Source organism: Pseudomonas sp. AC463 (genome assembly GCF_979253585.1).
The window spans coordinates 224,260-281,167 of the sequence record NZ_CEEDDZ010000003.1; the positions used below are offsets into that span (position 1 = coordinate 224,260).

The 56,908-nt window shown below is 61.4% G+C and carries 53 protein-coding genes (2 of these 53 running past the window's edge); 36 read left to right on the forward strand and 17 right to left on the reverse strand.

The genetic code is table 11. From position 1 onward, the window contains the following. The 6 genes in view from cysG to AC0IYH_RS05125 are tightly spaced (at most 54 nt apart) and all read right to left on the reverse strand, a layout consistent with a single transcriptional unit that may run on beyond the window. Positions 1–568: the 5' portion of a siroheme synthase CysG gene (gene cysG / locus AC0IYH_RS05100; protein ID WP_116629766.1), read on the reverse strand. It extends 827 nt beyond the left edge of the window; 568 of the gene's 1,395 nt are visible here — the first part of the coding sequence; the start codon lies at positions 566–568; its stop codon lies beyond the left edge, outside the window. Beyond that, positions 569–1,849 (reverse strand): serine--tRNA ligase, encoded by a 1,281-nt coding sequence (gene serS / locus AC0IYH_RS05105; RefSeq protein WP_116629767.1) that lies wholly within the window; start codon positions 1,847–1,849, stop codon positions 569–571. A gap of 16 nt (positions 1,850–1,865) precedes the next feature. Beyond that, entirely contained in the window at positions 1,866–2,240 is a 375-nt protein-coding gene (gene crcB / locus AC0IYH_RS05110; protein WP_057721801.1) for a fluoride efflux transporter CrcB, read from the reverse strand. Then, entirely contained in the window at positions 2,240–3,562 is a 1,323-nt protein-coding gene (locus tag AC0IYH_RS05115; protein ID WP_101271698.1) for a replication-associated recombination protein A, read from the reverse strand. Before AC0IYH_RS05115 ends, crcB begins: the two co-directional genes overlap by 1 nt. 27 nt (positions 3,563–3,589) lie before the next feature. Next, positions 3,590–4,213, reverse strand: coding sequence for an outer membrane lipoprotein periplasmic chaperone LolA (lolA, locus tag AC0IYH_RS05120; protein ID WP_016975527.1), 624 nt, complete (start codon positions 4,211–4,213; stop codon positions 3,590–3,592). 54 nt (positions 4,214–4,267) lie between these two features. Continuing rightward, positions 4,268–6,676, reverse strand: coding sequence for a DNA translocase FtsK (locus AC0IYH_RS05125; RefSeq protein ID WP_116629768.1), 2,409 nt, complete (start codon positions 6,674–6,676; stop codon positions 4,268–4,270). A 496-nt stretch (positions 6,677–7,172) separates the two neighbouring features. Here AC0IYH_RS05125 and aat point away from each other — a divergent pair, with 496 nt between their 5' ends. The 3 genes from aat (at position 7,173) to infA (ending at position 8,935) form a co-directional block, all read left to right on the forward strand. After that, positions 7,173–7,853, forward strand: coding sequence for a leucyl/phenylalanyl-tRNA--protein transferase (aat, locus tag AC0IYH_RS05130; protein ID WP_122771676.1), 681 nt, complete (start codon positions 7,173–7,175; stop codon positions 7,851–7,853). Between the two features lie 55 nt (positions 7,854–7,908). Further along, positions 7,909–8,616: an arginyltransferase gene (locus tag AC0IYH_RS05135; protein ID WP_116629770.1), complete on the forward strand. Its 708-nt coding sequence runs from the start codon at positions 7,909–7,911 to the stop codon at positions 8,614–8,616. A 100-nt stretch (positions 8,617–8,716) separates the two neighbouring features. Further along, positions 8,717–8,935, forward strand: coding sequence for a translation initiation factor IF-1 (gene infA / locus AC0IYH_RS05140; protein ID WP_002553999.1), 219 nt, complete (start codon positions 8,717–8,719; stop codon positions 8,933–8,935). A gap of 183 nt (positions 8,936–9,118) precedes the next feature. On the opposite strand, the gene clpA is transcribed toward infA, so the two are convergent. Continuing rightward, on the reverse strand, positions 9,119–11,389 hold the full coding sequence (gene clpA / locus AC0IYH_RS05145) for an ATP-dependent Clp protease ATP-binding subunit ClpA (RefSeq protein ID WP_116629771.1): 2,271 nt from the start codon (positions 11,387–11,389) through the stop codon (positions 9,119–9,121). Between the two features lie 29 nt (positions 11,390–11,418). Further along, positions 11,419–11,787 carry an ATP-dependent Clp protease adapter ClpS gene (gene clpS / locus AC0IYH_RS05150; RefSeq protein ID WP_101271708.1) on the reverse strand — a complete coding sequence of 123 codons (369 nt, stop codon included), beginning with the start codon at positions 11,785–11,787 and terminating at the stop codon, positions 11,419–11,421. 226 nt (positions 11,788–12,013) lie between these two features. Here clpS and cspD point away from each other — a divergent pair, with 226 nt between their 5' ends. Then, positions 12,014–12,322 (forward strand): cold shock domain-containing protein CspD, encoded by a 309-nt coding sequence (cspD, locus tag AC0IYH_RS05155; protein ID WP_471833136.1) that lies wholly within the window; start codon positions 12,014–12,016, stop codon positions 12,320–12,322. 79 nt (positions 12,323–12,401) lie between these two features. On the opposite strand, the gene icd is transcribed toward cspD, so the two are convergent. Continuing rightward, positions 12,402–13,658, reverse strand: a complete 1,257-nt coding sequence (gene icd / locus AC0IYH_RS05160) for an NADP-dependent isocitrate dehydrogenase (RefSeq protein ID WP_116629862.1) — start codon at positions 13,656–13,658, stop codon at positions 12,402–12,404. Positions 13,659–14,152: 494 nt separating this feature from the next. On the opposite strand from icd, the gene AC0IYH_RS05165 reads away from it, so the two are divergent. The 24 genes from AC0IYH_RS05165 to AC0IYH_RS05280 all read left to right on the forward strand — a co-directional run bounded on the left by AC0IYH_RS05165 (position 14,153) and on the right by AC0IYH_RS05280 (position 41,169). Next, positions 14,153–16,378 carry an NADP-dependent isocitrate dehydrogenase gene (locus AC0IYH_RS05165; RefSeq protein ID WP_471833137.1) on the forward strand — a complete coding sequence of 742 codons (2,226 nt, stop codon included), beginning with the start codon at positions 14,153–14,155 and terminating at the stop codon, positions 16,376–16,378. 217 nt (positions 16,379–16,595) lie between these two features. After that, positions 16,596–17,042, forward strand: a complete 447-nt coding sequence (locus AC0IYH_RS05170) for an NUDIX hydrolase (protein ID WP_122771672.1) — start codon at positions 16,596–16,598, stop codon at positions 17,040–17,042. Positions 17,043–17,101: 59 nt separating this feature from the next. Next, a complete protein-coding gene (gene mnmA, locus AC0IYH_RS05175; RefSeq protein ID WP_471833138.1) occupies positions 17,102–18,226 on the forward strand; it encodes a tRNA 2-thiouridine(34) synthase MnmA in 1,125 nt (374 codons plus the stop codon). Beyond that, positions 18,223–18,846: a high frequency lysogenization protein HflD gene (hflD, locus tag AC0IYH_RS05180; RefSeq protein ID WP_058425015.1), complete on the forward strand. Its 624-nt coding sequence runs from the start codon at positions 18,223–18,225 to the stop codon at positions 18,844–18,846. The genes mnmA and hflD overlap by 4 nt, the downstream gene beginning before the upstream one ends. A gap of 124 nt (positions 18,847–18,970) precedes the next feature. Continuing rightward, entirely contained in the window at positions 18,971–20,341 is a 1,371-nt protein-coding gene (gene purB / locus AC0IYH_RS05185) for an adenylosuccinate lyase (RefSeq protein ID WP_116629775.1), read from the forward strand. Between the two features lie 84 nt (positions 20,342–20,425). Further along, positions 20,426–21,592: a cupin domain-containing protein gene (locus AC0IYH_RS05190; RefSeq protein WP_116629776.1), complete on the forward strand. Its 1,167-nt coding sequence runs from the start codon at positions 20,426–20,428 to the stop codon at positions 21,590–21,592. After that, positions 21,585–22,007, forward strand: a complete 423-nt coding sequence (locus tag AC0IYH_RS05195) for a GNAT family N-acetyltransferase (protein ID WP_101271725.1) — start codon at positions 21,585–21,587, stop codon at positions 22,005–22,007. Before AC0IYH_RS05190 ends, AC0IYH_RS05195 begins: the two co-directional genes overlap by 8 nt. Positions 22,008–22,224: 217 nt before the next feature. Beyond that, positions 22,225–22,962, forward strand: coding sequence for a secretin N-terminal domain-containing protein (locus AC0IYH_RS05200; RefSeq protein ID WP_116629777.1), 738 nt, complete (start codon positions 22,225–22,227; stop codon positions 22,960–22,962). A gap of 493 nt (positions 22,963–23,455) precedes the next feature. After that, entirely contained in the window at positions 23,456–24,781 is a 1,326-nt protein-coding gene (gene aceA / locus AC0IYH_RS05205; protein WP_010458877.1) for an isocitrate lyase, read from the forward strand. Positions 24,782–25,330: 549 nt separating this feature from the next. Further along, a complete protein-coding gene (locus AC0IYH_RS05210; protein ID WP_003219575.1) occupies positions 25,331–25,744 on the forward strand; it encodes an NADH-quinone oxidoreductase subunit A in 414 nt (137 codons plus the stop codon). 10 nt (positions 25,745–25,754) lie between these two features. Further along, the gene (locus AC0IYH_RS05215) at positions 25,755–26,429 is read left to right on the forward strand and encodes a NuoB/complex I 20 kDa subunit family protein (RefSeq protein ID WP_012724951.1); all 675 of its coding nucleotides are present in this window, start codon (positions 25,755–25,757) and stop codon (positions 26,427–26,429) included. A gap of 71 nt (positions 26,430–26,500) precedes the next feature. Beyond that, entirely contained in the window at positions 26,501–28,285 is a 1,785-nt protein-coding gene (nuoC, locus tag AC0IYH_RS05220; RefSeq protein ID WP_099587016.1) for an NADH-quinone oxidoreductase subunit C/D, read from the forward strand. 2 nt (positions 28,286–28,287) lie between these two features. After that, positions 28,288–28,785 carry an NADH-quinone oxidoreductase subunit NuoE gene (gene nuoE / locus AC0IYH_RS05225; RefSeq protein WP_056861694.1) on the forward strand — a complete coding sequence of 166 codons (498 nt, stop codon included), beginning with the start codon at positions 28,288–28,290 and terminating at the stop codon, positions 28,783–28,785. After that, positions 28,782–30,137 carry an NADH-quinone oxidoreductase subunit NuoF gene (gene nuoF, locus AC0IYH_RS05230; RefSeq protein ID WP_099587018.1) on the forward strand — a complete coding sequence of 452 codons (1,356 nt, stop codon included), beginning with the start codon at positions 28,782–28,784 and terminating at the stop codon, positions 30,135–30,137. Before nuoE ends, nuoF begins: the two co-directional genes overlap by 4 nt. 135 nt (positions 30,138–30,272) lie before the next feature. After that, entirely contained in the window at positions 30,273–32,987 is a 2,715-nt protein-coding gene (gene nuoG / locus AC0IYH_RS05235) for an NADH-quinone oxidoreductase subunit NuoG (RefSeq protein WP_471833139.1), read from the forward strand. Then, positions 32,984–33,991, forward strand: coding sequence for an NADH-quinone oxidoreductase subunit NuoH (gene nuoH / locus AC0IYH_RS05240; RefSeq protein WP_057721782.1), 1,008 nt, complete (start codon positions 32,984–32,986; stop codon positions 33,989–33,991). Before nuoG ends, nuoH begins: the two co-directional genes overlap by 4 nt. An 11-nt stretch (positions 33,992–34,002) precedes the next feature. Then, positions 34,003–34,551 carry an NADH-quinone oxidoreductase subunit NuoI gene (gene nuoI, locus AC0IYH_RS05245; RefSeq protein ID WP_003174725.1) on the forward strand — a complete coding sequence of 183 codons (549 nt, stop codon included), beginning with the start codon at positions 34,003–34,005 and terminating at the stop codon, positions 34,549–34,551. Between the two features lie 9 nt (positions 34,552–34,560). Continuing rightward, positions 34,561–35,064 (forward strand): NADH-quinone oxidoreductase subunit J, encoded by a 504-nt coding sequence (gene nuoJ, locus AC0IYH_RS05250; RefSeq protein WP_016974946.1) that lies wholly within the window; start codon positions 34,561–34,563, stop codon positions 35,062–35,064. A 2-nt stretch (positions 35,065–35,066) separates the two neighbouring features. Continuing rightward, the gene (gene nuoK, locus AC0IYH_RS05255; RefSeq protein WP_003174727.1) at positions 35,067–35,375 is read left to right on the forward strand and encodes an NADH-quinone oxidoreductase subunit NuoK; all 309 of its coding nucleotides are present in this window, start codon (positions 35,067–35,069) and stop codon (positions 35,373–35,375) included. Further along, a complete protein-coding gene (nuoL, locus tag AC0IYH_RS05260) occupies positions 35,372–37,225 on the forward strand; it encodes an NADH-quinone oxidoreductase subunit L (protein ID WP_122771664.1) in 1,854 nt (617 codons plus the stop codon). Before nuoK ends, nuoL begins: the two co-directional genes overlap by 4 nt. A 46-nt stretch (positions 37,226–37,271) precedes the next feature. Next, positions 37,272–38,804, forward strand: a complete 1,533-nt coding sequence (nuoM, locus tag AC0IYH_RS05265) for an NADH-quinone oxidoreductase subunit M (protein ID WP_010209575.1) — start codon at positions 37,272–37,274, stop codon at positions 38,802–38,804. A 7-nt stretch (positions 38,805–38,811) separates the two neighbouring features. Continuing rightward, the gene (gene nuoN / locus AC0IYH_RS05270) at positions 38,812–40,275 is read left to right on the forward strand and encodes an NADH-quinone oxidoreductase subunit NuoN (RefSeq protein ID WP_116629781.1); all 1,464 of its coding nucleotides are present in this window, start codon (positions 38,812–38,814) and stop codon (positions 40,273–40,275) included. Between the two features lie 239 nt (positions 40,276–40,514). Then, positions 40,515–40,865, forward strand: a complete 351-nt coding sequence (locus tag AC0IYH_RS05275) for a toxin (protein ID WP_471833142.1) — start codon at positions 40,515–40,517, stop codon at positions 40,863–40,865. Beyond that, positions 40,855–41,169, forward strand: coding sequence for a helix-turn-helix domain-containing protein (locus AC0IYH_RS05280; protein WP_116629782.1), 315 nt, complete (start codon positions 40,855–40,857; stop codon positions 41,167–41,169). Before AC0IYH_RS05275 ends, AC0IYH_RS05280 begins: the two co-directional genes overlap by 11 nt. Positions 41,170–41,293: 124 nt before the next feature. Here the strand turns inward: AC0IYH_RS05280 and AC0IYH_RS05285 are convergent, their stop codons facing one another. Further along, positions 41,294–42,121, reverse strand: a complete 828-nt coding sequence (locus AC0IYH_RS05285; protein ID WP_471833143.1) for an arylamine N-acetyltransferase family protein — start codon at positions 42,119–42,121, stop codon at positions 41,294–41,296. Between the two features lie 120 nt (positions 42,122–42,241). Here AC0IYH_RS05285 and AC0IYH_RS05290 point away from each other — a divergent pair, with 120 nt between their 5' ends. Further along, positions 42,242–42,478 (forward strand): DUF6555 family protein, encoded by a 237-nt coding sequence (locus tag AC0IYH_RS05290; RefSeq protein ID WP_122771660.1) that lies wholly within the window; start codon positions 42,242–42,244, stop codon positions 42,476–42,478. Positions 42,479–42,508: 30 nt separating this feature from the next. Here AC0IYH_RS05290 and AC0IYH_RS05295 read toward each other — a convergent pair whose 3' ends face one another. Together AC0IYH_RS05295 and AC0IYH_RS05300 are read right to left on the reverse strand one after the other, a co-directional pair. Beyond that, on the reverse strand, positions 42,509–42,706 hold the full coding sequence (locus AC0IYH_RS05295; protein WP_471833145.1) for a DUF6021 family protein: 198 nt from the start codon (positions 42,704–42,706) through the stop codon (positions 42,509–42,511). Positions 42,707–42,718: 12 nt separating this feature from the next. Beyond that, positions 42,719–42,898 (reverse strand): hypothetical protein, encoded by a 180-nt coding sequence (locus tag AC0IYH_RS05300; RefSeq protein WP_101271747.1) that lies wholly within the window; start codon positions 42,896–42,898, stop codon positions 42,719–42,721. Positions 42,899–43,010: 112 nt separating this feature from the next. Here AC0IYH_RS05300 and AC0IYH_RS05305 point away from each other — a divergent pair, with 112 nt between their 5' ends. Next, positions 43,011–43,532, forward strand: a complete 522-nt coding sequence (locus tag AC0IYH_RS05305; RefSeq protein WP_471833147.1) for a DUF3087 family protein — start codon at positions 43,011–43,013, stop codon at positions 43,530–43,532. Position 43,533: 1 nt separating this feature from the next. On the opposite strand, the gene AC0IYH_RS05310 is transcribed toward AC0IYH_RS05305, so the two are convergent. The 3 genes from AC0IYH_RS05310 to AC0IYH_RS05320 all read right to left on the reverse strand — a co-directional run bounded on the left by AC0IYH_RS05310 (position 43,534) and on the right by AC0IYH_RS05320 (position 47,080). Next, positions 43,534–44,667 carry an MFS transporter gene (locus AC0IYH_RS05310; protein ID WP_471833149.1) on the reverse strand — a complete coding sequence of 378 codons (1,134 nt, stop codon included), beginning with the start codon at positions 44,665–44,667 and terminating at the stop codon, positions 43,534–43,536. A 66-nt stretch (positions 44,668–44,733) separates the two neighbouring features. After that, positions 44,734–46,098, reverse strand: coding sequence for an MFS transporter (locus AC0IYH_RS05315; RefSeq protein WP_471833151.1), 1,365 nt, complete (start codon positions 46,096–46,098; stop codon positions 44,734–44,736). 121 nt (positions 46,099–46,219) lie between these two features. Next, positions 46,220–47,080 (reverse strand): Dyp-type peroxidase, encoded by an 861-nt coding sequence (locus AC0IYH_RS05320; RefSeq protein ID WP_471833153.1) that lies wholly within the window; start codon positions 47,078–47,080, stop codon positions 46,220–46,222. Between the two features lie 138 nt (positions 47,081–47,218). On the opposite strand from AC0IYH_RS05320, the gene AC0IYH_RS05325 reads away from it, so the two are divergent. Together AC0IYH_RS05325 and AC0IYH_RS05330 are read left to right on the forward strand one after the other, a co-directional pair. Continuing rightward, positions 47,219–48,835, forward strand: a complete 1,617-nt coding sequence (locus AC0IYH_RS05325) for an NADP-dependent glyceraldehyde-3-phosphate dehydrogenase (protein ID WP_471833155.1) — start codon at positions 47,219–47,221, stop codon at positions 48,833–48,835. A 155-nt stretch (positions 48,836–48,990) separates the two neighbouring features. Next, positions 48,991–50,052 (forward strand): FUSC family protein, encoded by a 1,062-nt coding sequence (locus AC0IYH_RS05330; RefSeq protein WP_122771651.1) that lies wholly within the window; start codon positions 48,991–48,993, stop codon positions 50,050–50,052. Positions 50,053–50,184: 132 nt separating this feature from the next. Here AC0IYH_RS05330 and AC0IYH_RS05335 read toward each other — a convergent pair whose 3' ends face one another. Further along, complete coding sequence (locus tag AC0IYH_RS05335) at positions 50,185–50,943, reverse strand: TetR/AcrR family transcriptional regulator (protein WP_116629792.1); 759 nt, start codon at positions 50,941–50,943, stop codon at positions 50,185–50,187. A 356-nt stretch (positions 50,944–51,299) separates the two neighbouring features. On the opposite strand from AC0IYH_RS05335, the gene AC0IYH_RS05340 reads away from it, so the two are divergent. From AC0IYH_RS05340 to AC0IYH_RS05355, 4 genes are read left to right on the forward strand one after another with little or no spacing between them, the layout of a single operon-like run. After that, positions 51,300–52,007 carry an ABC transporter ATP-binding protein gene (locus tag AC0IYH_RS05340; RefSeq protein WP_116629793.1) on the forward strand — a complete coding sequence of 236 codons (708 nt, stop codon included), beginning with the start codon at positions 51,300–51,302 and terminating at the stop codon, positions 52,005–52,007. After that, complete coding sequence (locus AC0IYH_RS05345; protein ID WP_471833158.1) at positions 52,004–53,203, forward strand: ABC transporter permease; 1,200 nt, start codon at positions 52,004–52,006, stop codon at positions 53,201–53,203. Before AC0IYH_RS05340 ends, AC0IYH_RS05345 begins: the two co-directional genes overlap by 4 nt. Further along, positions 53,196–54,674, forward strand: coding sequence for a TolC family protein (locus AC0IYH_RS05350; protein ID WP_471833160.1), 1,479 nt, complete (start codon positions 53,196–53,198; stop codon positions 54,672–54,674). Before AC0IYH_RS05345 ends, AC0IYH_RS05350 begins: the two co-directional genes overlap by 8 nt. Next, the gene (locus tag AC0IYH_RS05355) at positions 54,664–55,908 is read left to right on the forward strand and encodes an efflux RND transporter periplasmic adaptor subunit (RefSeq protein WP_471833162.1); all 1,245 of its coding nucleotides are present in this window, start codon (positions 54,664–54,666) and stop codon (positions 55,906–55,908) included. The genes AC0IYH_RS05350 and AC0IYH_RS05355 overlap by 11 nt, the downstream gene beginning before the upstream one ends. Before the next feature lie 117 nt (positions 55,909–56,025). On the opposite strand, the gene AC0IYH_RS05360 is transcribed toward AC0IYH_RS05355, so the two are convergent. Beyond that, positions 56,026–56,908, reverse strand: the 3' portion of a protein-coding gene (locus AC0IYH_RS05360) for an FAD/NAD(P)-binding protein (protein ID WP_471833164.1). The gene runs 512 nt beyond the window's last position; only the last 883 of its 1,395 coding nucleotides appear in the window; its start codon lies beyond the right edge, outside the window; its stop codon occupies positions 56,026–56,028.

Here is a 56,908-nt window from a genome sequence, read left to right on the forward strand (position 1 = left end):
GGTCGGCAATCGGGCCCTGGAACACTTCTTCCCAGAACGCGCGGCGTTGCTGCACATCTGGGTAGAGGCCTTTGACCTGGGCACGAAAACGCGCCGCCAACCCGGCCAGTTGGCCATAGGTGGACGGAATCCAGGTTTCCAGCTTGGCGCGGATCAAGCGCGCCAGCACCGGCGCATCGCCGCCGCTGGACACCGCGATCACCAAGGGTGAGCGGTCGACAATCGCCGGGAAGATCACGCTGCACAAGGCCGGCGCATCCACCACATTGACCGGTACACAACGACGCTTGGCCTCACTGGACACTTGCGCGTTCAGTGGCTCGTCGTCGGTTGCGGCGATGATCAGGACGCAACCGTCAAGGTCGGCCTCCTGATAACCGCGCAAAATCAGTTCCCCGCCACTGCCCAGCACCAGTTCACGCAACTGGTCTTCGATCTGGGGAGCAACCACCCGCAGCAACGCACCGGCGTCGGCCAGCAGCCGGGATTTGCGCAAGGCAATCTCCCCGCCACCGACGACCAACACACGACTGCCGCGCAGGTTATGAAACAGCGGCAGAAATTCCATTTAGCCGATGACCTCAACGCCGCCCATGTACGGCTTGAGCACCTCAGGCACGCGGATAGAACCGTCGGCCTGCTGGTAGTTTTCCAGCACGGCCACCAGGGTACGGCCTACGGCCAGGCCCGAACCGTTGAGGGTATGCACCAGCTCCGGCTTGCCGGTTTCCGGGTTACGGAAACGCGCCTGCATGCGACGGGCCTGGAAATCACCGCAGTTGGAGCACGACGAAATCTCGCGGTATTTGTCCTGGCTCGGCACCCACACTTCCAGGTCGTAGGTTTTCACCGCGCTGAAACCCATGTCGCCGGTACACAGCGCCAGTACGCGGTACGGCAGCTCCAGCAGTTGCAGGACGCGCTCGGCGTTGGCGGTCAGGCCTTCCAGCGCTTCCATGGAGGTCGACGGCTCGACCACCTGGACCATCTCGACCTTGTCGAACTGATGCTGGCGAATCATGCCGCGGGTGTCACGCCCCGACGCACCGGCTTCGCTACGGAAGCACGGGCTGTGGGCGACGAACTTGAGCGGCAGCTGCTTGGCGTCGAGGATCTCGCCGGACACGATGTTGGTCAGCGACACTTCGGCGGTCGGGATCAGGTACAGGTCGGCTTCGCCGTCGCGGCTGATCTTGAACAGGTCTTCTTCGAATTTCGGCAGCTGGCTGGTGCCCATCAGCGCCGGCGCCTGCACCAGGTACGGAGTGTAGGCTTCTTCGTAACCGTGTTCAGCGGTGTGCAGGTTGATCATAAACTGCGCCAGGGCACGGTGCATGCGCGCAATCGGGCCACGCAGCAAGGCAAAGCGTGCGCCGGACATCTTGGCGGCGGTTTCGAAATCCAGGCCGCCGGTCAATTCGCCCAGGGCCACGTGGTCCTTGATCTCGAAATCAAAGGCTTTAGGCGTGCCCCAGCGACGCACTTCGACGTTGCCGTCTTCGTCGGCGCCAATCGGCACCGATTCATGCGGCACGTTAGGGATGCCCAACAGGATCGAATCCAGCTCGGACTGGATCTTGTCCAGCTCGACCTTGCCGTCGGACAGCTCGGTGCCCATGCGCTCGACGTCCGCCATCAGCGGCGCGATGTCTTCCCCACGCTGCTTGGCCTGACCGATGGATTTGGAACGTGCATTACGCTCAGCCTGCAGTGCTTCGGTGCGGGTCTGGACGGTCTTGCGCTGTTCTTCCAGCGCTTCGATGCGCGCAACATCCAAGGCAAAGCCACGGGATGCCAGGCGGTCCGCTACGTCCTGAAGGTTGCTACGTAACAGTTTGGAATCGAGCATGTCGGTCTCTCGTTTATCAAAGTTTGGTCAAGGACAGGCCAGCCCAGGTGGCGAGCAGCCCGCCGAACACGCTGATGCCCAGGTACCCGAAGGCAACCAGGGCCTGCCCGCTTTCCAGCAGGCGCAGCGTATCCAGTGAAAAGGATGAAAAGGTCGTCAGACCGCCTACAAAGCCGACAATCAAGCCGGCGCGAATTTCAATCGGCACTTCCGGACGCAGCAGGAACCAGCCGTACAGCAGCCCGATAATCAAACAGCCCACCAGGTTGACTGCCAGGGTCGCCGCATAAAAATGCTTCGGCCAATGGGCGCTGACCCACGTACCGGTGGCGAAACGCAATAATGTACCAGCGATGCCGGCTGCGGACACGGCAAGAATCGTCTTGAGCACTACTTTCTCCGCTGTTTCGGGCTGAGGCGGTCAAGCTGGGCGAGGTGATTGAGCTTTTCGCCGATCTTCAGCTCCAGGCCACGGGGCACCGGCTGGTACAGCGGCAAAGGCTCAAGCTCATCGGGGAAGTAATCTTCGCCGGCCGCGTAGGCATCCGGCTCATCGTGGGCGTAGCGGTATTCGTCGCCGTAGCCCAGCTGCTTCATCAGCTTGGTGGGCGCATTACGCAGGTGCAGCGGCACTTCGAGGGAACCATATTCGGCCGCCGCGCGCAGGGCCGACTTGAAGCCCATGTACACCGCGTTGCTCTTCGGCGCGCAGGCCAGGTAGGTGATGGCCTGGGCCACCGCCAACTCGCCTTCCGGGCTGCCAAGGCGCTCCTGCACATCCCATGCGGCGAGGCACAGGCTCAGCGCGCGCGGGTCGGCGTTGCCGATGTCTTCGCTGGCCATGCGCACCACGCGGCGCGCCAGGTACAGTGGGTCGCAGCCGCCGTCGATCATCCGCGCAAACCAGTACAGCGCGCCGTCCGGGTTGGAGCCGCGCACCGATTTGTGCAGTGCGGAAATCTGGTCGTAGAAGGCTTCGCCGCCCTTGTCGAAGCGCCGGCGGGTGTCGCCGAGCAGGCTTTGCAACAGGTCAACGCCAATCTCGCTGCCGTCTTCGGCCAGGTCCGAGGCGTTTTCCAGCAGGTTGAGAAAACGTCGGCCGTCGCCATCGGCGGCAGTCAGCAAAATCTTGAAGCCTTCGTCGCTGACGCTCAACTGGCGCTTGCCCAGGCCCTTGTCTTCGCTCAACGCGCGGTGCAGCAGCTTTTGCATCGCTGCTTCGTCCAGGCTCTTGAGCACATAGACCCGCGCCCGCGAGAGCAAGGCGTTGTTCAATTCGAACGAAGGGTTTTCGGTGGTGGCGCCGATGAAAATCAGCGTGCCGTCTTCAACATAGGGCAGGAACGCATCCTGCTGCGACTTGTTGAAGCGATGCACTTCGTCAACAAACAGGATGGTGCGCTTGCCGTATTGCCCGGCCTGCTGCTTGGCAACCTCCACTGCCTGGCGGATCTCCTTGACCCCGGCCAGCACCGCCGAGACCGTTTCGAAGTGCGCGTCCGAGACTTTCGCCAGCAACCGCGCGAGGGTGGTTTTACCCACCCCCGGCGGCCCCCAGAAAATCATCGAGTGCAGCGCGCCCTGCTCCAGGGCTTCGCGCAAGGGCTTGCCGCGAGCGAGCAGGTGTTCCTGACCGACGTACTCATCCAGGTTGGTCGAGCGCAAGCGCGCGGCCAGGGGTTGGGCAATCGGGTCACTTCGAAACAGATCCATGGGCAGCGTTTGAAACCTCGGGGCAGATTATTCCTGGATCACGTCGGCACCCTTGGGGATGTCGAACTTGAACTTGGACGCCGGTACCGGCTGGTTGGCCTTGACCCCGGAGAACAGGATATCGGTGCGCTGACCCACGCTGTCGACCAGGCGCATGTTGTTGATCACGCCGTTGCCGAAGGACAGGGACAGTGTGTCAAACAGCGTGTCCTTGGATTTGGGCTTGAGGGTGAACTCAATCACGTTGCTGGTTTGCTTGGAGGTGATGTCGAAGCTGTCGTTGATTTTCGACACGTCACCCGACAGCAGCAGCGCGGGGGTCTGGTTCAGGCGCGGGTCGAGCTTCTTGATGGTCGCCTGCTCCAGGTCCGGGTCCCACAGGGTGACCTTCTGGCCATCGGAAACGATGGTCTGCTCGGCCTTGCCCTCGGTGTGCCAGTAGAACAGCCCAGGGCGCTGCACGGCCATTTCACCGGCGGTTTCCTGCAACTGGGTGCCGCCGGCATCCAGGGTCAGCTGGGAGAAGCGCGCGGTCAGGGTCTGGGATTTGTCCAACAGGTTTTTCAGGCTGGCGACGGAGGCCGGGTCAGCGTGAGCCGAAACAGCGGTCAGGGCCAGTGCCGGCAACAACAGCATGCGGATAAGGCGCATGGGAGTCCTCATTGAGTGTCAGGGCGCGCCGCGTGCTGCCACGCGGCGCGTGAATCAGTCGCGCATCTGCCCGGGGGCGATGATTTCGCGCGAGCCGTTGGTGTTCATTGCGGTCACGACGCCAGCATTTTCCATGGCTTCGATCATGCGGGCGGCGCGGTTGTAGCCGATTTTCAGCTTGCGCTGCACCGCAGAAATCGAGGCGCGGCGGCTTTCGAGTACGAAGGCCACGGCTTCGTCGTACAGCGCGTCGGTTTCGGCGTCATCGTCGCCACCCCCGCTGCCACCGTCGAAGCCGCTGCCGGCCTCTTCGACGCCCGCGAGGATGTCGTCGTTGTATTCCGGCGCGCCGCGCAGTTTCCAGGCTTCCACCACGCGGTGTACTTCGTCATCGGAAACAAACGCGCCGTGTACGCGGATCGGCAGGCTGGTGCCTGGCGGCATATAGAGCATGTCACCGTGGCCCAGCAGTTGCTCGGCGCCACCCTGGTCGATGATGGTCCGCGAGTCGATCTTGCTCGACACCTGGAACGCCATGCGCGTGGGGATGTTAGCCTTGATCAGGCCGGTGATTACATCCACCGACGGACGCTGGGTGGCGAGGATCAAGTGGATACCGGCAGCCCGCGCTTTCTGGGCGATACGCGCGATCAGTTCTTCAACCTTCTTGCCGACGATCATCATCATGTCGGCGAATTCGTCGACCACCACCACGATGGTCGGCAGCTTGGTCAGCAACGGCGCTTCGTCGTGAATGCTTTCACGCTTGTACAGCGGATCGGTCAGCGGCGTGCCGGCGTCCTGGGCTTCCTTGACCTTGGCGTTGAAGCCCGACAGGTTACGTACACCCATCTTCGCCATCAGCTTGTAGCGGCGCTCCATCTCGGCGACGCTCCAGCGCAGGGCGTTGGCGGCGTCCTTCATGTCGGTAACGACCGGGCACAGCAGGTGTGGAATGCCTTCGTAGATCGACAATTCCAACATCTTCGGGTCGATCATGATCAGCTTGGCGTCGTCCGGGCCGGACTTGAACAGGATCGACAGGATCATCGCGTTCACACCCACCGACTTACCGGAACCTGTGGTACCGGCCACCAGCAGGTGAGGCATTTTCGCCAGGTCGGTGATCACCGGCTTGCCGCCGATGTCGTGGCCCAGGGCCAGGGTAACGGGGGACTTGAAGTTGTCGTATTCCGGGGTCGACAGCACCTCGGAGAAGCGCACGATCTGGCGGTCTTCGTTGGGAATCTCGATACCCACGGTGGTCTTGCCGGGAATCACTTCCACCACCCGCACACTGGTCACGGCCAGGGAACGCGCCAAGTCTTTGGCCAGGTTGGAAATACGGCTGACCTTGACGCCGGCGGCCGGCTGGATTTCGTAACGGGTAATCACCGGGCCGGGGTGGATCGAGTCCACCGAGACTTCGACGCCGAATTCCTTGAGCTTGATTTCGAGCAGGTGGCCGACGGCCGCCAGGGATTCGGGCGAATAGTTGAGTTGTTTCTTTTCTGCCGGGTCGAGGATCGAGATCGGCGGCAAGGTGCCTTCGACGGCGCTGTCGACAAACAGCGGCGCCTGCTTCTCTTTCTGCACGCGGTGGCTTGGCTCGGCTGGCTTGGGCGGCGCGGGGGCGATCACCGGCGGCACCTGCTTCTCGCGGTCCGACATGTGTTTGCTCAAGGCCTGCTCGCGTTCGATCAGGCGTTCCTTGACCTTGGCCTGCTCGCGCCGGTCCGGTGTGCTCGGCGCCACGACCTCGTTGACGCGGGTATCCACCTCGCGCAACTGGGCGACCATGCGCTTGCGGTCGACCCGGGCCGCCCACCAGCGGTTCGCGGCGCCCTGGAACAGCTCCAGCAGGTCGAGGGTGATCTTGCCGGTCACGTCCATCACCTTGAACCACGACAGGTCGGTGAACACGGTGAGGCCGAACAGGAACAACGCGATAAACATCAGCGTGCTGCCCTGGATATTCAGGGTCTTGCGCGCCAGGTCGCCAAGGCTTTCACCCAGCGCCCCACCCGCGCCCGCCGGCAGGCCGGTAGGTGCATGAAAGTGGATATGCGCCAGCGCCGCGCCGGACAATACCAGGAACACCAGGCCGATCAGGCGCCACGAAAACAGCCAGCCGCTCCACTGCCACGGCTCGTGACGCTGGCGGAAGATCTGCCAGGTCTTGATCGCCAGCAGCAACGGGAAGATGTAGGCGAAGTAACCCAGCACCATGAACAGGATATCGGCGCTGTAGGAACCGGCGGGGCCGCCGAAGTTCTGCACATCGTCGATCTTGCTGTTATGGCTCCAGCCCGGATCGTCCTTGCCATAGGTGAGCAAGGCCATCATCAGGAACAGGCACAGCGCGCCGATCGCGATCAGCGCACCTTCCTTGAGTCGGTAGTGCAGGTGCTGGCGCCAGGCCGGCACGACTGCTGCTTTAGGTGTTGCGGCGGATTTCTTCAAAACGGGTCTTTTCCTGCGCCTTTAGCGCGTCCATCTGTTGAATAACTGCAAATACTGCCCAATCCGAGCAGCTGAAAAATAAACGAACGTCGTTGACACTACTTTTAACACTGGGCGATTGCCGGGTGGAATGGCGATAACGCCACAATGGCCGCATTGTACGGGTTTGTGTGCCCGACGCCACACCACTTGGCGCTCATCCAGCAGCATAGCCAATTGTGTGTCACAAGATGTTCAATTTGAGCATGCATTGTCTTTGCTGACAAAGGCTTATGAGCTGTATTTACCAATCCAGGCAAGCTTGGCAAATGGCCTGCATGGGCCAGACCCGATTACGACCACGCCGCAGGGGCAGAGTTGCAGAAACACCCGCTCACGCTAATACGTGCCAATAGCCGATTCGGGCTGGCCCCGAGGCGCCACGTCGACAATAATCAACCCCTTGGGGCAGGCGACACTCCTGCCACTCCCCTCCCCTTCTGCAAGCCTGGATGCCATGCTGACCTGGTTACAACGCGACACCCTGACCTTCCCGCCGCTGGCCAAAGCCATGCGCGAACCCAATGGCCTGCTTGCCGCCGGCGGCGATTTGTCGGCCGAGCGCCTGATCCACGCCTATCGCCACGGCTGCTTCCCCTGGTTCTCGGAGGGCCAGCCGATCCTGTGGTGGTCGCCCGACCCGCGCACGGTGATCTTCCCGGATGAACTCCACGTATCCCGCAGCCTGGGCAAACTGTTGCGCCAACAGCGCTACAGCGTCACCTTCGACCAGGACTTCGCCGCAGTCATCCAGGCCTGCGCGGCGCCCCGTGCGTATGCGGATGGCACCTGGATCACCGAAGGCATACAGGGCGCCTACCTGGAGCTGCACAAGCGCGGCTACGCCCATTCGGTAGAAGTCTGGGACAACGGCGAATTAGTCGGCGGCCTGTACGGCCTGGCAATGGGCCAACTGTTTTTTGGCGAGTCCATGTTCAGCCGCGCCGACAACGCGTCCAAATTCGGTTTCGCCACGCTCACCCGACAATTGCAGGCTTGGGGCTTTGTGCTGATCGACTGCCAGATGCCCAACGATCACCTGCACAGCCTCGGCGCCCGCGCCATCCCCCGCAGCGAATTTGCGCGCTATCTGCACGACCATCTGGACCAGCCCAACGCCGGACCGTGGGTTTCCTAGGCGACATGCGCGCACCTGGCTTACACTTATTTCAAAGCTTATCCGAGGGTTGATCATGACCGAGTTGGCGCGCTTGAAGTTTTATGCCACTCAACCCCACTCTTGCAGCTATCTGCCCGACGAGCAGGCCACCACACTGTTCCTCGACCCCAGCCAGCCAATGGACGTGCATGTGTATGCCGATCTCTCGGAAATGGGTTTTCGGCGCAGCGGCGATCATCTGTACCGGCCTCACTGCCAAAACTGCAATGCCTGCGTCCCGGCACGCATCCCGGTGGCCCAGTTTCTACCGGACCGTAACCAGAAGCGCATTCTCAAGCGCAACGCCGACCTCACGGTAACGCCGGCCAAGCCCGGGTTCAGCGAAGAATATTTCGACCTGTACCAACGCTACATCGAACAACGCCATGCCGATGGCGATATGTTCCCGCCCAGCCGCGACCAGTTTTCCACCTTTCTGGTCCGCGACCTGCCGTTCTCGCGGTTCTACGAGTTCCGCCTCGACGGCCGCCTGGTGGCCGTCGCCGTAACCGATTTGCTGCCAAATGGCCTGTCCGCGGTCTACACCTTCTATGAACCGGCCGAGGAGCGCCGCAGCCTGGGGCGGTTCGCGATCCTCTGGCAAATAGGCGAAGCCATGCGCCTGGAACTGGAGGCGGTGTACCTCGGTTACTGGATCAAAAACTGCAAAAAGATGAGCTACAAGACCCAATATCGGCCTATTGAGCTGCTGATTAATCAAAGATGGGTCACGCTTAACTAGAACCCCTTGGCTTAAACACCCTTTTTCGGGCACAATGCACGCCGCTTTTGCCTGGCGCAGTTGCACCGGGCCATTCACTGGATACCGAGGGCTTTACTGCATGTCGAAAGAAGACAGCTTCGAAATGGAAGGCACTGTCGTCGACACCCTGCCCAACACCATGTTTCGTGTGGAGTTGGAAAATGGGCACGTCGTAACCGCGCATATCTCCGGCAAGATGCGCAAGAACTACATTCGTATTCTTACCGGCGACAAAGTGCGCGTCGAGCTGACGCCCTATGACTTGAGCAAAGGGCGCATCACTTACCGCGCTCGTTAAGCAAGTCAATACAAGACGCCCGGTTATGCCGGGCGTTTTTGTGTGTGTGTGCTATTTTTCCACCATCACAAAACAATGTGGGAGGAGGCTTGCCCCCGATGGCGGTGTACCAGTCACTCATGAAGCGACTGAAGCACTGCTATCGGGGGCAAGCCCCCTCCCACATTTTTTTACAGCTATTAATCAGGCCATTTCTGCCGTGGTTTCGAACTCGAAGGTCAGCTCGCCATCCTTCAGGTCGATATGCACCACGCCACCATGGTCGGACAGCTCGCCAAACAGGATCTCTTCGGCCAATGGCCGCTTGATCTTGTCCTGGATCAGACGCGCCATCGGGCGTGCGCCCATTGCCGCATCGTAGCCACCTTCGGCCAGCCAACTGCGTGCCGCGTCCGTTACTTCCAGCTGTACGCGCTTGTCTTCCAACTGCGCCTGAAGCTCGGTAAGGAACTTGTCCACCACGCTTTTGATGACCTCATGGCTGAGGCGACCAAACTGGATAATGGTGTCCAGGCGATTACGAAACTCCGGCGTAAAGCTCTTCTTGATCACTTCCATGGCATCGGAAGAGTGATCCTGATGGCTGAAGCCGATCGAGGCCCGCGCGGCCGTTTCGGCACCGGCGTTGGTGGTCATGATCACGATCACGTTGCGGAAGTCCGCTTTGCGCCCGTTGTTGTCGGTCAGGGTGCCGTGGTCCATCACCTGCAACAGCAGGTTGAAGACTTCCGGGTGGGCCTTCTCGATTTCATCGAGCAGCAATACGCAGTGCGGCTGCTTGGTGATCGCCTCGGTCAGCAGACCGCCCTGGTCGAAACCGACATAACCCGGCGGCGCACCGATCAGGCGCGACACGGTGTGACGCTCCATGTACTCCGACATGTCGAAACGCACCAGCTCAATGCCCATGGCCTTGGCCAACTGCCGCGCCGCTTCGGTCTTGCCGACGCCGGTAGGGCCTGCGAACAGGAACGAACCGACGGGCTTGTCCGGCGACTTGAGGCCCGCACGCGACAATTTGATCGCGGTGGACAGCGCGTCGATGGCCGCATCCTGACCGAACACGGTCAACTTGAGATCACGCTCCAGGTTACGCAGCAGTTCCTTATCGGAACTGTTGACGTGCTTAGGCGGAATCCGCGCAATCTTCGCCACGATGTCCTCGACTTGAGGCACGTCAATGCGCTTCACACGCTTCTCGACCGGCTGCAGCCGCTGGTAGGCACCCGCCTCGTCGATCACGTCGATGGCCTTGTCCGGCATGTGTCGATCATTGATGTAGCGCGACGCCAGCTCGGCAGCTGAACGCAGGGCCTCATCGGTGTACTCGATGCCGTGGTGCGCCTCGAAGCGCCCCTTGAGCCCGCGCAGGATGCCGATGGTGTCTTCAACCGAAGGCTCGGACACGTCGACCTTCTGGAAACGGCGCGCCAGGGCACGGTCTTTTTCAAAGATGCCGCGAAATTCCTGGAACGTGGTCGAACCGATGCAACGGATATCACCCGAGGATAGCAACGGCTTGAGCAGGTTGGAGGCGTCCATCACCCCACCGGACGCCGCACCGGCGCCAATGATGGTGTGAATTTCGTCGATAAACAAAATGGCCTGCGGGCGTTTTTTCAGCTCGCCGAGCAACGCTTTGAAGCGCTTCTCGAAATCGCCACGGTACTTGGTCCCGGCGAGCAAGGCGCCCAGGTCAAGGGAATAGACGACGCTGCTGGCCAGCAGGTCAGGCACCTGGTTGTCCACGATGCGCTTGGCCAGGCCTTCGGCAATCGCGGTTTTACCCACGCCCGCCTCACCCACCAGCAACGGGTTGTTCTTGCGACGACGCGCGAGGATCTGCGCTACGCGCTCAACCTCAAGCTCACGCCCCACCAGCGGATCGATCCGCCCCTGGCGCGCCAGCTCGTTAAGGTTACTGGCATAGGCATCCAGTGGATTGCCCGAAGAAGAAGACTCACCGCCCTCTTCATCCTGCATATCCTGCTCCCCTTCCGAATGATCGCCGTGCCCCGGCACCTTGGAAATACCGTGGGCGATGTAATTGACCACATCAATACGGGCAACGCTCTGCTGCTTGAGCAGGAACACGGCCTGGCTTTCCTGTTCGCTGAAGATCGCCACAAGCACATTGGCGCCTGTGACCTCACGCTTGCCGGAGCTCTGTACGTGGAAAACAGCACGCTGCAATACCCGCTGGAAGCCCAGGGTTGGCTGGGTTTCGCGGTCCTCGTCATGCACGGGGATCAGTGGCGTGGTGGAGTCGATAAACTCCTGCAGGTCATGCTTGAGTTTGTCGAGGTTGGCGCCGCACGCTCGTAGAACGGTGGCGGCAGCTTCGTTATCCAAAAGTGCCAGCAGCAGGTGCTCGACGGTCATGAACTCATGACGCTTCGAACGGGCCTCCTTGAAGGCAAGATTGAGGGTGACTTCGAGCTCGCGGTTTAACATAGCTTCACCTCATACCCAAGTGGTCGGCGTTAACCGTCCTTCTCGATTTCACAGAGTAGCGGATGCTGGCTTTCCCTGGCGTACTGGTTGACCTGCATGGCCTTTGTCTCGGCGATGTCGCGGGTAAACACTCCACATACTGCACGTCCTTCTGTGTGAACGGCCAGCATTACCTTGGTCGCCAACTCGCGGTTCAGGTTAAAAAACACCTCGAGTACTTCGACCACGAAATCCATCGGTGTGTAGTCATCATTGAACAAAACCACCTTGTACATCGGCGGCGCCTGTAAAGCAGGCTTGGCCTCCTGAACAGCAATGCCTGCAGAACCGTCGTCATCGTGTTCGTGATCCGGTCGATCCTGATTGAATGTTAGTCGAATCTGGCTGTTTGCATGCATGGAAAGAATGGTTCGTCAGTGGTTCAAATACGGTGATGGGGGCGACCTGTCAGATTTTCAATCTCTGACCGTCTGGTCGCCTTGACTATCGGCGAAACGGTGTTACAACCAATAGAACCCACAGTGGGTAAAAAAGGTCCGCGCAGTCAACCTTAATTTATTCGGGTTAGGACGGATAAACTGGATGATACTCCAGTGATGGAGTCTGGTGCAGAGGGATATGGGTATGTCTGGCGTCAAGATCAGTGGCAAAGTCAAATGGTTCAATAATGCCAAGGGATATGGCTTTATTATTGAGGACGGGAAAACCGAAGACCTTTTTGCGCATTTTTCAGCAATCCAAATGGATGGATATAAAACGCTGAGAGCGGGCCAAGCGGTGGAGTTTGAAATCATTCAGGGCCCCAAGGGGCTGCATGCTGTCGCAATCTGTGCACCTAACGTGGCCGAAATCGGAAAAACCAACGAAGTGACACATGAAAAGAAGTCTGAGACAGATCACGCGCCCCATTCAAAAAAGAGCATCACGGCCTGATCAGCTTTCGAGCAAATACCACGCAAAAAAAACTGGCCATCCTGTTATCAGAATGGCCAGTTTTTTTATCGCGACCGACTCACATATGCGCGATCAGTGCATCACCAAAACCGGACGACGACACCAACGTCGCACCCTCCATCAGGCGCTCGAAGTCATAGGTCACGGTCTTGGCCGAAATCGCCCCATTGGTACCCTTGATAATCAGGTCCGCCGCTTCGACCCAGCCCATGTGGCGCAGCATCATTTCCGCCGACAAAATTAACGAGCCCGGGTTGACCTGATCCTTGCCCGCATATTTGGGTGCAGTGCCGTGGGTCGCCTCGAACATCGCCACGGTGTCGGACAGGTTGGCCCCCGGCGCAATCCCGATGCCACCCACCTCTGCCGCCAACGCGTCGGACAGGTAGTCACCGTTGAGGTTGAGGGTCGCGATCACGTCATATTCAGCCGGGCGCAGCAGGATCTGCTGGAGCATGGCATCGGCAATCGCATCTTTTACCACCACATTCCTGCCGGTCCTGGGGTTCTTGAATTGCATCCAGGGCCCGCCATCGAGCAAGGTCGCGCCGAACTCTTCAGCCGCCACTTCGTACGCCCACTCCTTGAAGGCACCCTCGGTGAACTTCATGATGTTGCCTTTGTGCACGATGGTCAGCGACTCGCGGTCGTTATCCACTACATATTGCAAGGCTTTGCGCGCCAAGCGCTTGGTGCCTTCTTTCGAGACCGGCTTGACGCCAATCCCGCAGTCCTGGTCGAAACGGATCTTGGTAACGCCCATTTCTTCTTTCAGGAACTTGATTACCTTGATCGCTTCCGGCGAGCCGGCTTTCCACTCGATCCCGGCGTAAATGTCTTCGGAGTTTTCACGGAAGATGGTCATGTCCACGTCGCCAGGCTTCTTGACCGGGCTGGGAACGCCTTCAAACCAGCGCACCGGACGCAGGCACACGTACAGGTCGAGTTGTTGGCGCAGGGCCACGTTCAGCGAACGGATGCCACCACCGACCGGGGTGGTCAGCGGGCCCTTGATGGACACTACGTAATCCTTGACTGCATCCAGGGTTTCCTGGGGCAGCCAGGTGTCCTGGTCGTAGACTTGAGTGGCCTTCTCGCCGGCATACACCTCCATCCAAGAGATTTTGCGCTTGCCGCCGTAGGCCTTTTCAACAGCTGCGTCGACCACCTTGATCATCACAGGGCTGATGTCGACGCCAATACCGTCACCTTCGATGTAGGGGATGATCGGTTGGTCAGGAACATTGAGAGAATGGTCTGCATTGACGGTGATTTTGTCGCCGACTGCCGGAACCTGAATCTTCTTGTATCCCATGCTGAACTCCATCTATGGATTGAACATCTGGCTGCGTTCGAGCCTACTCCAGATAAATGGCGACTGAAACCTCACGCCATGCTCACTTGCATCGAAAACAGCATAATTTGTCGCCTACAAGCCTGAAAGCAAAGGCAAAATCGCCAATCTTGAGCACATCGTGCCGCTTCAGGCACAACCTTCTCACCTGCGACCTTTAGACCAATGGACGACACACCTTTTGTATGAAGGCTCGGCGTAAGCATAGCGACCTATGTATAATGCCGCCGCTGACCAAAGAGTCACGACGGCTGACCGCTCTAGACAGTAGCCTTCAGCCAGAAAGCAGGACTATTACAATAGTCCAAACGCTTGACGCTCGACTGATGCAACCCAACATCACCGCGAAGAAACCTCGACATTTCGCTCATGGATGACTTTGAACGAACGCGCTCCACCCGGCGCATCTCGAGTTTCCGCGCACGCTTTCAGCAAAGAAGAGAGTTAATCCGAATATGCCCACCCGCTCGAAGATCATCTACACCTTCACCGACGAAGCCCCAGCCCTCGCCACCTATTCACTGCTGCCTATCGTAGAGGCCTTCACCGCTTCCGCTGATATTGCCGTGGAAACCCGCGACATTTCCCTGGCCGCGCGCATCCTCGCAAGCTTCCCCGAGCAACTGGGCGCCAAGGCTATCCCGGACCACCTCGCCGAACTGGGCGACCTGGCCGTTACGCCTGAAGCCAACATCATCAAGCTGCCTAACATCAGCGCCTCGACCCCGCAGCTGCAAGCCGCGATCAAGGAACTGCAGGCCCAGGGCTACGCCCTGCCGGACTACCCGGAAACCGTAACCACCGACGCGGAAAAAGAAACCCGTGCACGTTATGACAAGGTCAAGGGCAGCGCCGTGAACCCGGTACTGCGCGAAGGCAACTCCGACCGCCGCGCACCGCTGTCGGTCAAGAACTATGCGCGCAAGCACCCGCACAAAATGGGCGCCTGGGCTGCAGACTCCAAGTCCCACATCGCTCACATGAGCAATGGCGACTTCTACGGCAGCGAAAAAGCTGTACAGATCGAAGCCGCTGATGCGGTCAAAATCGAGCTTATCGCTCAAGACGGCACCGCCACTGTCCTGAAGGAAAAGACTTCGGTTCAGGCCGGCGAAATCATCGACACCGCCGTACTGAGCAAAAAAGCCCTGCGCAGCTTCATCGCCGCTGAAATCGAAGACGCCAAGAAACAAGGCGTGCTGCTGTCGGTGCACCTGAAAGCCACCATGATGAAGGTCTCCGACCCGATCATGTTCGGCCAGATCGTTGCCGAGTTCTATAAAGACGCCCTGGCCAAGCACGCTACCGTGCTGGAACAGATCGGCTTTAACCTGAACAACGGCATCGGCGACCTGTACGCGCGCATCAAGGCCCTGCCGGCCGACCAGCAAGCGCAGATCGAAGCTGACATCCAGGCGGTCTACGCCGCTCGCCCATCGCTGGCGATGGTCAACTCCGACAAAGGCATCACCAACCTGCACGTGCCGAGCGACGTGATCGTCGACGCCTCGATGCCGGCCATGATCCGTGACTCCGGCAAGATGTGGGGCACCGATGGCCAGCTGCACGACACCAAGGCTGTGATCCCGGATCGCTGCTACGCCACCATCTACCAAGCGGTCATCGAAGACTGCAAGGCCAATGGCGCTTTCGACCCGACCACCATGGGCAGCGTGCCAAACGTTGGCCTGATGGCCAAGAAAGCCGAAGAGTACGGCTCCCACGACAAGACCTTCCAGATCAAGGCTGACGGCGTAGTACGCGTCACCGACAGCAAGGGCAACCTGCTGATGGAACAGAAAGTCGAAGCCGGCGACATCTTCCGCATGTGCCAGACCAAAGACGCGCCGATCCAGGACTGGGTCAAACTGGCCGTCAACCGTGCCCGCGCCAGCAACACCCCAGCCATTTTCTGGCTGGACCCACAGCGCGCTCACGACGGTGTAGTGGTCGAAAAAGTTCAGGCTTACCTGAAAGACCACAACACCGAGGGCCTGGACATCCGCATCATGTCGCCGGTCGACGCGATGAAGTTCACCCTGGAGCGCACCCGCAAGGGCCTGGACACCATCTCGGTGACCGGTAACGTACTGCGCGACTACCTGACCGACCTGTTCCCGATCATGGAGCTGGGCACCAGCGCCAAGATGCTGTCGATCGTACCGCTGATGAACGGCGGTGGCCTGTTCGAAACCGGCGCCGGCGGTTCGGCTCCCAAGCACGTACAGCAACTGGTTGAAGAGAACTTCCTGCGCTGGGATTCCCTGGGCGAGTTCCTGGCCCTGGCCGCTTCCCTTGAGCATTTGGGTGTTACTTACAACAACCCGAAAGCCCTGGTACTGTCCAAGACCCTGGACCAGGCCACCGGCCAGTTCCTCGACAACAACAAGTCGCCATCGCGCAAAGTCGGCAACATCGACAACCGCGGCAGCCACTTCTACCTGGCGCTGTACTGGGCTCAAGCCCTGGCCGCCCAGACCGAAGACACTGCACTGCAAGCGCAGTTCGGCGAACTGGCCAAGACCCTGACCGCGAACGAAGCAACCATCGTTGCCGAACTCAACGCCGTACAGGGCAAGCCCGTGGACATCGGCGGCTACTACGCGCCGAACCCGGAGCTGACCAGCAAAGCCATGCGCCCAAGCAACACCCTCAACGCGGCAATTGCCAAGTTGAAGTAAGGTTGTAAGGATGCAAAGAAGCCCCGGCCCCGTGCCGGGGTTTCTGTTTGCGAGATCCAACTGAAGAAACCAAATCAAAATGTGGGAGGGGCGGTGCGACGATTCGACTTGCCCCCGATGGCGGAGTGTCAGGCTCCAATGTACTGGCTGACATACTGCTATCGGGAGCAAGCCCCCTCCCACACTGACCGCGCCCCAACTTGAACCGAGGCATCCCATGACCTGGCAACCCCACATCACCGTCGCCACCATCGTCGAAGACAACGGTCGCTTCCTGATGGTCGAAGAGCTCAAGGGCGGCCGCGCCGTGCTCAACCAGCCCGCCGGCCACCTCGACCCGCACGAAACCCTCACCGAAGCCGCCGTGCGTGAAACCCTCGAAGAAACCGGCTGGGACGTCGAAGCCATCGGCATCGTCGGCCTCTACCTCTACACCGCCCCCAGCAATGGCGTGACCTACCAACGCGTGTGCTTTATCGCCAAAGCCCTGAAGCACCACCCGGACTATCAACTCGACGAAGGCATCCTCCGCGCCCGCTGGCTCACCCGCGAGGAGCTGATGGCCGTGCGCGATGACTGGCGCAGCGAGCTGATCATCCGCTGTATCGATGATTATCTGGCCGGCCAGCGGCACAGCCTCGAATTGATCCGCCCTTCTCTTTAGCCTTGAAGGCTTGAGCCTGATAGAATCGCGTCCTTTTTCAAGACACCCGTTGAAACCCTATGCGTGATCCAGCCCCTTCTGACACACAAAAGAAGCGCGTCATCGTCGGCATGTCCGGCGGCGTGGATTCTTCCGTTTCCGCCGTTCTGCTCATGGAGCAGGGTTATGAGGTGGAAGGCCTGTTCATGAAGAACTGGGAAGAAGACGATGGAACGGAATATTGCACCGCCATGGACGACCTGGCGGACGCCCAGGCCGTCTGCGACAAGATTGGCATCAAGCTGCACACCGCCAACTTTGCCGCCGAGTACTGGGACAACGTGTTCGAGCACTTCCTGGCCGAATACAAGGCCGGTCGCACGCCGAACCCGGACATCCTGTGTAACCGCGAGATCAAGTTCAAGGCGTTCCTCGACTACGCCATGATCCTCGGCGCCGACCTGATTGCAACCGGCCACTACGTGCGCCGTCGCGATATCGATGGCCGCACCGAACTGCTCAAGGGCCTGGATCCGAACAAGGACCAGAGCTACTTCCTGCACGCCGTCGGCGGCGAACAGATCGCCAAGACCCTGTTCCCGGTGGGAGAGCTGGAAAAACCCGAAGTGCGCCGGATCGCCGAGAAACACGGCCTGGCCACCGCCAAGAAAAAGGATTCCACCGGAATCTGCTTTATCGGCGAGCGCCGCTTCAGCGACTTCCTCAAGCAATACCTGCCGGCGCAACCGGGCGAAATCCATACCACTGAAGGTGAAGTGATCGGCCGCCACCACGGCCTGATGTACCACACCATCGGCCAGCGCCAGGGCCTGGGTATCGGCGGCCTGAAAGACGCTGGCGAAGAGCCGTGGTACGTGCTGGTCAAGGACCTGGAAAACAACGTGCTGATCGTCGGCCAGGGCAATGAACACCCGCTGCTGTTCTCCGGCGCGCTGCTGGCGTCGGAAATCTATTGGGTCAACCCGATCGACTTGAGCACTCCGCGCCGCCTGACCGCCAAGGTGCGCTATCGCCAGAGCGACCAGCCCTGCACCCTGGAAAAAACCGCCAGCGGCTACCGAGCAACGTTCGATGACCCGCAACGCGCAGTCACCCCCGGCCAGTCCGTGGTGTTCTATGACGGCGAAATCTGCCTGGGCGGCGGCGTGATTGAAGTCGCCGAGCCCTGGAGCAACCCGGCATGAGCCCGACCCAGGAGCAGTTGACGGCACTCGGCGGGGTGTTCCTCGCCGCCGTACTGGTGGACAAAATCGCCAAGACCGGCCAGGTCACCGAGGCGGGCCTGACCTGCATGCTCGGCAGCCTGCTGATCCGCGACCCCAAGGACACCCTGGAAGTCTACGGCGGCGACGACCTGGCGCTGCGTGAAGGTTACCGCGCGCTGATCGGCGCCCTGGAGCGCGACCCCAGCACCTTGCAGCGCGAACCGCTGCGCTACGCCCTGTCGATGCTCGGCCTTGAGCGTCAACTGGCCAAGCGCGAGGACATGCTAGAAGTCATAGGCAAGCGCCTGCCGCAAATTCAGTCCCAGGTAGAACACTTCGGCCCCGCCCACGAAAACGTGATCGCGGCCTGTGGTGCGCTGTACCAGGACACCTTGAGCACCTTGCGCCAGCGCATCCAGGTGCACGGCGACATGCGCAACCTGCAGCAACCGAACAATGCCTCGAAAATCCGCGCGCTGCTGCTGGCCGGTATTCGTTCGGCGCGGTTGTGGCGGCAGTTGGGCGGCCATCGCTGGCAACTGGTGATCAGCCGGCGCAAATTGCTCAAAGAGCTTTACCCGTTGATGCGTAACGAATAAGTCGCAGCAACCCGCTTTTTTATAGCCTCACGCGTAATACGCCGGTCAGTTGGCGACGGACCGGCGAATTTTTTCATGTATGATACGCGCCCCATTTCGTTGCCCGACTGTCCGAGAACACCCCATGCAGCTTTCTTCGCTCACTGCGGTTTCCCCTGTAGACGGCCGCTACGCCGGCAAAACCCAGGCCCTGCGCCCTATTTTCAGCGAATACGGCCTGATCCGTGCTCGTGTACTGGTTGAAGTGCGCTGGCTCCAGCGCCTGGCCGCTCACTCTGCCATCAGCGAAGTGCCGGCGTTTTCCGCCGAGGCCAACGCTGTATTGAACACCCTGGCGGAAAACTTTTCCCTGGAGCACGCCGAGCGTGTGAAAGAGATCGAGCGCACCACCAACCACGACGTCAAAGCCATTGAGTACCTGCTCAAAGAGCAAGCGGCCAAGCTGCCGGAACTGGCCCAGGTCAGCGAGTTCATCCACTTTGCCTGCACCAGCGAGGACATCAACAACCTGTCCCACGCCCTGATGCTGCGCGAAGGCCGCGATGACGTGATGCTGCCGCTGATGCGCCAGACCGCCGAAGCGATCCGCGAGCTGGCGATCCGTTTTGCTGCCGTACCGATGCTGTCGCGCACCCACGGCCAGCCGGCTTCGCCAACTACCCTGGGTAAAGAACTGGCCAACGTGGTGTACCGCCTGGAGCGCCAGATCGCCCAAGTCGCCGCCGTACCGCTGCTGGGCAAGATCAATGGCGCCGTCGGCAACTACAACGCACACATCTCCGCCTACCCGGAAATCGACTGGGAAGAAAACGCCCGCGCCTTCATCGAAGACGAGCTGGGCCTGGGCTTCAACCCGTACACCACGCAGATCGAACCGCACGACTACATCGCCGAACTGTTCGACGCCATTGCGCGCTTCAACACCATCCTGATCGACTTCGATCGCGATATCTGGGGCTACATCTCCCTGGGCTACTTCAAGCAGCGCACCATTGCCGGTGAAATCGGTTCGTCGACCATGCCGCACAAGGTCAACCCGATCGACTTCGAAAACTCCGAAGGCAACCTCGGCATCGCCAACGCCCTGTTCCAGCACCTGGCCAGCAAGTTGCCGATCTCCCGCTGGCAGCGCGACCTGACCGACTCCACCGTACTGCGCAACCTCGGCGTGGGCTTTGCTCACAGCGTGATCGCGTACGAAGCCAGCCTTAAAGGCATCAGCAAACTGGAACTCAACGAGCAGAAAATCGCCGCTGACCTGGACGCCTGCTGGGAAGTCCTGGCCGAGCCGATCCAGACCGTGATGCGTCGCTACAACATCGAAAACCCCTACGAGAAGCTGAAAGAATTGACGCGCGGCAAGGGCATCAGCCCGCAAGCACTGCAAACTTTCATCGACGGCCTGGACATGCCAGCCGCTGCCAAGGCCGAGCTGAAACTGCTCACCCCGGCCAACTACATCGGCAACGCCGTAGAGCAAGCCAAGCGCATCTGATCAGCGCAACCCCTCTTGAGACGCCCGGCCGCGCCGGGCGTTTTTATTCCAGTCTGAAAAGTGCTTTTTTTCAATAGGTTACACATGAATCCTGATATCCCTCTTCAACTTCTGGGCGGCATCACGGCGCGGGAATTCCTGCGCGACTACTGGCAGAAAAAACCGCTGCTGATCCGTCAGGCCATCCCTGATTTCGAAAGCCCGATCGACGCCGACGAACTCGCCGGCCTGGCCCTGGAAGAAGAAGTCGAATCGCGCCTGGTGATCGAGCACGGCGAGCGCCCATGGGAACTGCGTCGCGGCCCGTTCGCCGAAGACACCTTCAGCACCCTGCCCGAGCGCGAATGGACCCTGCTGGTGCAGGCCGTCGACCAGTTCGTGCCGGAAGTGGCCGAACTGCTGGAGCAATTTCGCTTCCTGCCAAGCTGGCGCATCGACGACGTGATGATCAGCTTCGCCGCACCCGGCGGCAGCGTGGGCCCGCACTTCGATAACTACGATGTGTTCCTGCTGCAAGCCCAAGGCAAGCGCAACTGGAAAATCGGCCAGATGTGCAGCTCCGAAAGCCCGCTGCTGCAGCACGCCGACCTGCGCATCCTCGCCGAATTCGAAGAAAGCGCCGAATGGGTGCTGGAACCGGGCGACATGCTCTACCTGCCGCCGCGCCTGGCGCACTTCGGGATTGCCGAAGACGACTGCATGACCTACTCGGTGGGCTTCCGCGCCCCGAGCGCCGCTGAAGTGCTGACCCACTTCACCGACTTCCTCAGCCAGTACCTGACCGACGAAGAACGCTACACCGACGCCGACGCACAGCCGGTCAGCGACCCGCACCAGATCCAGAGCGACGCCCTCGACCGCCTCAAGAGCCTGCTGGCCGAGCACATGAGCGACGAGCGCATGCTGCTGACCTGGTTCGGCCAGTTCATGACCGAGCCCCGCTACCCGGAACTGGTGGCCGGCGAGGAACTGGACGAGCAGGACTTTATCAGCCACCTGCAAGACGGCGCGATCCTGGTACGCAACCCGAGCGCACGGCTGGCGTGGTCCGAAGTCGACGACGACGTGCTGCTGTTCGCCAGCGGCCAGAGCCGTTACCTGCCGGGCAAGCTGCGCGAACTGCTTAAGCTGGTATGCGCGGCCGATTCCCTGCACGCCGAAAACCTCGGTGCATGGCTCGCGGACGAAGACGGTCGCGATCTGCTGTGCGAACTGGTCAAGCAAGGGAGCCTGGGGTTTGCCGATGAATAAGATTCACGTAAGTGTCGCGGACTGGCAAAAGGATATCGCTGAGATTCGGCGCATTCGTGAAGCGGTATTTATCGCTGAACAATCGGTCCCACCCGAGCTTGAGTGGGATGCGGACGACGCAGATGCCGTGCATTTCCTCGCCTTCGAGGGCGACTTTCCGATTGGCACCGCCCGCCTGCTGCCCAGCGGCGAGATCGGCCGCGTGTCGGTGCTCAAGGACTGGCGCGGGCTGAAGGTCGGCGACAAGCTGATGGAAGCGGTGATTGGCGTGGCCGAGCAACGTGGCCAAGCCAAGCAGTTCCTCAGTGCGCAGGTCTACGCGGCGCCGTTCTATGAGCGGCTGGGTTTCAAGATCGTCAGTGACGAGTTCCTTGAAGTCGGGATTCCGCATGTGGATATGGTGCGCGAGGGCTGATCCGGCACCGCGTCGCTGCCATCGGGGGCAAGCCCCCTCCCACATTTTGAGCCAGCATGCGGTCAGTGTGAGAGGGGGCTTGCCCACGATAGCTATCCCGGCAACACCCCAAAATGCCCTGCCTCGCCAGGGCATTTTGCCGTCTACGATTCAACTTGCGACCCGCCAGGCCGACAAACTGGCACTATCCAGCCTTTGACTCGCAGAGATAACGGACATGTCCCTACGCACCCTGCTCACCGCCCTCCTCCTGGCTGCCAGCGCATCGGCCATGGCCGACACCGAAGTCGTCAACCTGAGCAATCGCACCAGCGCCGACCTGCTGCCGGTGGCGCAGAATTTCATCGGCAAGGACGGCACCGTCAGCGCCTATGGCAACCAACTGATCGTTAACGCCGACCCCGGCAAGATCCAGGACCTGCGCGCCCTGCTCGCTCAACTGGACACACCGGCCAAACGCCTGCTGATCACCGTCGACACCAACGAAAACAACCAGCAGAACACCGGCAACAGCCAGACCCGCATCATCAGCTACGGCACCGCCAGCCGCGACGGCGGCATTCAACAGATCCAGGCCAGCGAAGGCGTGCCCGCGCTGATCCAGGTGGGCCAGAGCGTGCCGCTGACCACCACCCAGCCCGACGCCTATGGCCGCCCGCAAAACCAGACCCAGTACCGCAACGTGACCCAGGGCTTTTACGTGACCGCCAGCGTCACCGGCGAGACCGTCCACCTGGCGATCAGTACCAACCGTGACCGCATGAGCCAGGAACGTCCCGATGTAGTGAACGTGCAAAGCACCGACACAACCGTCAGCGGGCGCCTGGGCGAATGGATCCCCCTGGCCGGCATCAATCGCCAGACCCAGGCCGACAAATCCTCTGCAACCCGCAGCTACTCTACTCAGGGCCGCGATGACCTGACGCTGCGGGTCAAGGTCGACACTCTGAACTGAAGCACCAAAAACTGACTGACGAGTCGTCTTAGACTAAAGATGTAGTGCTTTAAAAAAAGCACTACAAAACATTTGACGATCCAAAAAAGCATGGGCATGATGGCCTCGCTCCCGCTAATCAGGGGCCCTGGCAAGGGCCTTCGGATCGCCGCTCCAAGCTACCCACCTGAGCCGATTCGTGTCTGTACCGCCCACAAGGCGTGTTTGACGAGGTTGCGACTGGAACGAAGTTGTCCCGAGGGACGGAAGCTAACCAGGTAACCCGGCAACACACTGATGGATCGTACCAAGGCCCACGACGCCCGAAGACTGTTCGCAGTTCGCCCTTACCTGCTCAACTCCCCTTGAGCCGATCGTTCATCCCGTCGCATTCCCCGCCAGACCCGACATGACCGCCTAAGCTTCTGGTCAGCGAGCAGCCCTGCCCACGCATTGAATGTGCGGCCGGCAAAACGGATGTTTTTCCAAACAAGAAGCGACGAGGTTTATTTCCATGGCACTGACACGCGAACAGCAAATTGCAGCCCTTGAGAAAGACTGGGCTGAAAACCCACGCTGGAAAGGCGTGACCCGCGCTTATTCCGCTGCTGACGTCGTCCGCCTGCGTGGCTCGGTTCAACCCGAGCACACCTTTGCAAAACTCGGCGCCGAGAAGCTGTGGAACCTGGTGACCCAGGGCGCCAAGCCTTCCTTCCGTCCCGACAAAGATTTCGTCAACTGCATGGGCGCCCTCACTGGCGGCCAGGCAGTTCAACAGGTAAAAGCCGGTATCCAGGCGATCTACCTGTCCGGCTGGCAAGTGGCTGCGGACAACAACTCCGCCGAATCCATGTACCCCGACCAATCGCTGTACCCGGTGGATTCGGTTCCAACCGTGGTCAAGCGCATCAACAACTCGTTCCGTCGTGCCGACCAGATCCAGTGGAAAGCCGGCAAAGGCCCGGGCGATGAAGGCTACATCGACTACTTCGCGCCGATCGTGGCCGACGCCGAAGCCGGTTTCGGCGGCGTACTGAACGCCTACGAGCTGATGAAGAGCATGATCGAGGCTGGCGCTGCCGGCGTGCACTTCGAAGACCAGCTGGCCTCGGTGAAGAAATGCGGCCACATGGGCGGCAAGGTACTGGTGCCGACCCAGGAAGCCGTGCAGAAGCTGACCGCTGCTCGCCTGGCCGCTGACGTTGCCGGTACGCCGACCATTATCCTGGCCCGTACCGACGCCAACGCTGCTGACCTGCTGACGTCGGACTGCGACCCGTACGACCAGCCATTCGTGACCGGCGAGCGTACCCAGGAAGGCTTCTATAAAGTCCGCGCCGGCCTCGACCAGGCCATCGCCCGCGGCCTGGCCTACGCGCCGTACGCCGACCTGATCTGGTGCGAAACCGCCAAGCCGGACCTGGACGAAGCCCGTCGCTTCGCCGAAGCGATCAAGAAGGAATACCCGGACCAGCTGCTGTCCTACAACTGCTCGCCTTCTTTCAACTGGAAGAAGAACCTGGACGACGCGACCATCGCCAAGTTCCAGCGCGAACTGTCGGCCATGGGCTACAAGCACCAGTTCATCACCCTGGCCGGCATCCACAACATGTGGCACAGCATGTTCAACCTGGCGCACGACTATGCCCGTAACGACATGACTGCCTACGTGAAGCTGCAAGAGCAGGAATTCGCTGACGCCTCCAAAGGCTACACCTTTGTGGCGCACCAGCAGGAAGTGGGCACCGGCTACTTCGACGACATGACCACCGTGATCCAGGGCGGCACCTCGTCCGTGACCGCGCTGACCGGTTCGACCGAAGAAGAGCAATTCCACTAAGCACCGCGTACACGGCCACTGCGGCCCCAAGGAAGACCTAACCGCAGTGCCGCACAACAATCACGCCCCGACTGGTTCGGGGCGTTTTTTTTGGCTCCCTGAAACACCACATTGGAATGCATGCAGCCTCAGGATTTCACGCAAAACATTGACCCAGAGCGGTATCCCCGCAATTCAAATCGGTTAAAAGATCCCCACCCACAACTAAGCAGCAATCAACCAAGTAACGGCAACTTCCCCCGCCACACGAGAAACATTCGCTTAAACCTCACGCAAACAATAGTCATTATCATTTAGCCAATGAAAACTTCGTTACTGACCAAACAAAACTTAATTGTTCAAAAGCCCGCTAATGCCCACCCCACAAGGGCTACAGCCCCAAGAAGGTGCACTATGTGCTTATTCCGCCAAATAATTTCGCTATAGGAATTTTACTTGCCCGGTGTTTAGCCATAAAATCACCGCGATTGATTGCAGTGCGACATATCGTCACTGCATCGTTACTTTTTCGAGCTCAGAGACCTTTGCTCTCTGTTAAGGATTTCCAGCATGACCGAAGCGACAGGACTCATGGCCCACAACTGGGGCTTTGCCATTTTCCTCCTCGGTGTTGTCGGCCTCTGCGCCTTCATGCTCGGCGTCTCCAGCCTCCTCGGGTCAAAAGCCTGGGGCCGCAGCAAAAACGAACCGTTCGAGTCCGGCATGCTACCTACAGGTGGCGCCCGCTTGCGGCTCTCAGCCAAATTCTATCTGGTCGCGATGCTGTTCGTGATCTTCGATATCGAAGCCCTTTTTCTCTTTGCCTGGTCTGTGTCCGTCCGCGAAAGCGGCTGGACCGGATTCGTCGAAGCTCTCGTTTTCATAGCAATTCTGTTGGCAGGCCTTGTCTACCTATTTCGAGTGGGCGCCCTTGACTGGGCTCCGGAAGCTCGTCGTAAGCGGCAAGCGAAGCTGAAACAATGAGGCTTTGGCGATGCAATACAATCTCACCAGGATCGACCCGGATGCTCCTAACGATCAGTACCCTATCGGCGAACGGGAAACCGTTTCCGATCCGTTAGAAGATCAAGTCCACAAAAACATCTACATGGGCAAACTCGAAGACGTGCTGAGTGGCGCGGTCAACTGGGGGCGTAAAAACTCCCTGTGGCCGTACAACTTCGGCCTTTCGTGCTGCTACGTGGAAATGACCACCGCCTTCACGGCGCCCCACGACATCGCGCGCTTTGGCGCCGAAGTTATTCGGGCATCACCGCGCCAGGCGGATTTCATGGTTATCGCCGGTACCTGCTTTATCAAGATGGCGCCGATCATTCAGCGTCTCTATGAGCAAATGCTCGAACCGAAGTGGGTTATCTCCATGGGTTCGTGCGCCAACTCCGGTGGCATGTACGACATCTACTCCGTCGTTCAAGGGGTGGACAAGTTCCTGCCCGTGGACGTCTACGTGCCTGGCTGCCCGCCCCGCCCTGAAGCATTCCTGCAAGGCTTGATGCTGTTGCAGGAATCGATTGGCAAGGAGCGTCGCCCGCTTTCCTGGGTAGTCGGTGATCAAGGCGTTTATCGCGCCGAGATGCCGTCACAAAAGGAACAGCGCCGCGAACAGCGAATCGCAGTCACCAACCTGCGCAGCCCCGACGAAGTCTGATCCAGACCGCTTCTTTTATAGAACGAAAACCTGGCTTCATTCTTTACGTTGACCGAAAGCGATAAAAAACCATGACTACAGGCAGTGCTCTGTATATCCCGCCTTATAAGGCAGACGACCAGGATGTGGTCGTCGAACTCAACAACCGTTTTGGCCCTGACGCCTTCACCGCCCAGGCCACGCGCACCGGTATGCCGGTGCTGTGGGTGGCGCGTGCCAAGCTCGTCGAAGTCCTGACCTTCCTGCGCAACCTGCCCAAGCCGTACGTCATGCTCTATGACCTGCATGGCGTGGACGAGCGTCTGCGCACCAAGCGTCAAGGCCTGCCGAGCGGCGCCGATTTCACCGTGTTCTACCACCTGATGTCGCTGGAACGTAACAGCGACGTGATGATCAAGGTCGCCCTCTCCGAGAGCGACCTGAGCGTCCCGACCGTGACCGGTATCTGGCCGAACGCCAGCTGGTACGAGCGTGAAGTCTGGGACATGTTCGGTATCGACTTCCCGGGCCATCCGCACCTGACGCGCATCATGATGCCGCCGACCTGGGAAGGTCACCCGCTGCGCAAGGACTTCCCTGCGCGCGCCACCGAATTCGACCCGTTCAGCCTCAACCTCGCCAAGCAGCAGCTTGAAGAGGAAGCGGCACGCTTCCGTCCGGAAGACTGGGGCATGAAGCGCTCCGGCACCAACGAGGACTACATGTTCCTCAACCTGGGCCCGAACCACCCTTCGGCTCACGGTGCCTTCCGTATCATCCTGCAGCTGGACGGCGAAGAAATCGTCGACTGCGTACCGGACATCGGCTACCACCACCGTGGTGCCGAGAAGATGGCCGAACGTCAGTCGTGGCACAGCTTCATCCCCTACACCGACCGTATCGACTACCTCGGCGGCGTGATGAACAACCTGCCGTACGTGCTCTCGGTCGAGAAGCTGGCCGGCATCAAGGTCCCGGACCGCGTCGACACCATCCGCATCATGATGGCCGAGTTCTTCCGGATCACCAGCCACCTGCTGTTCCTGGGTACATACATCCAGGACGTCGGCGCCATGACCCCGGTGTTCTTCACCTTCACCGACCGCCAGCGCGCCTACAAGGTCATCGAGGCCATCACCGGTTTCCGTCTGCACCCGGCCTGGTACCGCATCGGCGGCGTGGCCCACGACCTGCCGAACGGTTGGGAGCGCCTGGTCAAGGAATTCATCGACTGGATGCCCAAGCGTCTGGACGAGTACCAAAAGGCTGCGCTGGATAACAGCATCCTCAAGGGTCGTACCATCGGCGTCGCCGCCTACAACACCAAAGAGGCCCTGGAATGGGGCGTCACCGGTGCCGGCCTGCGCTCGACTGGCTGTGACTTCGACCTGCGTAAAGCGCGCCCGTACTCCGGCTACGAGAACTTCGAATTCGAAGTCCCGCTGGCCGCCAACGGCGATGCCTACGACCGTTGCATCGTGCGCGTCGAAGAAATGCGCCAGAGCTTGAAAATCATCGAGCAGTGCATGCGCAACATGCCGGCAGGCCCGTACAAGGCGGATCACCCGCTGACCACGCCGCCGCCCAAAGAGCGCACGCTGCAGCACATCGAAACCCTGATCACGCACTTCCTGCAAGTTTCGTGGGGCCCGGTGATGCCGGCCAACGAATCCTTCCAGATGATCGAAGCGACCAAGGGTATCAACAGTTATTACCTGACGAGCGATGGCGGCACCATGAGCTACCGCACCCGGATTCGTACTCCAAGCTTCCCGCACTTGCAGCAGATCCCTTCGGTGATCAAAGGCGAGATGGTCGCGGACTTGATTGCGTACCTGGGTAGTATCGATTTCGTTATGGCCGACGTGGACCGCTAAGCATGAATAGCACGCTTATCCAGACAGACCGTTTCACCCTGAGTGAAACCGAGCGCTCGGCCATCGAGCACGAGCTGCATCACTACGAAGACCCGCGCGCGGCGTCGATCGAAGCCTTGAAGATCGTCCAGAAGGAACGTGGCTGGGTGCCGGACGGCGCCCTCTACGCCATCGGCGAGATCCTTGGCATCCCGGCGAGCGACGTTGAAGGGGTGGCGACGTTCTACAGCCAGATCTTCCGCCAGCCGGTGGGCCGCCACATCATTCGCGTGTGCGACAGCATGGTCTGCTACATCGGTGGCCACGAATCGGTGGTCAGCGAGATCCAGAACAAGCTCGGCATCGGCCTCGGCCAAACCACTGCGGACGGCCGCTTCACGCTGCTGCCGGTGTGCTGCCTGGGCAACTGCGACAAGGCGCCGGCGTTGATGATCGACGACGACACATTCGGTGACGTGCAGCCAGCTGGCGTCACCCAATTGCTCGAGGGCTACCCATGACCCTTACATCTTTCGGCCCGGCCAACCTGATCAAGCGTTCGCCTGAAACCCATCCGCTGACCTGGCGCCTGCGTGACGATGCCGAGCCGGTCTGGCTCGACGAGTACCAGGCCAAGAACGGTTACGCGGCGGCGCGCAAAGCCTTCGCCGACATGGCCCAGGACGACATCGTCCAGACCGTCAAGGACGCAGGCTTGAAAGGCCGCGGCGGTGCAGGCTTCCCCACGGGTGTGAAGTGGGGCCTGATGCCCAAGGACGAATCCATCAACATCCGCTACCTGCTGTGCAACGCGGATGAAATGGAGCCGAACACCTGGAAAGACCGCATGCTGATGGAGCAACTGCCCCATCTGCTGATCGAAGGCATGCTGATCAGCGCCCGCGCGCTCAAAACCTACCGGGGCTACATCTTCCTGCGCGGCGAATACACCACCGCCGCCAAGCACCTCAACCGTGCCGTGGCAGAAGCCAAGGCGGCAGGCCTGCTGGGCAAGAACATCCTCGGCTCGGGTTTTGACTTCGAGCTGTTCGTGCACACCGGCGCCGGGCGTTATATCTGCGGTGAAGAAACCGCGCTGATCAACTCCCTCGAAGGCCGCCGCGCCAACCCGCGCTCCAAGCCGCCCTTCCCTGCCGCCGTGGGCGTGTGGGGCAAGCCGACCTGCGTGAACAACGTCGAAACCCTGTGCAACGTACCGGCGATCATCGCCGACGGCGTGGACTGGTACAAATCCTTGGCCCGCGAAGGCAGCGAAGACATGGGCACCAAGCTCATGGGCTTCTCCGGCAAGGTCAAGAACCCCGGCCTGTGGGAGCTGCCATTCGGTGTGACCGCCCGCGAGCTGTTCGAGGACTATGCCGGCGGCATGCGTGACGGCTACACCTTGAAAGCCTGGCAACCAGGCGGTGCCGGTACCGGCTTCCTGCTCCCTGAGCATCTGGACGCACAAATGTATGCCGGCGGCATCGGCAAGGTGGGCACCCGGATGGGTACCGGCCTGGCGATGGCGGTCGACAACACCGTGAACATGGTCTCGCTGCTGCGCAACATGGAGCAGTTCTTTGCCCGTGAGTCGTGCGGCTTCTGCACCCCATGCCGCGACGGTTTGCCGTGGAGCGTGAAGCTGCTGATGGCGTTGGAAAATGGCGAAGGCCGCGAGGGTGATATCGAAACCCTGCTCGGTCTGGTCGGCTTCCTCGGCCCAGGCAAGACCTTTTGTGCTCACGCACCGGGCGCCGTGGAGCCATTGGGCAGCGCCATCAAATACTTCCGCTCGGAGTTCGAAGCCGGCATCGCGCCTACCAGCGCCGCCGTCCCGCCTCTGGCAAGGCCGATCGTAGTCGGCGCATAACGATTTAACAGGCGAAGGGTCCGTGCCCTTCGCCTGCTCATGGGCTGACGCCGTAAAGGCTGTGTTGATGCCCATGAATAACAAGATTCCATTAGCCACGCCCGCTGACAACGGGCCAACGAAGAACTTTGAACCATGGCCACTATCCACGTAGACGGCAAAGCGCTCGAAGTCGATGGGGCAGACAACCTGTTACAGGCATGTCTGTCACTAGGCCTCGACATCCCGTATTTCTGCTGGCACCCCGCGCTTGGTAGCGTCGGTGCCTGTCGCCAGTGTGCGGTCAAGCAATACACCGACGAGAACGACACCCGTGGTCGTATCGTCATGTCGTGCATGACCCCAGCCACCGACAACACCTGGATCTCCATCGAAGATGAAGAATCCAAGGCGTTCCGCGCCAGCGTTGTCGAATGGCTGATGACCAACCACCCCCACGACTGCCCGGTCTGTGAGGAAGGCGGTCACTGCCACCTGCAAGACATGACGGTGATGACCGGCCACAACGAGCGCCGTTATCGCTTCACCAAGCGTACCCACCAGAACCAGGACCTCGGCCCGTTCATTTCCCACGAAATGAACCGCTGCATCGCCTGCTATCGCTGCGTACGCTTCTATAAAGACTACGCCGGCGGCACCGACCTGGGCGTATTCGGCGCCCACGACAACGTGTACTTCGGTCGCGTTGAAGACGGCGTGCTCGAAAGCGAGTTCTCCGGCAACCTCACCGAGGTCTGCCCGACCGGTGTGTTCACCGACAAGACGCACTCCGAGCGCTACAACCGTAAGTGGGACATGCAGTTCGCCCCGAGCATCTGCCATGGCTGCTCCAGCGGTTGCAACATCTCCCCGGGCGAGCGCTACGGCGAACTGCGTCGTATCGAAAACCGCTTCAACGGTTCGGTCAACCAGTACTTCCTGTGCGACCGTGGCCGTTTCGGCTATGGCTACGTCAACCGCAAGGACCGCCCTCGCCAGCCGCTGCTGGCCGATGGTGCCAAGCTCAGCCTGGACGCGGCGCTGGATAAAGCCGCCGACCTGCTGCGCGGCCGCAATATCGTCGGTATCGGTTCGCCGCGCGCCAGCCTCGAAAGCAACTTCGCGTTGCGCGAGCTGGTCGGCGCCGAGCACTTCTACAGCGGTATCGAAGCCGCAGAGCTGGAGCGTATCCGTCTGGTCCTGCAGGTGCTGAACGACAGCCCGCTGCCCGTGCCGAACATGCGCGACATCGAAGACCACGATGCCATTTTCGTGCTCGGTGAAGACCTGACCCAAACCGCAGCGCGCGTGGCCCTGTCCCTGCGCCAGTCGGTCAAAGGCAAGGCCGAAGACATGGCCGACGCCATGCGCGTCCAGCCGTGGCTTGACGCTGCGGTGAAAAACATCGGCCAGCACGCGCTGAACCCGCTGTTTATCGCGAGCCTGGCTGAAACCAAGCTCGACGACATCGCCGAAGAGTGCGTGCACGCAGCACCCGACGACCTGGCCCGCATCGGTTTCGCCGTGGCCCACGCCCTCGACGCCAGCGCGCCTGCCGTCGACGGCCTGGACACTGAAGCCGTGGAACTCGCCCAGCGCATCGCCGACGCCCTGCTGGCCGCCAAGCGCCCATTGATCATTGCCGGTACCTCGTTGGGTTCCAAGGCGCTGATCGAAGCCGCGGCCAATATTGCCAAAGCCTTGAAGCTGCGCGACAAGAACGGCTCCATCAGCCTGGTGGTGCCGGAAGCCAACAGCCTCGGCCTGGCCATGCTCGGTGGCGAGTCCCTGGACGCCGGCCTGCAAGCGGTGATCGACGGCAATGCCGACGCCATCGTGGTGCTGGAAAACGACCTCTACACCCGCACCGATGCCGCCAAGGTTGACGCCGCGCTGAATGCGGCCAAAGTGCTGATCGTCGCCGACCACCAGAAGACCGCCACCAGCGATCGCGCCCAGCTGGTATTGCCAGCGGCGAGCTTCGCCGAAGGCGACGGCACCCTGGTCAGCCAGGAAGGCCGCGCCCAGCGCTTCTTCCAGGTGTTCGATCCGAAGTACATGGACGCCAGCATCCTGGTGCACGAAGGCTGGCGCTGGCTGCATGCCCTGCGCGCTACCCTGTTGAACCAACCGATCGACTGGACCCAGCTCGACCACGTGACCGCCGCCACCGCCGCAAGCGCGCCGCAGCTGGCACGTATCGTCGACGCTGCACCGTCCGCCGCGTTCCGCATCAAGGGCATGAAACTGGCCCGTGAACCGCTGCGCTACTCCGGTCGTACCGCCATGCGCGCCGACATCAGCGTGCACGAACCGCGTACCCCGCAAGACCACGACACCGCGTTTGCCTTCTCCATGGAAGGTTACTCGGGTTCGGTCGAACCGCGTCAGCAGGTGCCATTTGCCTGGTCGCCGGGCTGGAACTCGCCGCAGGCCTGGAACAAGTTCCAGGACGAAGTCGGTGGTCACATCCGTGCTGGCGACCCGGGCACCCGCCTGATCGAAAGCACCGGTGACTCGCTGAACTGGTTCGCTGCGGTACCGCGTCCATTCAACCCGGCCCAGGGCACCTGGCAGGTTGTGCCGTTCTTCCACCTGTTCGGCAGCGAAGAGACCTCTTCCAAAGCCGCGCCGGTGCAAAGCCGCATCCCCGAAGCCTACGTGTCGGTGGCCAAGTCCGAAGCCGACCGCCTCGGCGTCAACGACGGTGCCCTGCTCAGCCTGAACGTGGCCGGCCAGACCCTGCGTCTGCCGCTGCGCATCAACGATGAGTTGGGTGCCGGCCTGGTTGCATTGCCAAAAGGCCTCGCGGGTATCCCGCCGGCGATCTTCGGTAAAACCGTTGACGGTCTGCAGGAGGCAGCGCAATGACTTGGTTCACCCCTGAAGTGATCGACGTGATCATCTCGGTCGTCAAGGCCATCGTGATCCTGTTAGCCGTGGTCGTTGCGGGCGCCCTGCTCAGCTTCGTCGAACGTCGCCTGTTGGGCTGGTGGCAGGACCGTTACGGTCCGAACCGCGTTGGCCCGTTCGGCATGTTCCAGATCGCGGCCGACATGCTGAAAATGTTCTTCAAGGAAGACTGGACCCCGCCGTTTGCCGACAAGGTGATTTTCACCCTGGCACCGGTCGTGGCCATGAGCGCCTTGCTGATCGCCTTTGCCGTTATCCCGATCACCCCGACCTGGGGCGTGGCGGACCTGAACATCGGCTTGCTGTTCTTCTTCGCCATGGCCGGTCTGTCGGTCTACGCGGTGCTGTTCGCCGGTTGGTCGAGCAACAACAAGTTCGCCCTGCTGGGCAGCTTGCGGGCCTCGGCCCAGACCGTGTCCTACGAAGTGTTCATGGGCCTCGCGCTGATGGGCATCGTGGTGCAGGTCGGCTCGTTCAACATGCGCGACATCGTCGAGTACCAGGCGCAGAACCTGTGGTTCATCATTCCGCAGTTCTTTGGCTTCTGTACCTTCTTCATTGCTGGCGTGGCCGTGACTCACCGTCACCCCTTCGACCAGCCGGAAGCGGAACAGGAACTGGCCGACGGTTACCACATTGAATATGCCGGCATGAAGTGGGGCATGTTCTTCGTCGGTGAATACATCGGCATCATCTTGATCTCGGCCCTGCTGGTCACGCTGTTCTTCGGCGGCTGGCACGGTCCATTCGGCATTCTGCCGCAGTTGGCGTTCTTCTGGTTCTTCCTCAAGACCGCGTTCTTCATCATGTTGTTTATCCTGCTGCGCGCTTCCATTCCGCGTCCACGATACGACCAGGTGATGGATTTCAGCTGGCGCTTCTGCCTGCCGCTGACCCTGATCAATTTGCTGGTGACTGCTGCCGTTGTGTTGTTGAACACGCCAGCGGGCGCGGTTCAGTGAGGATTTGACCCATGTTCAAATATATTGGCGACATCGTTAAGGGTACCGGTACCCAGTTGCGAAGCCTGGTGATGGTTTTCGGCCATGGCTTTCGCAAACGCGACACCCTGCAATACCCGGAAGAAGCGGTGTACCTGCCGCCGCGCTACCGCGGCCGCATCGTACTCACCCGCGACCCCGATGGCGAAGAGCGTTGCGTAGCCTGCAACCTGTGCGCCGTGGCGTGCCCGGTGGGTTGCATCTCCCTGCAGAAAGCTGAAACCGAAGACGGTCGCTGGTACCCGGACTTCTTCCGCATCAACTTCTCGCGCTGCATTTTCTGCGGCCTCTGCGAGGAAGCTTGCCCGACCACCGCAATCCAGCTCACGCCGGATTTCGAGATGGCCGAGTTCAAACGTCAGGACCTGGTGTACGAGAAAGAAGATCTGCTGATCTCTGGTCCCGGTAAAAACCCTGATTACAACTTCTATCGTGTTGCAGGTATGGCCGTTGCCGGTAAGCCGAAAGGCGCCGCACAAAACGAAGCCGAGCCGATCAACGTGAAGAGCTTGCTGCCTTAAGGAAGAAAGATGGAATTCGCTTTCTATTTCGCGTCGGGTATTGCGGTTGTGTCCACGCTTCGCGTGATCACCAACACCAACCCCGTGCACGCCCTGCTCTACCTGATCATTTCGCTGATCGCCGTGGCCATGACCTTCTTTGCACTCGGCGCACCGTTCGCCGGCGTGCTGGAAGTGATCGCCTACGCCGGCGCCATCATGGTGCTGTTCGTGTTTGTGGTGATGATGCTCAACCTGGGACCGGCTTCGGTCGCCCAGGAACGCGTCTGGCTCAAGCCCGGCATCTGGCTCGGCCCGGTCATCCTCGCGGCACTGCTGCTAGGTGAACTGCTGTATGTGCTGTTCGCTCACCAGAGCGGCCAGGCCATCGGCCACACCACCGTAGACGCAAAAGCCGTGGGCATCAGCCTGTTTGGCCCGTACCTGCTGGTGGTCGAACTGGCGTCGATGCTGCTGCTCGCTGCAGCCATCACGGCCTTCCACTTGGGCCGCAACGAAGCCAAGGAGCAATGACGATGCCTGCTATCCCTTTGGAGCATGGTCTGGCGGTCGCCGGCATCCTGTTCTGCCTTGGCCTGGTCGGCCTGATGGTTCGCCGTAACATTCTGTTCGTGTTGATGAGCCTGGAAATCATGATGAACGCTGCCGCACTGGCGTTCATCGTGGCGGGCGCACGTTGGGGCCAGCCGGATGGACAAGTCATGTTCATCCTGGTGATCAGCCTGGCAGCCGCCGAAGCCAGTATTGGCCTGGCGATCCTGCTGCAGCTGTACCGTCGCTTCCACACGCTTGATATCGACGCTGCCAGTGAGATGCGCGGATGAACATGATCTTTCTGACTTTCGTATTTCCCCTGATCGGTTTCCTGCTGCTGTCGTTCTCTCGCGGGCGCTGGTCGGAAAACCTCTCGGCCTTGATCGGCGTGGGTTCGATTGGCCTGTCGGCCATCGTGGCCGCCTACGTCATCTGGCAATTCAACGTGGCACCGCCGGAAGGCGGCCACTACACCCTGGTGCTGTGGCAGTGGATGTCGGTGGAGGGCTTCAAGCCCAACTTCGCCCTCTACGTCGATGGCCTGTCGATCACCATGCTCGGCGTGGTGGTGGGTGTAGGCTTCCTGATCCACCTGTTCGCGTCCTGGTACATGCGCGGTGAAGCGGGTTACTCGCGCTTCTTCTCGTACACCAACCTGTTTATCGCCAGCATGCTGTTCCTGGTACTCGGCGATAACCTATTGTTCCTGTACTTCGGCTGGGAAGGCGTGGGCCTGTGCTCGTACCTGTTGATCGGTTTCTACTACAGCAACCGCAACAACGGCAACGCGGCACTCAAGGCCTTTATCGTCACCCGGATCGGCGACGTGTTCATGGCCATCGGCCTGTTCATCCTGTTCCAACAGGTGGGCACGCTGAACATCCAGGAACTGCTGGTGCTGGCACCGCAGAAATTCCAGGTCGGCGACTTCTGGATCACCCTGGCGACCCTGATGCTGCTGGGCGGCGCCGTGGGTAAATCCGCGCAACTGCCGCTGCAAACCTGGCTGGCGGACGCGATGGCCGGCCCTACCCCGGTTTCTGCACTGATCCACGCCGCAACCATGGTAACCGCCGGTGTCTACCTGATCGCGCGTACCCACGGCCTGTTCACCCTGGCGCCGGACATCCTGCATCTTGTAGGGATCGTCGGTGGCGTGACCCTGGTACTGGCCGGCTTCGCCGCGCTGGTGCAGACCGACATCAAGCGCATCCTCGCCTACTCGACCATGAGCCAGATCGGCTACATGTTCCTGGCCCTGGGCGTTGGCGCCTGGGACGCGGCGATCTTCCACCTGATGACCCACGCCTTCTTCAAGGCCCTGCTGTTCCTTGCTTCCGGTGCGGTGATCGTTGCCTGCCACCACGAGCAGAACATCTTCAAGATGGGCGGCCTGTGGAAGAAACTGCCTTTGGCCTACGCCAGTTTCATCGTCGGTGGTGCCGCCCTGGCCGCCCTGCCATTGGTGACCGCCGGTTTTTACTCGAAAGACGAAATCCTCTGGGAAGCTTTCGCCAGCGGTAACCAGAACCTGCTGTACGCAGGCCTGGTGGGTGCGTTCATGACCTCGCTGTACACCTTCCGCCTGATCTTCATCACCTTCCACGGTGAAGCCAAGACCGAAGCACACGCAGGCCACGGCATCTCCCACTGGCTGCCATTGTCGGTGCTGATCGTCCTGTCGACCTTCATCGGCGCCATGATCACCCCGCCACTCGCCGGTGTACTGCCGGAAAGCGCCGGGCATGCCGGTGGCGCCGCCAAGCACAGCCTGGAAATCGCCTCGGGCGCCATCGCCCTGGCCGGTATCCTGCTGGCTGCGCTGCTGTTCCTCGGCAAGCGTCGCTTCGTCACCGCCGTGGCCAACAGTGGCATCGGCCGCTTCCTGTCGGCCTGGTGGTTCGCTGCCTGGGGCTTCGACTGGATCTACGACAAACTGTTCGTCAAGCCGTACCTCGCCATCAGCCATGTACTGCGTAAAGACCCGCTCGACCAGACCATCGGTTTGATCCCGCGCGCCGCCAAGGCCGGTCACACCGCCTTGAGCCGCAGCGAGACCGGCCAGTTGCGTTGGTATGCAGCTTCCATGGCCCTCGGTGCCGTGCTGGTGATCGGCGCCATCGTTGTGGTAGCGGTCTGACTATGTCTATGCACTTTGCGAACTTGCGAAAGGAAACGAGCCCGTCATGATTCTGCCCTGGCTAATCCTGATCCCCTTTATCGGCGGCCTGCTCTGCTGGATGGGTGAACGCTTCGGCGCCACCCTCCCCCGCTGGATTGCGTTGCTGACCATGTCCCTGGAACTCGCGCTCGGCCTCTGGCTGTGGGCCCATGGCGACTATTCATTTGCTCCGGCACCGGGCGTCGACCCCACCTTCGCGCTTGAATTCAAGCACGTGTGGATCCAGCGCTTCGGCATCAACGTGCACCTGGCCCTCGACGGCCTGTCGCTGTTGATGATCCTGCTGACCGGCCTGCTGGGTATCCTCTCGGTACTCTGCTCCTGGAAAGAAATCCAGCGTCACGTGGGCTTCTTCCACCTGAACCTGATGTGGATCCTGGGCGGCGTCGTCGGCGTGTTCCTTGCGCTGGACCTGTTCATGTTCTTCTTCTTCTGGGAAATGATGCTGGTGCCGATGTACTTCCTCATCGCGCTCTGGGGTCACAGTTCTTCGGACGGCAAGAAAACCCGGATCTACGCGGCGACCAAGTTCTTCATCTTCACCCAGGCTTCCGGCCTGATCATGTTGGTGGCGATCCTGGGTCTGGTACTGGTCAACTTCAACAACACCGGCGTGATTACCTTCAACTACGCCGACCTGTTGAAAACCAAGATGTCCCTGACCACCGAGTACATCCTGATGCTGGGCTTCTTCATCGCCTTCGCGGTGAAGCTGCCGGTGGTGCCGTTCCACTCCTGGCTGCCGGATGCTCACGCCCAGGCGCCGACTGCCGGCTCCGTGGACCTGGCCGGTATCCTGCTGAAGACTGCGGCTTATGGTCTGCTGCGTTTTGCCCTGCCGCTGTTCCCGAATGCCTCGGCCGAGTTTGCGCCGATCGCCATGACCCTGGGTCTGATCGGGATCTTCTACGGTGCATTCCTGGCCTTCGCGCAAACCGACATCAAGCGTCTGATTGCCTTCTCGTCCGTTTCCCACATGGGTTTCGTCCTGATCGGCATCTACTCCGGCAGCCAATTGGCGCTGCAGGGCGCAGTGATCCAGATGCTGGCTCACGGTGTGTCGGCCGCTGCACTGTTTATCCTCAGTGGCCAGCTGTACGAGCGCCTGCATACCCGTGACATGCGTGAAATGGGTGGCGTGTGGTCGCGCATCGCGTACCTGCCGGCGATCAGCCTGTTCTTCGCTGCCGCGTCCCTGGGCTTGCCGGGTACCGGCAACTTTATCGGCGAGTTCCTGATCCTGATGGGTGCCTTCGTGCAAACGCCGTGGATCAGTGCGATTGCTACCTCCGGCCTGGTGTTTGGTTCGGTTTACTCGTTGATCATGATCCACCGCGCCTACTTCGGCCCGGCCAAGTCCGACACCGTCCTGCAAGGGATGGATGCTCGCGAACTGATCATGGTGCTCGGCCTTGCGGTATTGCTGATTTACATCGGCGTGTACCCGCAACCGTTCCTGGACACTTCTGCCGCAACGATGCATGGCGTGCAGCAGTGGTTCGGCACCGCCTTCTCTCAACTCGCTTCGGCCCGGTAAGAGCGCTATGGAATTCACGATCCAACACTTTATCGCGCTTGCGCCGCTGCTGATCACCAGCCTCACCATCGTGGTGGTGATGCTGGCGATCGCCTGGCGCCGCAATCATTCGCAAACGTTCCTGCTGTCCTGTGCCGGCTTGAACCTGGCCCTGCTGTCGATCATCCCGGCCCTCAAGGTCGCGCCATTGGCGGTGACGCCGCTGATGATGGTCGATGACTTCGCGCTGCTGTACATCGCCCTGATCCTGGTCGCGACCCTGGCCTGTGTCACCCTCGCCCACGCCTACCTCGGCGAAGGCGGCACGGGTTACCCAGGCAACCGCGAAGAGCTGTACCTGCTGATCCTGCTGGCTGCGGCCGGCGGTATCGTGCTGGTCAGCGCGCAGCACCTGGCCGGCCTGTTCATCGGGCTGGAACTGCTGTCGATCCCGACCTACGGCCTGGTGGCCTACGCCTTCTTCAACAAGCGCTCCCTGGAAGCCGGCATCAAGTACATGGTGCTGTCGGCCGCCGGTTCCGCGTTCCTGTTGTTTGGTATGGCCCTGCTTTACGCAGAAGCCGGCAGCCTGAGCTTCACCGGTATCGGCCACGCCCTGGCCGCCACCAGCATGCCTGCGCCGATTGCCCAACTGGGCCTGGCAATGATGCTGATCGGCCTGGCGTTCAAGCTCTCCTTGGTGCCGTTCCACCTGTGGACCCCGGACGTGTACGAAGGCGCCCCGGCGCCGGTGGCTGCGTTCCTGGCTACCGCTTCCAAGGTCGCGGTGTTTGCGGTGATGGTGCGTCTGTTCCAGATCTCGCCGGCGGCCAACACCGGTGTGCTGAGCGATGTGCTGACCGTGATCGCCATTGCGTCGATCCTGTTCGGTAACCTGCTGGCCCTGACCCAGAACAACCTCAAGCGTCTGCTCGGTTACTCCTCCATCGCGCACTTCGGCTACCTGCTGATCGCCCTGGTGGCGAGCAAAGGCCTGGCCGTGGAAGCCATGGGCGTGTACCTGGTCACTTACGTGATTACCAGCCTCGGCGCCTTCGGCGTGATCACGCTGATGTCCTCGCCGTTCAAAGGCCGTGACGCCGACGCCCTGTACGAATACCGCGGCCTGTTCTGGCGCCGTCCGTACCTGACCGCGGTACTCACCGTGATGATGCTGTCCCTGGCCGGTATCCCGCTGACCGCCGGCTTTATCGGCAAGTTCTACATTGTCGCGACCGGTGTTCAAGCCCACGAATGGTGGTTGGTTGCCTCCCTGGTACTGGGCAGCGCCATCGGCGTGTTCTACTACCTGCGCGTGATGGTCACCCTGTACCTGATCGAACCAAACCTGCGCCGCGTAGACGCCGAGCTGCACTGGGAACAGAAAGCCGGTGGCGTGATGCTGCTGGCCATCGCCCTGCTCGCCTTCTTCCTGGGCGTGTACCCACAACCGTTGCTCACCCTGGTGCAGCACGCGGTGCTGGGCGTTTGATCGGTTAGTCAGATGCGGTAAACAAAACGGCGCCTTCGGGCGCCGTTTTGCGTTTCTGGAGAGCAATGGTTCCACCCTTCGCCACTCGCAGAATTTTCCTATTTCCTCCGCCTCTTCGTCCGGCATCTATGCGCCTGGGGCGGCCGTATGGTGGTTGCGTTTTAGGAAAGTTCCCACAGCCCCGTCACTTGACCCCAGGCGCGTGGGCCAGCAACCTATACGCAGTCTACGTACAGAACATGGATGATCTATTTATCGAACTGCCAGCCTTCGAGCGGCATCGCAAAGATTATCTGAGTGACGAGCTTTTCCAGGGTTTTCAACAGGAGTTGATGAAAAACCCGGAAGCAGGCGACGTGATCGAGGGAACCGGCGGGCTACGCAAGGTTCGCTTCGTCGATGAGCGGCGCAACAAAGGTAAACGCGGGGGCCTGCGGGTCATTTACTACTGGTGGTCAGGTGGCACGCAGTTCTGGCTATTCACCCTGTACGGCAAACACGAACAGGACGACCTGGCCCCCCACCACAAAAAAGCCCTAAAACACATGCTGGACAGGGAAATCAAAGCGAGAACACATCATGAAACGTGAAATCTTTTCCGAACTGGTCGAAGGCTTCGACGCTCTGGCCGAAGAGCGCCAAGGCAAAGTCACCCTGCGGACCCACAAGGTTCAACTCAACAACCTGGCCCCGCTGACGGCCGAAGAAGTGGTAGCCGTGCGCCAGCAACTCAACCTCTCACGCTCGGTGTTCGCCATGTACCTGCGCACGAATGTGCGCACGCTGGAAAACTGGGAACAGGGCCGGGCCAAGCCGAATGCCCAGGCAGCTACCTTGATTCGCCTGGTGGCGCGGTTTCCGGAAACCGTGGCACAACTCGCCGCGCTGGGCTAATGGATGACACTGTGGCGAGCCTGCTTGCCACAGTACGCGCGCTCCTGGAACGCGGTGCTTGGCTCGAATTACTTGCCTGAATCTGGAGGTAAAAAGCTTCAGCGATGGCTCCATATCAATGTTTTCAAGGCGCAGCCAGTACCAGGCCATCAAGCGCCGCACGCAGTTGCGCCTCCTGCGGCAGGCGAATCCCGAAGGGTTCGCTGAGCAGCTTCAACAGCTCATCGGCGCTGTCGAGCCGGCGTTTCTCGCTGGGCTTGTCCAGATAATGAACCGCGTAGCTGGCGTTGTTCAGCGTGTGGCGTTTGCCGGCGGCCAGGCGCGCGACTTTCAACTGGCCCACAAACGGCGATTGCGGGTGGGTGGAGACGTACCAGTTGCCGATTTCGTAGTCGATATCAGCCTGCACTTGCAGGTCGAACACATACAGGCCGCGCCACTCATGAGCGACCTGCGCCCACAGCGTGTAGCGGCCCTGCCCGTCGACGCTCAGGCGATAGGGTTCGTGCGCGGTGGCTTGCACGGCCTCGCTGTCCAGCAGCAACGGGCTGCTGGGCACCATGCCGCCAAAGCCGACATCGCTGACGTAGCTCACGCCGTCCAGGGCCACCAGGCTCAGGCGATGGGTGCGCGCCGTGTGCGCATCCGCCGGCCCACCCATCACCACCCGGCCGGTGATGCCGCGCGCGTCGAAGCCCAGTTCCTGCAACAGCGCGAGGAACAGCTGGTTCAACTCGTAGCAATAACCGCCGCGCCCGTCGAGCAGTACCTTTTGCTCGACGCTGGCCAAGTCGATCGGCACTGGCAGGTGCAGCAGGGTCGACAGGCTTTCAAAGGCAAAGGTGCACACGTGGCGCAACTGCAAATCCTGCAAGGTCTGCAGCGTGGGCGGCGGCGGCGTGTCGTAGCCCAGGCGTTGCAGGTACAGGCGGCTGTGGGTCAGAGCGGGCATGGCGCAATCCTTGGGCACGGAGCGAGGGCGTCACTATGCCGCGCCGGCGTGCAGATTGTCATTTTGAATGAACCTTTTTGAACGCTTTCCCCTCCATCTATAACAAGACAGGGAGGCAACATGAGTACCGCAAAAATCTACACCATCCACTACCAACTGCACGGCCAGCCAAAGTCATTTGTGGTGCGCGCAGAAATAATGAATAACGCCGAGGCCTGGCACTGGGCGGCCGTTGATGCCGACATTGCGCATGTCAGTCGTATCGGCCGTGTGGGCCATGAGCAAGTGAAGAAAACCACGCGCCCGTGGGCCGAGAAATACGGGATCACCGAAGTGACCTGGACACCCCCCAAGTGAAAAAAAGCCCCGCTCGAAGGCGGGGCTTGTTTACGGTTTCAAGTCGCCCAACGGATCGTAGGGCGGCTTTTTTTTCGCCGGGTCTTTGTGCTCATCCAGCGGGGCGATGGCCGCGCCGATGGGGTCGACCTGCGGGTCGGACACGTCCGGCGAGTCCGGGTTGAAACCCAACTCATCCTTGTCGCGGGCCTGCTCGTTGGACGGCGGGCCGTCAGGGCGCTTGTTCATCAAAGTCTCCTGTTACAGCGGGCGAGCCTTGTCGTGAAGGTTTTCGAGGTCTTCCTCGACACGCTCTACGTCGTCGTTTTCGTCACGCTCTTTCGGGTCATTGGGGCGCAACGCATCGTTGTCGCGCTCTTCTTCACCGGGGGTGCGATCGGGGTCGGGTGTACCGGGGGGTGGCTGCTTGTATTCGGGCATGATGGGTCACCTCAAGGGGTCTACACAGGTTTAGAGAAACCGCCGTGCGGCATCGTTCAACTTGTTTGCCCAAGCGTGAGATGATGCCGGCCCCTTCTGGAGATTGCCCCGGATGTTCGAGCTGAAACCCTGCGACCCCGCTACCTACCGCCAGCAGACCCGGCGCAGCACGCTGATCGTGGCCGTGGTGTTCCTGGCCCTGGCCATGCTGCTGTCGAGCCTGGCGGTGATGCTGTTCGGCGAGCCCGGCGGCGACAATTTGCGCTTCAATGTCGGCGGCGTATTTGCCGGAGTGCTGATCACCCTTGCGCTGGTGCGCGGCCCGTTCTGGCGCCAGCCCTGGATGGCGGCGGCGGTGTATGGCTGGCAGCTCAAGCGCAGCCTGATGAGCGTGACCAATGTGATGCACGCCGTCACTGCACGCGTGCAGGCCAATGACCCGACGGCGATCAAAGTATTGCGCTTCTATCACCTGGGGCTGACGCAAATGCATGCGCTGGACGCCAACTCCAGCAGCCAGGCGCAGTTGGCGGGTGAAGTCGAGGCGCACCAGGCGAAGATGCAGCAACTGGGGATCGACCCCGCGCAAACCCGCTTCGACCCCGCCTGGCTGGAGACGTTGAAAAACCCTTGAGTCAGGCCGTTACCGTGTTGGCGCGCCAGCAGAATACCGCGCTCACGGCGATGGCCGCGCCGGCCAGGCCAAACACCCAGGGCGCCGCGGCAATCGGCAGCAACAGGCCCGCCAGCAATGGGCCGAGGCCTGCGCCGATATCGCGCCACACGGCATTCGAGGCCAAGGCCGACACGCGCATCGAGCCGGGGTTGCGCTCGGCCACCAGGGTGGTCACCAGCGGCAGCTGCAGCGCGCGCAGCACCAGCACCGCCGCCGCGCCGACCACCACCCAATAACTGCCAAACGCAGTCAGGGCCAGGGCACTCAGGAACGAAAACAGCAACAGCATCGACGTCGCGCCAAAACGCTGGGCCGCGCGGCCGCCCAGCGGGCTCAGGAGCATTTCCGACACATAGCGCAGCGCCATCAAGCCGCCGGCGATCAGCACCGCATTGCCGCCCAGCAGCTTCTGCGCCTGGATCGACAGGCCGAAAATAAACAGCCCGTCCAACGCCACGCCTTCGATAAACGACCACAGCGCCACACTGTCGGGCCACTTGAAGCGGCGCCCCGGGGTGCTGTGCAAGTCATGTCCGACGCTGGGCAAGCCGCGCGCCATCCACAGGCCCACCAGGCAACAGCCGGCCAGAATCAGAAAGATCGGACGCGGCCCCGCCCACAGCGTCAACCAGCCACCCAACAGCAACGCCAGCATCGGCCCCCAGGCGATCAACGCCCGCGAACGCCCTGCCCGCCTTGCGGCACCGGTAGGTTCCGAGGTGGCCAGCACTTGGGTCGACAGGTTCAATGCGGCAAAACACAGGCCCCAGATCAGCCGCAGCCCCAGCAATGCAGCAAAGCCCGACAGTATCGAATTGCCCAGCGCACACACGGTGGCGGCACCGGCGGCGATCATGCAGGTCAGCCGATCACCGTTGCGCGCGTAGAAATTCAACACATGGCGGTAGCCAAAAATCCGCACCAGGCGGTTGGCCGCCAGCAGCACGCCGGCCTGGGCCAGGGTGATGCCGAAGGCCTGGGACTCCATCGGCAGCAGCAGGTAGAGCAACACGTCACTGGGCAGGCACAAAGCAAGGGTCAGCGCGGCGCGGCGGGAATGGGTATCAGCGGTGCGGAGGGCCAGGCTGGACATAAATCTGAAACATCCCGAAATACTCAGGTCGCCACGGTAGCGTTCCGGCCCGCTGCTTTACAAGCGCTAAACCCGCTGTTTATACGGCAGCAGGCGCAGCCCGCTGGCCACGCTGCCCACCAACGCAAACACGCAGCCCAGCCACAGCGCGTATTGCGGGCCGCTGCCCAACGACAAATGGAAACAGAACGCCACCAACGACGCCCCCAACGTTTGCCCCAGCAAGCGTGAAATCGCCACGATGCCACTGGCACCGCCGCTGCGGGCCAAGGGCGCACTGGTCATGATCGCCTTGAGGTTGGGCGATTGGAAAAAGCCGAAACCGGCACCGCACAACGCCATACGCCAGCCGATATCGAAGGCTGAGGCGCCGCTGCCCAAGGTCGCCAGCGCCCCCATCCCGAGGCTGAGCAGCAACAGGCCGATGCCGCACAACAAGCCAAGGGACACGCGGTCGGCCAGGCGCCCCGCGACCAACGCCATCACCGCCACCACCGCTGGCCACGGCGTCATCAGAAAACCGGTTTCCACCTGGCTATGCCCCAGCACCGCCTGCAACAGAAACGGCAGCGACACAAACGCCAACCCCTGAGCGCTGAAGGCGCAGATCGCCGTGAGGGACGACAAGGCAAACACCGGCCGTTTGAACAGGTCCAGGGCCAGCATCGGCGCCGGGTGCCCGGCTTGACGGCGCAGCAGCCAGGCGCCGCACACCAGCGCCACGGCGATCAGGCCCAGGGTCAATGCGCCCTGGGCGCCGTGCACCGCCGTGCCCAGGCCCAGTACCAGCAAGGCGAACAGCCCGGCACACAGCACGGCGGCCAGACGGTCGAAGGCATGCCCGGTCATCGGCAGGGTCGGCAACGAACGCACGCCCAATGCCAGGGCCAGCAAGCCCAGCGGCACATTGATCAAGTACAGCCAATGCCAGGTCGCCACCGACAGAATCGCCGACGCCGCCGTGGGCCCCAGGGTAAACGCCAGCCCCACCACCAACGAGTTGTAACCCAGGCCGCGCCCGAGCATCTTCGACGGGTAGATATGCCGCAACAACGCCGTGTTCACACTCATGATCGCCGCCGCCCCCAGCCCCTGCACTACCCTTGCGGCAGTCAGGGTCACCAGCGAACCGGCCAGCCCGCAAAACAGCGAAGACAAAATAAACACCAGCAACCCGCCGAGGTACACCCGACGATGCCCCAGCACATCACTGAGGGACGCAAACGGCAGCACCGTGGCGATAATCGCCAGCTGGTAGGCGTTGACCACCCAGATCACGGAGGCCGAATCAGTACCAATGCCCTCGGCCAGGGTCGGCAACGCCGTGTTGACGATGGCCGTGTCCAGGGTCGCCATACCGATCCCCAGGGAGATCGCAATCACGGCCGGCAGGCGTTTATTGAGGGGCAGCCCATCGGCAACAGCAGACATGAACGATCCAGCGCAGGTGGCAGAGGCGTCTAGATTACGGGCAACGCTGATTTTTTTCAGCGACCAATGGCTTGGCTGTCGGAACTTTCATGTTTGGTGGCGACGTTCAGCGCGGGCGTGCTTAACGCAGCGCGCTCAAATCCAAATGCCTGTCCTTGATCGGCGGGCACCAGTAGTAGCCACCGGTCAACGGCGTGCTGATGCGGTACAGGCCATCGACAATCCCGTCTTCCAGGCCGCTCATGCGCCGCAGTTGTGCTTCGAACGCGTCGAACGAATGACCGAACGCAAGGAACATCAATCCCGCCTGGCCGTTCTCGGCCCACGGCATCGAGCGGCGCACCACGAAGGCTTCCGGGGTGAAGCTTTCCTGGGCGGTGCGTTTGGTGTGGGCGGATGCGGGGGCGTCGTCCAGCTCCTCGTTGTCGCCATGGCGGCGGCCGATGATGTGGTCGCGCTCCATGGCAGGCAGTGCCGCAAAACCATCAAGGTCATGTTGCCATTGCTGGATCGCGGCGAAGCTCGCGCCGCTGTCGGTCAGGGCGGCTTCAACGGCGGCGTCATCGTGAGGGTTTTCGGTGCCGTCCTCGTAGTCGGTGAGGTCGAAGCCGGTCTTGTAGCGGAAGCCTTCGGTCATCTGCACCAGGCGAAACGCCGGGGCCAGGGCTTTTTCAACGGTACGGCTGCGCAACAGCAGTTCACCGCGATCCTCACCATGCAGCCATACCCACAGCGCTTGCTGGGTGGACGGGTTGTGCGCACCCGGACCGCTGACAGCCGGGAAAGCGCGCAAGCCTTGAATTTCTGCACCAAGTGCGTTTACCAGCGGCTCACCGAAACCGACCACGGCCGCCGAATCCGCCAGCTGCACCAGTGCGTCCAGCGCAACGGGTATGGCTTCCTGGGAATCGATGGCAAAAAACAAGTGGCGTGCCTGCAATGGCACCGGTGCGGCAAGAATGCCCGGCTGGTACTGACTCATGTGAACTCCTTCAAGAAAGCCGCGCAGTTTACCCGGCGCACGCTGCGCTGCGTACAAGAAAGCGCGCAAGCCTTGCCACGACGCCCATAGTTGGGTGACTCTCTAGTCATGTTTTGCAACTATTCCAGGGGTAGCGACATGACCACCAGCAACCTGCTTGCCCAGCTGTTTCCCGCCACCGCCGCCGAGATTCCCCAGCAATTCCGTCTGGCGGCGCCCATTGAACAGCGCGATTACCTGGTGGATGGCCAGTTGCAGGTGTGGAACGGCCCGCTGGCCCAGGTGCTCAGCCCGGTGCAACTGGGTGACGAACGCGTGCACATCGGCAGCACGCCGCTGCTGGATGCCGACACCGCCCTCACCGCCCTGGATGCCGCCGTGCGCGCCTACGACCGTGGCCAGGGTGAATGGCCGACGATGCGAGTAGCCGATCGCATCCAGCACGTCGAAGCGTTTTTGCGGCGCATGCGCGAACAGCGTGAGGCGGTGGTCAAGCTGCTGATGTGGGAGATCGGCAAGAATCTCAAGGACTCGCAGAAAGAGTTCGACCGCACCTGCGACTACATCACCGACACCATCAACGCCCTCAAGGAACTCGACCGCCGCAGCAGCCGCTTCGAGCTGGAACAGGACACCCTCGGCCAGATCCGCCGCGTACCGCTGGGCGTGGCGCTGTGCATGGGGCCTTACAACTACCCGTTGAATGAAACCTTCACCACGCTGATCCCGGCGCTGATCATGGGCAACACCGTAGTGTTCAAGCCGGCCAAGCTCGGCGTGCTGCTGATCCGCCCGTTGCTGGAGGCGTTCCGCGACAGCTTCCCGGCCGGGGTGATCAACGTGATCTACGGCAGCGGCCGCGAAACCGTCAGCGCCCTGATGGCCAGCGGCAAGATCGACATCTTTGCGTTCATCGGTACCAACAAGGCCGCCAGCGACCTGAAAAAGCTGCACCCCAAGCCGCACCGCTTGCGTGCCGCGCTGGGCCTGGACGCGAAAAACCCGGGCATCGTGCTGCCCGAGGTGGACCTGGACAATGCGGTCAGCGAGGCAGTCACCGGCTCGCTGTCGTTCAACGGCCAGCGCTGCACCGCGTTGAAGATCCTGTTTGTGCATGAGGACGTGGTCGAGAGTTTTATCGAGAAATTCAACGCCAAGCTGGCCACATTGAAACCCGGCATGCCGTGGGAAGACGGCGTGGCGCTGACGCCGCTGCCGGAAGCCGGCAAGGTGGACTACCTCAACGCGCTGGTGGCCGACGCGGCGCAGCACGGCGCCAAGGTGGTGAACCCGAATGGCGGCACCAGCCGTGGCTCGTTCTTCTACCCGGCGGTGCTGTACCCGGTGAACCCGCAGATGCGCGTGTACCACGAGGAACAGTTCGGCCCGGTGGTCCCGATCGTGCCGTACCGCGACCTCGACACCGTGATCGACTATGTACTGGACTCGGACTTCGGCCAGCAACTGAGCCTCTTCGGCACCAACGCCGTGGAGGTCGGGCGTCTCGTCGACACCTTCGCCAACCAGGTCGGCCGTATCAACATCAACGCCCAATGCCAGCGCGGGCCGGACACCTTCCCCTTCAACGGGCGCAAGAACTCGGCCGAGGGCACGCTGTCGGTACATGACGCGCTGCGCGTGTTTTCGATCCGCACCCTGGTGGCCACCAAGTTCCAGGAGAACAACAAGGCGCTGGTCAGCGATATCCTGCGCAACCGCGATTCAAGTTTCCTCACAACCGACTACATCTTCTAAAGAACACTGAGGTCAAAAAATGTGGGAGGGGGCTTGCCCCCGATAGCGGTGGGTCAGCTACAGACTTGTCAACTGACACACCCTCATCGGGGGCAAGCCCCCTCCCACACTTATAATCCGAGTTTGCTCTGACCACCGAGGCCACTTTTCTACCGATGAACCTGCCCCTCTTCGCCCGGCGCCTGTTGCGCCCCCTGCTCGACCCCTACCGCCGCTATCGCCATGCCAAGCTGATCCACGCCGTGCGCGTGTCCATCGGCCTGCTGGCGACGATCCTGCTCACCACCGGCATCAACCTGCCCCACGGTGAGTGGGCGTCGGTGACCATGCTGATTGTGATCGGCGGTTTGCAGCACCACGGCAATATCGGCAAAAAGGCCGTGGAGCGCGCCTACGGCACCTTGATCGGCGCCAGCGTCGGCCTATTGCTGGTGCTGCAGCATGCCTACTTCGGCGTGCCGTTTGTTACCTACCTGCTGATGTCGGCGGTGTGCGGGTTCTTTTCCTACCATGCCATCGGCAAGGGCGGTTACATCGCACTGCTATCGGCGATCACGGTGTTTATCGTCGCCGGCCATGGTGACAACCCGATCTCGGACGGTTTGTGGCGCACGGTGGATATCCTCATCGGCATTGTGCTGGCGCTCGCGTTTTCCTTCGCCCTGCCGCTGTATGCCGTGTATTCGTGGCGCTACAACCTGGCCAGTGCCTTGCGCGATTGCGCGCAGATCTACAGTCGCATCATCAGTGGCCAGTCGGTGACTGACGATGAGCACCTGAAACTGCTCAACCGCTTGAACGCAGCGATGCTGCAGCTGCGCTCGCTGATGCCGTCGGTGTCCAAGGAAGTGCGCATCTCCATGACCGAACTGGATGCGATCCAGCGCCACCTGCGCATGTGCATCAGCACCCTGGAGATCCTCGGCAATACCCGGCCCGACCCGAAAGATGCGCAAGCAATGGCGCGGATGCAGGTGCTGTTGAAGGCCGAGCATCGGCAGATTCGCGTGCAGCTGGTTGGCATGGCGCGCGCGTTGAAGTCGGGGGTCACCGAGCGGCTGGAGCGGCCAAGCCACATCGCAGGTGGCGAGCCTGCCCTGGATGCGCCGGTGTACAGCGCCCTGGACGGCTATCGGTTGTTGACGGTGCAACTGGCGGCCAACGTGGATGCGATGCGTCAACGCCTGGCCAAAACTGCCGGGCATTGGAAAATCTAGCACTCACATTTTTTCTTACATATTTTTCACGTTTTATTCACATCCCGGGACGTAGGGTAAAGCCTCATCCGTTACAAACGTTGCACATCAAGCCCGCCGCCCCAGCGGGCTTTTTTTTGCCTGGGATTTGGTTTATCGCGACGCCTTGGCGGCAGGGGCTGCCGTTTGTTCACGAATGGCGCGTTGGGTGTCCAGCACCTTGGCCAATGCGTGTTCAGCCTCCGGGCTTTGCTGCGGCACGCGGATCGCCGCCGACACCAGGGTGATCAACTTGGCCATCACCTCGGCATCCGTGGCCGGGCGGCCCAGGCTCATGGAATTCATCAGCAAGCGCAGCTCGGTACCGGCCATGACTCCGGAAATCGCCTTAAGGGCAAATTGCAGGCGCACCCCCAGCTCGTTACGCGGCAGGTCTGGCAAGGCCAGGGCGAAGGCTTCAAAGAAGCGTTGGAACACCGGCTGGTAATGCACCTTGAGGTATTCCTGGATAAACGGCGAGGTATCGCTGTAGACCCGACCCAGGAAACGAATGAACGAACGCCCTTCCCCCGTGCTGCTGGCCGGGTCGCTACGCTCCAGGCCCATGGCCGGTGCAAACAGCACGCCCAGCAGGGTGTCGCAGTCCAGCGGGCCATCGGACTCGGCTTCGCAGCGCGCAAGCAATTCCAGGCGCTGCTCGTTGAGCGGCTCCAGGCGCTGCATCAGCAGGGTTTTCATCAGGGAATCCTTGTCCCCGAAGTGATAGTTCACGGCGGCCAGGTTCACCTGCGCTCGCTCGGTAATCTGCCGCAGCAGAACGGCGTCATAGCCGTACTTGATGAAGAGAGCCTCTGTCGCATCCAGCAATCGAGTCTTGGTGATGTTTGGAGCGCTGAGTTTCTTCGCGACCATAGAAGTTCCACGTGGGAAATATTGTTTTAAAAAATAATTTGATTTTTTATACCGGGGCCGTCGATCGAAAGCAAGTAGTGACACTCCGCCATATGATCGAAAGCCTTTGCAGACGGGCTCGCCAAGCTAACCCGAAGGGTTTTGGAACGGCCCTTTTACCCATCGGAAAAATCGTTTCAAAGCGTAAAACCGCTCTATATCCACCGCTGGCGAACCGAGCGGAACACGGTTAGTATTCAAACAATATTTTAAAAACAAGAAATAAAACCAGTCCGTGACGCGTTCCAGGCAGCTCCCGAACTTGTTACAAGGCTTTTCGGGGGCAGCACGGCGGCGTCGAGACTGAAGGCGTAGTCATGATGACAGACACCCCCGCGCTCCCAGGCTTGATCTCCCTGCAAGGCATCGGCAAACGCTATCAGTTGGCCGGGCAGGAACTGACCATTCTCAATGATGTGTGCCTGGCGATCGCCCGTGGCGACAGCTGCGGCATCCTCGGCGCCTCCGGCTCCGGCAAAAGCACCCTGCTCAATATCCTCGGCCTGCTGGATTTGCCCAACTGCGGCCAGTACCACTTCGCCGGCCACGATATTTTCAACGCCAGCCCCGATGAGCTGGCGGCGATCCGTAACCAGCAGATCGGCTTTGTATTCCAGAGCTTCAACCTGCTGCCACGCCTCAGCGCCCTCGACAATGTGGCCCTGCCCCTGAGCTATCGCGGCGTGTCGCGCCACGAATCGGTAGAGCAGGCGTTACGCATGCTCGAACAGGTGGGCCTGGCCGAACGCGCCCACCACCGCCCCGCCGACCTCTCGGGCGGCCAGCGCCAGCGTGTGGCGATTGCCCGGGCATTGGTCGGCAACCCGTCGGTGATCCTGGCCGACGAACCCACCGGCAACCTCGACAGCCACACCGCCCAGGACATCATGAACCTGCTGCTGGCGCTGAACCGCGAGCAACAGGTGACGCTGATCATCGTCACCCACGACCCGCATATCGCCGAGCGCCTGGACCGCAAGATCCTGGTGCGCAATGGCGTGGTGCAAGAGGCCGGGCGCCTATGACCCTGCGGGTAGAACTGAGCTTCAGCCAACTGCTGCATGAAGCCTTCGTCAGCCTGCGCACCCTGGGCAAACGCTCGATCCTGGCCCTGCTGGGTATCGTGATCGGCAGCTCGTCGGTGGTGGCGCTGATCAATATCGGCCACAACGCGGCGGTGGATGCGGCGATGATTTTCAAAGAGATGGGCACGGACACCCTGGTCGCCCAGTTCCCCTCCAAGGGCACTATCAATCTGCCAATGGCCACCCGCCTCGACCTGGATGCCGTGCGCCAGGCGGTGCCGGGCCTTACCCATATCGGTGCGCTGACCCTGCTCAGCGGCCCCGTTGTGTTCCACGGCCGCAGCACCAACGCCAACGTCGTCGGCAGCACACCAGGCATCCAGGGCGCGATGCGCCTGGTGGTGCAGGAGGGACGCTTCCTGTCGCCTTTCGACGCGAATGAAACCTATGGCGTGATCGGCGCCCAATTGGCCCAGGCCCTGGGCGCGCCAGGCGACCCGCTGAGACTGGGCGACCGCGTGCGTATCAACGACTACCTGTTCCTGCTGGTGGGCATCCTGCAACACCAGCCGCGCGCGATGATGATGCCGGTGCAGGCTAACGATTCGCTATTCATCCCCGCACAAGGCATGCGCCGCATCTATGCCAACCCGCAAATCGCCAATGTGATCATCCGCGCAGCCCCGGGGCTGGACATGGAACTCATCGCACAGCACGCCAACGTCGCGCTGCAAGCCCAACTGGTCGACCACACCGTAGACATCCAGGTGCCCCAGCAAATGATTGATGGCATGACCCGCCAAAGTCGCACGTTTGCCTACCTGCTGCTGGCCCTGGGGGCTATCTCCCTGGTGGGCGGCGGTGTGGGGGTGATGAATGTGATGCTGATGAACGTGTCGGAGCGCCGTCGCGAAATCGGCATTCGCATGGCCCTGGGTGCGCGCCAGCGGGATATCCGCAACCTGTTCCTGCTGGAGGCCGTGACACTCACGGCAGTGGGCGCGGCGTGCGGCGCGGTGCTGGGCATGACCTGCGCCTGGTTGTACGCGTGGCTGTCGGGATGGGCATTCGCACTGGCGGTCGCCTCCCTGCCCCTGGGGGTGGGCAGTACCTTGCTGGTGGGCCTGTTTTTCGGCATTTACCCGGCGATTTCGGCCTCACGGTTGCAGCCGGTGGAGGCCTTGCGCGATGAGTAGATGGCTATGGCTGCTCGCGCTGGTCAGCTGGCAGGGCATGGCCGCCGACGTGGTGATCAAACCGTCGGCGCCCAGCAGCACCCGCAGCGCGTATGACCGCGGCGTATCGTTGAATGCGCAGGCCACCACCCTGACCCTCGGCGACGCCGTGTACCTGGGCCTGCGCAACAACCCGGCGATCCGCAGCGCCTACCTGCAACGGGTGGCGCAGAAGTTCGACCTGCGCGTGGCCGAGGATGTGTTCAACCCCAAGCTCACCCTCAACAGCTACTACCGCAGCAGCCGGGGCTCTGCCGACAATGCGCGCAATGCCAACGTGGCGCCGGCCACCAGCCTGCTTGGCGAGTACGGCACGCGCCTGAGCATGGCCTGGACCCAGCAACTGAACAGCGCCGACCGTGCCGGCCGCTACCGCAGCGACGGTCTGGACCTGGCGCTCATCCAGCCGCTGCTGCGCGGCGCCGGCTGGGACGCCACCACCGCGCCGCTGCGCCTGTCACGCCTGTCGGAGCAGGCCAACCGCCTGAACCTCAAGGCCACCGTGGCGCAGACCATCAGCCAGATCATCGCCACCTACCGCGAATTGCTGCGCGCCCAGGAGCAACTGAGCATTGTGCAGGACGCCCTCAAACGCTCCGGCACGTTGCTTGAGGTCAACAAGGCGTTGATCAGCGCCGGGCGCATGGCTGAGTTTGAAATCGTGCAGACCGAAGCTGATATCGCCACCCAGCAACTGGGCGTGGAAGAAGCCCAGAACCAGCTCGACACCAGCCGCCTGGCCCTGCTGCGCCTGTTGGCGCTGGACCTGGCCACGCCGATTCGCGCCACCGAAGCGCTGGAGGCCAGGCCCATGCAGATCGACAAGCGCCAAGCCTTCAACCTCGCGCAGACGCAACAGCCGGAATACCTCGCCGCCCTGCTCGGCAGCCAGCAGGCCGACCTCAACCTGGTGATCGCCAAGGACTCCGGGCGCTGGCAGGTCGACCTGGTGGCGGGCGCCAACCAGGTTCGCGACAACTACAATAACGACGCCGGCAGCAGCAACAATCGCACCTGGGACAGCTACGCCGGGGTGCAGGTGCAAATTCCCATCGGCGACCTCAGCACGCGCCAGGCCGAAGTGCGCGCGCGGGTGAATGTGGAGGATCAACAGATCCGCATCACCGACGCCCGCCAGGAACTGGAGCGCAGCGTCAACGATGTGGTGCGCGACCTCGGCACGCGCTGGCGCCAATATGAAATCTCCCAGCGCGCGGTGGAATTGTCGCGGCGCAAGATCGAGATCGAGCGGGAAAAACTCAGTGCCGGGCGCTCCACCAACTTCCAGGTGTTGAGCTTCGAGACCGACCTGCGCAACGCCGAAAACGCGCAACTCAATGCGCTGATCGCTTATTTGAACGCCCAGACCCAGCTCGACTTGACCCTGGGCATGACGCTGGAAAGTTGGGAAATCGCCCTCAATGACTACTAATCACAAACGCCTGCTGGGCGCCGTATTGATTGTGCTACTGGCCGGCGCGGGGCTGGCCCTGCGCAGCCCTGCCGAAGGCCCGGCCACTGCACCCGAACAGTGGCTCGCGGTGAAACCCGACCCGCTGGTGCACCAGATCGGCCTGGTGGGCAAGATCGAGCCCGACAGCACCCTTATCCTCACCGCGCCGTTTGATGGCAATGTACAAGCCAACCTGGTGGAGCAAGGCCAACGGGTCGATGCCGGCCAGGTGCTGCTGCGCATGGACCCGGCCACCCTCGAAGTACAATTGCGTGATGCCCTCGCCGCCCAGCTCAAGGCCCGGCGCACCGTGCAAGAGATGCAGGATTGGGACAGCAGCCCCGCCGTCAGCCGCGCCCGCCGCAGCCTGCGCACCGCCGAAATGACCGCTGGCAATACCCAACGCAAGCTGACCGAAAGCGAAAACCTGTTCCAGCGCGGCATCATCCCGCGCAATGAGTTGGACGAACTCAAGCAGCAGACCCAGCAACAGCAACTCGACCTCGCCTCTGCGCGCAGCGAACTGCAACAGGCGCTGGAACAAGGCCAAGGCGAATACCGCCAGATCGCCGATATGGAATTGACCAACGCCACGGTGAAATACGACGCCCTGCACCAGTTGCTCGACGGCCAGGAAATCAAGGCACCGTTCTCCGGCATCGTGGTACCTGCGCCCGGCAATAATACGGCGCAGGGCGGCGGCGCCAGCACCACGCCGATACAGGCCGGCAGCAAGGTCGGCCAGGGCCAGGTGCTGTTCGGCCTGGCCAATATCGAGCGGCTGAAGATCGTCGCCAAGGTGTCCGAACTGGACATCAACCAACTGCAGCAGGGCCAAGCGGTAGAAGTGCTGGGCGACGGGTTTGATGGCGAGCGGCTGAGCGGCTCGGTCAGCGTGGTCAGCGGCCTGGCGATTGGCGGCGACAGCCAGGGCAGCGCGCAATTTGCGGTGACGCTGTCGATCCCCAAGCTCACCCCGCAGCAGTTGCAGCGGGTGCGGCTGGGGATGAGTGCGCGGTTGAGCATTGTGACGTACAACAATGAACAGGCGATTGTGGTGCCGAGCCAGGCGATCGGACCGGACATGACGGTGGCGTATCGGGCGGCGATGGATAAGCCGGTGGAGCGGGTGAAGGTGACGACAGGTCAATCCACACCACAGGGTGTTGAGGTATTCGGCCTAAAACCCGGCCTGGTGAAAATCTCAAATTAAACACAGAGCAAATGTGGGAGGGGCGGTGCGACGATTCGACTTGCCCCCGATGAGGGTGTGTCAGTTGATACATCTGTGACTGACCCACCGCTATCGGGGGCAAGCCCCCTCCCACATTTACCTATTCGCCAATTTTGAAGCCAACGCCTTGGCCTGCAACGCCACATCCGTCACCGCCGTGCTCTCCCACCACATCCCGCGCAACGGCGGGCCCATGGCGAACAGCCGCTGACTGACCTGCCCCTGCGCATCCAGCACCGCACCCGACGCATCCGCCGCAATCCCCAACGCCAACGGCCCAGGCTGGATCAACCCACGCGCGAGCAATTGCCGCGGCAACGGCCGGGCCACGCGGCGCCAGTCATACTCAATACCGCTGGAGTTGATCAACGCCGCGCCCGCCACCTGCGTAATCGCCTGCTCACCGCGAAAGCGCAAGCGAATCGCCACGCCCTCCCCGGCAGGCGCCAAACCCTTGAACGATGCCGCCCGAATCCGCAACCGCCCTTGTGCATGCAAGCGCTCCACCAACTGCGCGCTCAACGGCGGCGAACGGTGGTGATGGCTTTCCCACCACGGCCGCACATGGCGCACGAACTGGCGTTTTTCACCCTCGCCGGCCTGGCTCCACAAGCGGCCGATATGCGCGCGCACGGTGTCCAGCGGCGCCTGCCAATCAATGCCCTGTTGCACCGCGAGGCGGCATTGGCGGCGCACTTCACGCAGCAACTGCCGTGGGCTGCGCAGGCTGTGGTCGGCGGCGAGGAAATCGACCCAGCTCGGCGGCTGGCGGCGCACGTGGGGCAGCAGGCCATGGCGGGAAAAAATCTCGATCGGCCCGCGATGCCCGGCCTGCTCCAGGGACACCACGGCGTCGACCATGGTCAATCCGGAACCGATAATCAGCACCGTCGATTGCGGGTCGAGTAGCGTCATGGCTTGCACGTCCCACGGGTCGACGGCGGCGGCATTCAAGCCGCTGGATTCGGTCTGTGGCGTG

Coding starts and splice junctions, on each gene's coding strand:
- serS (WP_116629767.1), bottom strand. CDS start 1,849: ATGCTCGATTCCAAACTGTTACGTAGCAACCTTCAGGACGTAGCGGAC.
- AC0IYH_RS05115 (WP_101271698.1), bottom strand. CDS start 3,562: ATGGATCTGTTTCGAAGTGACCCGATTGCCCAACCCCTGGCCGCGCGC.
- lolA (WP_016975527.1), bottom strand. CDS start 4,213: ATGCGCCTTATCCGCATGCTGTTGTTGCCGGCACTGGCCCTGACCGCT.
- aat (WP_122771676.1), top strand. CDS start 7,173: ATGCTGACCTGGTTACAACGCGACACCCTGACCTTCCCGCCGCTGGCC.
- AC0IYH_RS05135 (WP_116629770.1), top strand. CDS start 7,909: ATGACCGAGTTGGCGCGCTTGAAGTTTTATGCCACTCAACCCCACTCT.
- infA (WP_002553999.1), top strand. CDS start 8,717: ATGTCGAAAGAAGACAGCTTCGAAATGGAAGGCACTGTCGTCGACACC.
- clpA (WP_116629771.1), bottom strand. CDS start 11,389: ATGTTAAACCGCGAGCTCGAAGTCACCCTCAATCTTGCCTTCAAGGAG.
- clpS (WP_101271708.1), bottom strand. CDS start 11,787: ATGCATGCAAACAGCCAGATTCGACTAACATTCAATCAGGATCGACCG.
- cspD (WP_471833136.1), top strand. CDS start 12,014: ATGTCTGGCGTCAAGATCAGTGGCAAAGTCAAATGGTTCAATAATGCC.
- icd (WP_116629862.1), bottom strand. CDS start 13,658: ATGGGATACAAGAAGATTCAGGTTCCGGCAGTCGGCGACAAAATCACC.
- AC0IYH_RS05165 (WP_471833137.1), top strand. CDS start 14,153: ATGCCCACCCGCTCGAAGATCATCTACACCTTCACCGACGAAGCCCCA.
- AC0IYH_RS05170 (WP_122771672.1), top strand. CDS start 16,596: ATGACCTGGCAACCCCACATCACCGTCGCCACCATCGTCGAAGACAAC.
- mnmA (WP_471833138.1), top strand. CDS start 17,102: ATGCGTGATCCAGCCCCTTCTGACACACAAAAGAAGCGCGTCATCGTC.
- hflD (WP_058425015.1), top strand. CDS start 18,223: ATGAGCCCGACCCAGGAGCAGTTGACGGCACTCGGCGGGGTGTTCCTC.
- purB (WP_116629775.1), top strand. CDS start 18,971: ATGCAGCTTTCTTCGCTCACTGCGGTTTCCCCTGTAGACGGCCGCTAC.
- AC0IYH_RS05190 (WP_116629776.1), top strand. CDS start 20,426: ATGAATCCTGATATCCCTCTTCAACTTCTGGGCGGCATCACGGCGCGG.
- AC0IYH_RS05195 (WP_101271725.1), top strand. CDS start 21,585: ATGAATAAGATTCACGTAAGTGTCGCGGACTGGCAAAAGGATATCGCT.
- AC0IYH_RS05200 (WP_116629777.1), top strand. CDS start 22,225: ATGTCCCTACGCACCCTGCTCACCGCCCTCCTCCTGGCTGCCAGCGCA.
- aceA (WP_010458877.1), top strand. CDS start 23,456: ATGGCACTGACACGCGAACAGCAAATTGCAGCCCTTGAGAAAGACTGG.
- AC0IYH_RS05210 (WP_003219575.1), top strand. CDS start 25,331: ATGACCGAAGCGACAGGACTCATGGCCCACAACTGGGGCTTTGCCATT.
- AC0IYH_RS05215 (WP_012724951.1), top strand. CDS start 25,755: ATGCAATACAATCTCACCAGGATCGACCCGGATGCTCCTAACGATCAG.
- nuoC (WP_099587016.1), top strand. CDS start 26,501: ATGACTACAGGCAGTGCTCTGTATATCCCGCCTTATAAGGCAGACGAC.
- nuoE (WP_056861694.1), top strand. CDS start 28,288: ATGAATAGCACGCTTATCCAGACAGACCGTTTCACCCTGAGTGAAACC.
- nuoF (WP_099587018.1), top strand. CDS start 28,782: ATGACCCTTACATCTTTCGGCCCGGCCAACCTGATCAAGCGTTCGCCT.
- nuoG (WP_471833139.1), top strand. CDS start 30,273: ATGGCCACTATCCACGTAGACGGCAAAGCGCTCGAAGTCGATGGGGCA.
- nuoH (WP_057721782.1), top strand. CDS start 32,984: ATGACTTGGTTCACCCCTGAAGTGATCGACGTGATCATCTCGGTCGTC.
- nuoI (WP_003174725.1), top strand. CDS start 34,003: ATGTTCAAATATATTGGCGACATCGTTAAGGGTACCGGTACCCAGTTG.
- nuoJ (WP_016974946.1), top strand. CDS start 34,561: ATGGAATTCGCTTTCTATTTCGCGTCGGGTATTGCGGTTGTGTCCACG.
- nuoK (WP_003174727.1), top strand. CDS start 35,067: ATGCCTGCTATCCCTTTGGAGCATGGTCTGGCGGTCGCCGGCATCCTG.
- nuoL (WP_122771664.1), top strand. CDS start 35,372: ATGAACATGATCTTTCTGACTTTCGTATTTCCCCTGATCGGTTTCCTG.
- nuoM (WP_010209575.1), top strand. CDS start 37,272: ATGATTCTGCCCTGGCTAATCCTGATCCCCTTTATCGGCGGCCTGCTC.
- nuoN (WP_116629781.1), top strand. CDS start 38,812: ATGGAATTCACGATCCAACACTTTATCGCGCTTGCGCCGCTGCTGATC.
- AC0IYH_RS05275 (WP_471833142.1), top strand. CDS start 40,515: ATGGATGATCTATTTATCGAACTGCCAGCCTTCGAGCGGCATCGCAAA.
- AC0IYH_RS05280 (WP_116629782.1), top strand. CDS start 40,855: ATGAAACGTGAAATCTTTTCCGAACTGGTCGAAGGCTTCGACGCTCTG.
- AC0IYH_RS05285 (WP_471833143.1), bottom strand. CDS start 42,121: ATGCCCGCTCTGACCCACAGCCGCCTGTACCTGCAACGCCTGGGCTAC.
- AC0IYH_RS05290 (WP_122771660.1), top strand. CDS start 42,242: ATGAGTACCGCAAAAATCTACACCATCCACTACCAACTGCACGGCCAG.
- AC0IYH_RS05295 (WP_471833145.1), bottom strand. CDS start 42,706: ATGAACAAGCGCCCTGACGGCCCGCCGTCCAACGAGCAGGCCCGCGAC.
- AC0IYH_RS05300 (WP_101271747.1), bottom strand. CDS start 42,898: ATGCCCGAATACAAGCAGCCACCCCCCGGTACACCCGACCCCGATCGC.
- AC0IYH_RS05305 (WP_471833147.1), top strand. CDS start 43,011: ATGTTCGAGCTGAAACCCTGCGACCCCGCTACCTACCGCCAGCAGACC.
- AC0IYH_RS05310 (WP_471833149.1), bottom strand. CDS start 44,667: ATGTCCAGCCTGGCCCTCCGCACCGCTGATACCCATTCCCGCCGCGCC.
- AC0IYH_RS05315 (WP_471833151.1), bottom strand. CDS start 46,098: ATGTCTGCTGTTGCCGATGGGCTGCCCCTCAATAAACGCCTGCCGGCC.
- AC0IYH_RS05320 (WP_471833153.1), bottom strand. CDS start 47,080: ATGAGTCAGTACCAGCCGGGCATTCTTGCCGCACCGGTGCCATTGCAG.
- AC0IYH_RS05325 (WP_471833155.1), top strand. CDS start 47,219: ATGACCACCAGCAACCTGCTTGCCCAGCTGTTTCCCGCCACCGCCGCC.
- AC0IYH_RS05330 (WP_122771651.1), top strand. CDS start 48,991: ATGAACCTGCCCCTCTTCGCCCGGCGCCTGTTGCGCCCCCTGCTCGAC.
- AC0IYH_RS05335 (WP_116629792.1), bottom strand. CDS start 50,943: ATGGTCGCGAAGAAACTCAGCGCTCCAAACATCACCAAGACTCGATTG.
- AC0IYH_RS05340 (WP_116629793.1), top strand. CDS start 51,300: ATGATGACAGACACCCCCGCGCTCCCAGGCTTGATCTCCCTGCAAGGC.
- AC0IYH_RS05345 (WP_471833158.1), top strand. CDS start 52,004: ATGACCCTGCGGGTAGAACTGAGCTTCAGCCAACTGCTGCATGAAGCC.
- AC0IYH_RS05350 (WP_471833160.1), top strand. CDS start 53,196: ATGAGTAGATGGCTATGGCTGCTCGCGCTGGTCAGCTGGCAGGGCATG.
- AC0IYH_RS05355 (WP_471833162.1), top strand. CDS start 54,664: ATGACTACTAATCACAAACGCCTGCTGGGCGCCGTATTGATTGTGCTA.